At 34.4% G+C, this 57,671-nt stretch carries 52 protein-coding genes; 22 read left to right on the top strand and 30 right to left on the bottom strand.

All coding sequences use genetic code 11. From position 1 onward, the window contains the following. Positions 1 to 1,021 precede the first annotated feature (1,021 nt). The 4 genes from DB891_RS06585 to rlmB all read left to right on the top strand — a co-directional run bounded on the left by DB891_RS06585 (position 1,022) and on the right by rlmB (position 7,045). Positions 1,022 to 4,243 carry a SusC/RagA family TonB-linked outer membrane protein gene (locus DB891_RS06585; protein ID WP_116761832.1) on the top strand — a complete coding sequence of 1,074 codons (3,222 nt, stop codon included), beginning with the start codon at positions 1,022 to 1,024 and terminating at the stop codon, positions 4,241 to 4,243. A 201-nt stretch (positions 4,244 to 4,444) separates the two neighbouring features. Continuing rightward, positions 4,445 to 5,689 carry a SusD/RagB family nutrient-binding outer membrane lipoprotein gene (locus tag DB891_RS06580; protein WP_189337113.1) on the top strand — a complete coding sequence of 415 codons (1,245 nt, stop codon included), beginning with the start codon at positions 4,445 to 4,447 and terminating at the stop codon, positions 5,687 to 5,689. Positions 5,690 to 5,933: 244 nt separating this feature from the next. Beyond that, positions 5,934 to 6,233, top strand: a complete 300-nt coding sequence (locus tag DB891_RS06575; protein ID WP_116761829.1) for a hypothetical protein — start codon at positions 5,934 to 5,936, stop codon at positions 6,231 to 6,233. A 77-nt stretch (positions 6,234 to 6,310) separates the two neighbouring features. Next, positions 6,311 to 7,045 carry a 23S rRNA (guanosine(2251)-2'-O)-methyltransferase RlmB gene (gene rlmB / locus DB891_RS06570; RefSeq protein ID WP_116761827.1) on the top strand — a complete coding sequence of 245 codons (735 nt, stop codon included), beginning with the start codon at positions 6,311 to 6,313 and terminating at the stop codon, positions 7,043 to 7,045. Between the two features lie 41 nt (positions 7,046 to 7,086). Here the strand turns inward: rlmB and DB891_RS06565 are convergent, their stop codons facing one another. After that, positions 7,087 to 7,884 carry a rhomboid family intramembrane serine protease gene (locus DB891_RS06565; RefSeq protein WP_116761825.1) on the bottom strand — a complete coding sequence of 266 codons (798 nt, stop codon included), beginning with the start codon at positions 7,882 to 7,884 and terminating at the stop codon, positions 7,087 to 7,089. A gap of 311 nt (positions 7,885 to 8,195) precedes the next feature. On the opposite strand from DB891_RS06565, the gene DB891_RS06560 reads away from it, so the two are divergent. Further along, positions 8,196 to 9,473, top strand: a complete 1,278-nt coding sequence (locus DB891_RS06560) for a replication-associated recombination protein A (RefSeq protein WP_116761823.1) — start codon at positions 8,196 to 8,198, stop codon at positions 9,471 to 9,473. Between the two features lie 51 nt (positions 9,474 to 9,524). Here DB891_RS06560 and DB891_RS06555 read toward each other — a convergent pair whose 3' ends face one another. The 8 genes from DB891_RS06555 to DB891_RS06520 form a co-directional block, all read right to left on the bottom strand. Next, entirely contained in the window at positions 9,525 to 10,271 is a 747-nt protein-coding gene (locus tag DB891_RS06555) for a hypothetical protein (protein ID WP_116761821.1), read from the bottom strand. A 92-nt stretch (positions 10,272 to 10,363) separates the two neighbouring features. Beyond that, positions 10,364 to 11,053 carry a YjjG family noncanonical pyrimidine nucleotidase gene (locus DB891_RS06550; protein ID WP_116761819.1) on the bottom strand — a complete coding sequence of 230 codons (690 nt, stop codon included), beginning with the start codon at positions 11,051 to 11,053 and terminating at the stop codon, positions 10,364 to 10,366. A gap of 8 nt (positions 11,054 to 11,061) precedes the next feature. Next, on the bottom strand, positions 11,062 to 11,520 hold the full coding sequence (locus tag DB891_RS06545; protein WP_116761817.1) for an RES family NAD+ phosphorylase: 459 nt from the start codon (positions 11,518 to 11,520) through the stop codon (positions 11,062 to 11,064). Next, on the bottom strand, positions 11,520 to 12,023 hold the full coding sequence (gene parS / locus DB891_RS06540) for a type II RES/Xre toxin-antitoxin system antitoxin (protein WP_116761815.1): 504 nt from the start codon (positions 12,021 to 12,023) through the stop codon (positions 11,520 to 11,522). Before parS ends, DB891_RS06545 begins: the two co-directional genes overlap by 1 nt. A 54-nt stretch (positions 12,024 to 12,077) precedes the next feature. Beyond that, on the bottom strand, positions 12,078 to 12,800 hold the full coding sequence (radC, locus tag DB891_RS06535) for a RadC family protein (RefSeq protein WP_116761813.1): 723 nt from the start codon (positions 12,798 to 12,800) through the stop codon (positions 12,078 to 12,080). A 44-nt stretch (positions 12,801 to 12,844) separates the two neighbouring features. Continuing rightward, complete coding sequence (locus DB891_RS06530; protein WP_223256062.1) at positions 12,845 to 13,306, bottom strand: GNAT family N-acetyltransferase; 462 nt, start codon at positions 13,304 to 13,306, stop codon at positions 12,845 to 12,847. Between the two features lie 174 nt (positions 13,307 to 13,480). After that, complete coding sequence (locus DB891_RS06525) at positions 13,481 to 14,836, bottom strand: UDP-N-acetylmuramate--L-alanine ligase (protein WP_116761809.1); 1,356 nt, start codon at positions 14,834 to 14,836, stop codon at positions 13,481 to 13,483. A 37-nt stretch (positions 14,837 to 14,873) separates the two neighbouring features. Next, on the bottom strand, positions 14,874 to 15,569 hold the full coding sequence (locus tag DB891_RS06520; protein WP_116761807.1) for a tetratricopeptide repeat protein: 696 nt from the start codon (positions 15,567 to 15,569) through the stop codon (positions 14,874 to 14,876). A gap of 221 nt (positions 15,570 to 15,790) precedes the next feature. Here DB891_RS06520 and DB891_RS06515 point away from each other — a divergent pair, with 221 nt between their 5' ends. The 4 genes from DB891_RS06515 (at position 15,791) to DB891_RS06500 (ending at position 23,990) form a co-directional block, all read left to right on the top strand. Next, positions 15,791 to 21,346, top strand: coding sequence for an MG2 domain-containing protein (locus DB891_RS06515; RefSeq protein WP_116761805.1), 5,556 nt, complete (start codon positions 15,791 to 15,793; stop codon positions 21,344 to 21,346). Next, the gene (locus tag DB891_RS06510; protein WP_124019500.1) at positions 21,253 to 22,005 is read left to right on the top strand and encodes an alpha-2-macroglobulin family protein; all 753 of its coding nucleotides are present in this window, start codon (positions 21,253 to 21,255) and stop codon (positions 22,003 to 22,005) included. Before DB891_RS06515 ends, DB891_RS06510 begins: the two co-directional genes overlap by 94 nt. A 122-nt stretch (positions 22,006 to 22,127) precedes the next feature. Next, positions 22,128 to 22,943: a UDP-2,3-diacylglucosamine diphosphatase gene (locus tag DB891_RS06505; RefSeq protein ID WP_116761801.1), complete on the top strand. Its 816-nt coding sequence runs from the start codon at positions 22,128 to 22,130 to the stop codon at positions 22,941 to 22,943. A 57-nt stretch (positions 22,944 to 23,000) separates the two neighbouring features. Beyond that, positions 23,001 to 23,990, top strand: a complete 990-nt coding sequence (locus DB891_RS06500) for a glycosyltransferase family protein (protein ID WP_116761799.1) — start codon at positions 23,001 to 23,003, stop codon at positions 23,988 to 23,990. An 87-nt stretch (positions 23,991 to 24,077) separates the two neighbouring features. Here the strand turns inward: DB891_RS06500 and DB891_RS06495 are convergent, their stop codons facing one another. The 5 genes from DB891_RS06495 to hpt form a co-directional block, all read right to left on the bottom strand. Further along, positions 24,078 to 26,234 carry a S46 family peptidase gene (locus tag DB891_RS06495; protein ID WP_116762094.1) on the bottom strand — a complete coding sequence of 719 codons (2,157 nt, stop codon included), beginning with the start codon at positions 26,232 to 26,234 and terminating at the stop codon, positions 24,078 to 24,080. A 178-nt stretch (positions 26,235 to 26,412) separates the two neighbouring features. Beyond that, positions 26,413 to 27,414 carry a GTPase ObgE gene (gene obgE / locus DB891_RS06490; RefSeq protein ID WP_116761797.1) on the bottom strand — a complete coding sequence of 334 codons (1,002 nt, stop codon included), beginning with the start codon at positions 27,412 to 27,414 and terminating at the stop codon, positions 26,413 to 26,415. 88 nt (positions 27,415 to 27,502) lie between these two features. Then, positions 27,503 to 28,777 (bottom strand): hemolysin family protein, encoded by a 1,275-nt coding sequence (locus DB891_RS06485; RefSeq protein ID WP_116761795.1) that lies wholly within the window; start codon positions 28,775 to 28,777, stop codon positions 27,503 to 27,505. A gap of 120 nt (positions 28,778 to 28,897) precedes the next feature. Continuing rightward, a complete protein-coding gene (locus tag DB891_RS06480; protein ID WP_116761793.1) occupies positions 28,898 to 29,470 on the bottom strand; it encodes an adenylate kinase in 573 nt (190 codons plus the stop codon). A gap of 44 nt (positions 29,471 to 29,514) precedes the next feature. After that, positions 29,515 to 30,045, bottom strand: coding sequence for a hypoxanthine phosphoribosyltransferase (gene hpt / locus DB891_RS06475; protein ID WP_116761791.1), 531 nt, complete (start codon positions 30,043 to 30,045; stop codon positions 29,515 to 29,517). 91 nt (positions 30,046 to 30,136) lie between these two features. On the opposite strand from hpt, the gene DB891_RS06470 reads away from it, so the two are divergent. From DB891_RS06470 to DB891_RS06445, 5 genes are all read left to right on the top strand, one after another. Then, on the top strand, positions 30,137 to 30,682 hold the full coding sequence (locus DB891_RS06470; protein WP_116762092.1) for a hypothetical protein: 546 nt from the start codon (positions 30,137 to 30,139) through the stop codon (positions 30,680 to 30,682). Between the two features lie 80 nt (positions 30,683 to 30,762). Next, complete coding sequence (locus DB891_RS06465) at positions 30,763 to 31,914, top strand: 5-(carboxyamino)imidazole ribonucleotide synthase (RefSeq protein ID WP_116761789.1); 1,152 nt, start codon at positions 30,763 to 30,765, stop codon at positions 31,912 to 31,914. A gap of 286 nt (positions 31,915 to 32,200) precedes the next feature. Beyond that, positions 32,201 to 32,539, top strand: a complete 339-nt coding sequence (locus DB891_RS06455) for a type II toxin-antitoxin system PemK/MazF family toxin (RefSeq protein WP_116761785.1) — start codon at positions 32,201 to 32,203, stop codon at positions 32,537 to 32,539. 149 nt (positions 32,540 to 32,688) lie between these two features. Continuing rightward, positions 32,689 to 33,174, top strand: a complete 486-nt coding sequence (gene purE, locus DB891_RS06450) for a 5-(carboxyamino)imidazole ribonucleotide mutase (protein ID WP_116761783.1) — start codon at positions 32,689 to 32,691, stop codon at positions 33,172 to 33,174. 288 nt (positions 33,175 to 33,462) lie between these two features. Beyond that, complete coding sequence (locus tag DB891_RS06445) at positions 33,463 to 35,490, top strand: M3 family metallopeptidase (protein WP_116761781.1); 2,028 nt, start codon at positions 33,463 to 33,465, stop codon at positions 35,488 to 35,490. 45 nt (positions 35,491 to 35,535) lie between these two features. On the opposite strand, the gene DB891_RS06440 is transcribed toward DB891_RS06445, so the two are convergent. After that, positions 35,536 to 36,345, bottom strand: coding sequence for a UbiA prenyltransferase family protein (locus tag DB891_RS06440; protein WP_116761779.1), 810 nt, complete (start codon positions 36,343 to 36,345; stop codon positions 35,536 to 35,538). 227 nt (positions 36,346 to 36,572) lie between these two features. On the opposite strand from DB891_RS06440, the gene gcvP reads away from it, so the two are divergent. Next, positions 36,573 to 39,422 carry an aminomethyl-transferring glycine dehydrogenase gene (gene gcvP, locus DB891_RS06435; protein ID WP_116761777.1) on the top strand — a complete coding sequence of 950 codons (2,850 nt, stop codon included), beginning with the start codon at positions 36,573 to 36,575 and terminating at the stop codon, positions 39,420 to 39,422. A 298-nt stretch (positions 39,423 to 39,720) separates the two neighbouring features. Here gcvP and DB891_RS06430 read toward each other — a convergent pair whose 3' ends face one another. The 6 genes from DB891_RS06430 to DB891_RS06405 all read right to left on the bottom strand — a co-directional run bounded on the left by DB891_RS06430 (position 39,721) and on the right by DB891_RS06405 (position 44,837). Beyond that, the gene (locus tag DB891_RS06430; protein ID WP_116761775.1) at positions 39,721 to 39,951 is read right to left on the bottom strand and encodes a beta propeller repeat protein; all 231 of its coding nucleotides are present in this window, start codon (positions 39,949 to 39,951) and stop codon (positions 39,721 to 39,723) included. Between the two features lie 252 nt (positions 39,952 to 40,203). Continuing rightward, positions 40,204 to 40,629 carry a hypothetical protein gene (locus tag DB891_RS06425; RefSeq protein ID WP_116761773.1) on the bottom strand — a complete coding sequence of 142 codons (426 nt, stop codon included), beginning with the start codon at positions 40,627 to 40,629 and terminating at the stop codon, positions 40,204 to 40,206. Between the two features lie 104 nt (positions 40,630 to 40,733). Beyond that, positions 40,734 to 41,537, bottom strand: coding sequence for a hypothetical protein (locus tag DB891_RS06420; protein WP_116761771.1), 804 nt, complete (start codon positions 41,535 to 41,537; stop codon positions 40,734 to 40,736). Positions 41,538 to 41,694: 157 nt separating this feature from the next. Then, a complete protein-coding gene (locus tag DB891_RS06415; RefSeq protein ID WP_116761769.1) occupies positions 41,695 to 43,005 on the bottom strand; it encodes a PDDEXK-like family protein in 1,311 nt (436 codons plus the stop codon). A gap of 310 nt (positions 43,006 to 43,315) precedes the next feature. Beyond that, on the bottom strand, positions 43,316 to 43,897 hold the full coding sequence (locus tag DB891_RS06410) for a hypothetical protein (protein WP_124019499.1): 582 nt from the start codon (positions 43,895 to 43,897) through the stop codon (positions 43,316 to 43,318). Positions 43,898 to 43,946: 49 nt separating this feature from the next. Further along, complete coding sequence (locus DB891_RS06405) at positions 43,947 to 44,837, bottom strand: helix-turn-helix transcriptional regulator (protein WP_116761765.1); 891 nt, start codon at positions 44,835 to 44,837, stop codon at positions 43,947 to 43,949. Between the two features lie 313 nt (positions 44,838 to 45,150). Here DB891_RS06405 and DB891_RS06400 point away from each other — a divergent pair, with 313 nt between their 5' ends. From DB891_RS06400 to DB891_RS06380, 5 genes are all read left to right on the top strand, one after another. Beyond that, positions 45,151 to 46,209 carry a 3-oxoacyl-ACP synthase III family protein gene (locus DB891_RS06400; RefSeq protein WP_116761763.1) on the top strand — a complete coding sequence of 353 codons (1,059 nt, stop codon included), beginning with the start codon at positions 45,151 to 45,153 and terminating at the stop codon, positions 46,207 to 46,209. Between the two features lie 335 nt (positions 46,210 to 46,544). Further along, positions 46,545 to 47,072, top strand: a complete 528-nt coding sequence (locus DB891_RS06395; RefSeq protein WP_116761761.1) for a methyltransferase domain-containing protein — start codon at positions 46,545 to 46,547, stop codon at positions 47,070 to 47,072. A gap of 100 nt (positions 47,073 to 47,172) precedes the next feature. After that, a complete protein-coding gene (locus DB891_RS06390) occupies positions 47,173 to 48,021 on the top strand; it encodes a glycosyltransferase family 2 protein (protein ID WP_116761759.1) in 849 nt (282 codons plus the stop codon). Between the two features lie 55 nt (positions 48,022 to 48,076). Continuing rightward, positions 48,077 to 48,826, top strand: coding sequence for an MlaE family ABC transporter permease (locus DB891_RS06385; protein WP_116761757.1), 750 nt, complete (start codon positions 48,077 to 48,079; stop codon positions 48,824 to 48,826). Continuing rightward, positions 48,823 to 49,584, top strand: a complete 762-nt coding sequence (locus tag DB891_RS06380) for an ABC transporter ATP-binding protein (protein ID WP_116761755.1) — start codon at positions 48,823 to 48,825, stop codon at positions 49,582 to 49,584. Before DB891_RS06385 ends, DB891_RS06380 begins: the two co-directional genes overlap by 4 nt. A gap of 1 nt (position 49,585) precedes the next feature. Here the strand turns inward: DB891_RS06380 and DB891_RS06375 are convergent, their stop codons facing one another. The 4 genes from DB891_RS06375 to DB891_RS06360 all read right to left on the bottom strand — a co-directional run bounded on the left by DB891_RS06375 (position 49,586) and on the right by DB891_RS06360 (position 53,026). Beyond that, a complete protein-coding gene (locus DB891_RS06375) occupies positions 49,586 to 50,500 on the bottom strand; it encodes an EamA family transporter (protein ID WP_116761753.1) in 915 nt (304 codons plus the stop codon). A 111-nt stretch (positions 50,501 to 50,611) separates the two neighbouring features. Then, complete coding sequence (locus DB891_RS06370) at positions 50,612 to 51,670, bottom strand: mannose-1-phosphate guanylyltransferase (protein WP_116761751.1); 1,059 nt, start codon at positions 51,668 to 51,670, stop codon at positions 50,612 to 50,614. Between the two features lie 48 nt (positions 51,671 to 51,718). Further along, positions 51,719 to 52,318 (bottom strand): SprT-like domain-containing protein, encoded by a 600-nt coding sequence (locus DB891_RS06365; RefSeq protein WP_116761749.1) that lies wholly within the window; start codon positions 52,316 to 52,318, stop codon positions 51,719 to 51,721. A 30-nt stretch (positions 52,319 to 52,348) separates the two neighbouring features. After that, positions 52,349 to 53,026 (bottom strand): SDR family NAD(P)-dependent oxidoreductase, encoded by a 678-nt coding sequence (locus DB891_RS06360; protein ID WP_116761747.1) that lies wholly within the window; start codon positions 53,024 to 53,026, stop codon positions 52,349 to 52,351. Positions 53,027 to 53,179: 153 nt separating this feature from the next. On the opposite strand from DB891_RS06360, the gene DB891_RS06355 reads away from it, so the two are divergent. Then, complete coding sequence (locus tag DB891_RS06355; RefSeq protein WP_116761745.1) at positions 53,180 to 53,626, top strand: cytochrome c oxidase assembly factor Coa1 family protein; 447 nt, start codon at positions 53,180 to 53,182, stop codon at positions 53,624 to 53,626. A gap of 75 nt (positions 53,627 to 53,701) precedes the next feature. Continuing rightward, positions 53,702 to 54,274: a GNAT family acetyltransferase gene (locus DB891_RS06350; protein ID WP_116761743.1), complete on the top strand. Its 573-nt coding sequence runs from the start codon at positions 53,702 to 53,704 to the stop codon at positions 54,272 to 54,274. On the opposite strand, the gene DB891_RS06345 is transcribed toward DB891_RS06350, so the two are convergent. Genes DB891_RS06345 through DB891_RS06325 form a run of 5 tightly spaced genes read right to left on the bottom strand, consistent with a single transcriptional unit; the run spans position 54,264 to position 57,562 of the window. Continuing rightward, positions 54,264 to 54,914: a hypothetical protein gene (locus DB891_RS06345; RefSeq protein ID WP_116761741.1), complete on the bottom strand. Its 651-nt coding sequence runs from the start codon at positions 54,912 to 54,914 to the stop codon at positions 54,264 to 54,266. The two genes, DB891_RS06350 and DB891_RS06345, sit on opposite strands and share 11 nt — an antisense overlap. A 3-nt stretch (positions 54,915 to 54,917) precedes the next feature. After that, complete coding sequence (locus DB891_RS06340; RefSeq protein ID WP_223256061.1) at positions 54,918 to 55,940, bottom strand: ATP-grasp domain-containing protein; 1,023 nt, start codon at positions 55,938 to 55,940, stop codon at positions 54,918 to 54,920. A 44-nt stretch (positions 55,941 to 55,984) separates the two neighbouring features. Then, positions 55,985 to 56,695: an NRDE family protein gene (locus DB891_RS06335; protein WP_116761737.1), complete on the bottom strand. Its 711-nt coding sequence runs from the start codon at positions 56,693 to 56,695 to the stop codon at positions 55,985 to 55,987. After that, entirely contained in the window at positions 56,683 to 57,171 is a 489-nt protein-coding gene (locus DB891_RS06330; protein WP_116761735.1) for a DinB family protein, read from the bottom strand. Before DB891_RS06330 ends, DB891_RS06335 begins: the two co-directional genes overlap by 13 nt. 1 nt (position 57,172) lies before the next feature. After that, positions 57,173 to 57,562, bottom strand: a complete 390-nt coding sequence (locus DB891_RS06325; RefSeq protein ID WP_116761733.1) for a DoxX family protein — start codon at positions 57,560 to 57,562, stop codon at positions 57,173 to 57,175. Positions 57,563 to 57,671: the final 109 nt, after the last annotated feature.

The raw sequence follows: 57,671 nt of genomic DNA, 5'->3' as shown, positions 1-57,671 counted from the left end.
TTATGTAATCGGGATTTTTTTTGTCTAGAATTTTAAAAAAAAGACCACAAATTTTTATGAGGAATATTTACGCTAGCTATACCAATTATGTATTCAATATAGTTCAATAAAAATTGGACAATATTCATCCCAGAATCCGCATTAGAATCATAGCGGTTTATTTTGAATGGGGGAATTACCCACTGAGGTCACGGATTCTAATGATTCTCGTAGATCCTTATTCTCTGTATAGAATTTTGAATCGACGCTAAAAAATCCGTGTAAATCCGTTTGATCAGTAAAATCTGTGGGCTATTGCGCAATCTAGGTTCATACTATATCACATTATACCACTTGACATTGGACTGCTTAATAAATTATAGATTCTTTAATTTTGAATTTACCTAAAGTGATTACAACAATCAAACATCACCAATAGAATCCTATCTAACGTTAAATTTAGGGACCGAAAAAAGAACTATAAACTGTAACACTACTACAAAAACCGAAAAAACACTATTTAGCAAATTTTAACATAATGCATAATTTTAGTTTTGATAAGAAAAACAGTACAAACATCTAAAGTCAAATTATTTTTTAAAAAGCAATACTTATTTAACCTATGATTTTTTTTAGATTCGGAAGCGTAAATTCAATTAGAAGATTCTCAGAAAATAGTTTACTGGCCAATTTTATGACTTCTATAATTACAGAATATAGGCATTTAATTCCTCCTAATTTACAGCTAAACTCAATTCTAGATTACTGCTATTACAAAGGTCAACCACTATTCCATAAAAAACGAAGCCAACAAACTAATCAGTCTAGGTAAATAGAAATACCTATTGGCACTAAAGGCGGAATATTAAAAATAATAATTACAAATGGCGGTTCAAGAAATCAAGAAATCAAATTTCATAATACTTTCGTAATTATTAGTTATAATGTTAAATTTTAGCACAAGCCAAAAAAATAGATTTTATTATTAGGAAAGTTAACATATTATTATGATTTTTGCTCAACTAATTCAAAATAATTAAAAATGAAACTAAAGTTCAATGGATTCTTAGTACTCTTAGTAGTACTAGTGGCGCAACTAACTTTTGCGCAAGAGAGATCTGTTTCAGGAATTGTTTCCGACAATGCAGGAATGCCTTTACCAGGCGTGAGTGTATTAGTTAAAGGAACAAAAACTGGAACTCAATCAGATTTTGATGGAAAGTATTCTATCAAGGCAGAGCCAACTGCAGTATTGGTATTTAGCTATGTTGGAATGAAAACTTCAGAGAAATCTGCTGGTTCTACTTCTGTCAATGTAAAACTTTCTAGCGATGCAACTGAATTGGAAAGTGTTATAGTTAACACTTTAGGTGTTGAGGTTAAGAAAGGTACCAAAACCGGATCATCCTCAAGAGTGAAAGGAGAAGCTCTTACCAGCTCGGGAGAAACTTCTTTTCTAAAAGCTTTATCTGGTAAAGCTTCAAATGTGAATATCGTTTCAAATTCTGGTGATCCAGGATCTGGAGCTTATATTCAAATTAGAGGGCAAAACTCTATTACAGGTTCTACTCAACCATTATATGTTATTGATGGTATACCAATGTCTACAGACGAAATAGGTACTTCTTCAAATCAAACAGATGGAGTAGCACAACAAAGTAGAGCAAATGATATTAACCCAAATGACATTGCTTCTGTGCAAGTTCTTAAAGGGGCCTCTGCTGCTGCTTTGTGGGGATACAGAGCCGCAAATGGTGTTATTTTGATTACTACTAAAAAAGGTAAAAAAGGTAAAATATCTGTAGATGTAAATTCATCCGTATCTTTTGACACAGTGAATGTTGAATTTAAACTTCAAGATAAATTTGGACAAGGTACTGGTGGAGTTTGGACAAGAAACAATGCAAATTCATTTGGAGATAAAATTTCTTCAAGATCAGGTGCAGCGGATGTGTATAATACAACTGGACAGTACTTTTTGACCAACAGTGGTGAAAAAATATATCCAATTGCTGCTGGAGGGAAAAATAGCAAAGAAAACTTCCAACAAAAAAACATAGATGGTATAATTGGAGACGGTTCTGTACTGGACAATCATATTGGAATAAGTGGTGGTGCAGAGAATACTAATTTTTATCTAGGTATTGGGAACACAACTCAAGAAGGAATAATTAGAAATTCTGATTACAAAAGAACCAGTGTAGATTTTACATCAGAATCTAAAATTGGAGAAAAAACTACTTTTAAAAGTAGATTTGCCTATTCAGGAGTTAGCTCCCAAAGAATCCAAACTGGATCTAATACTTCTGGTTTATATTTAGGACTTTATAGAAGCCCTTCGGATTTTGATAACACAGAATTCATAGGAACTAATTTCAATGCTTCAGGTGTAGCCTATACAAATAGTCACAGAGCTTACAGACAAGATGTTGGTACCTTTGCAACAGATCAAACACCTAGTTACAACAACCCTTATTGGACAACTGATGTTCAAAAAAATCCAAATACAGTAGATAGATACATTGCAGGATTTGAAATGAAACATGAAGTAAAACCATGGTTAACACTTTTGGCACGTGTTGGATTTGATTCTTATAGCGACAAACGTATGTCTATATGGAATGTAAACTCAGTAGAAAATAGCGGAAAAGGTAAAGCAACTGAAAGCGTTACTGATTTTCAACAATATAATGTAGATATTATGGCATTAGGAAATGTCAAAATAACTGAAGATCTAAATTTAAGCTACTTAGCTGGTTATAATACCGCTCAACAAAAATACGATCAAAGAGGTGGGCAATATCAAAATTTCTTATTAGATATTCCTAATTTTTCATATGACAATGCGTTAGTGGCAGACAAAACAACCTTTTTAGACAGAACCTATTCTGAATTAAATGGTGGGTATGCTTCTGCAGCATTTGATTACAAAAGTTTGTTATACTTAACTTTAGGAGGACGTTTAGAAACATCTTCTACTTATGATCCAAATTTGAAGAGTTATTTTTACCCTTCTGTAGAATTTGCTTATGCATTTAAAAAACATTTTGAAAGCGAAGTGTTAACAGACGGTAAATTAAGATTAACTTACGGTCAAATAGCATCTATACCTCAACCTTATGCTGGAACAACTTATTACGAGGGATCAGCTGGTGTAGAAGGTTATGGACCTGCATACGATGCTGGTGCTTATGCTGGTTCTTTTTCTCAAGCTGGAGCAGGTGGAAATGATAAATTAAAACCAGAGATAAAAACAGAATACGAAGCAGGTATTGATTTACAATTTTTCAAAAGATTAAATATAAATGCTACCTATTACACAAATGAAACTACGGATTTATTAGTTAACGTTCCATTAAACCCAAGTTCTTCATTTACTTCGTTATACGGAAATTTTGCTTCTATAGAAAACCAAGGTTTTGAAATAGAATTTGATGCAAATCTATTATCTTCATCATCTCCTTTTAAATGGACTGTTTTTGGTAACTGGAGCACCAATACAAATGAAGTAACTGAGTTAACAGGTACAGAATCATTATTCTTGAATGGATTTGAAGGATCTTCATCAAGAGCAATTCTAGGACAGCCAATGGCTGCTTTATGGGGTGGTAAATTTGATAGAGATGCCGCAGGCAAAATGATTCTTGATGCCAATGGTTTCCCAACTGCTGCTGAATCAGAAGGCATCATAGGTGATCCAAATGCAGATTGGAGAGGAGCTATCGGAACATCTTTTAGCTACAAAAACTTTAAAATCAGTACTATGTTTGATGCTTCTATTGGAGGTGATCTTTGGGATGGTACAAGTGGAGCATTGAATGTATTTGGTAAAACATTAGAAACTGCAAATGAAGTTACTTTAACAGCTCCTATTAAAAATTATGCTGGAGCTACTATTCCTGCTGGAACAGTAAGGGGTAATGTAAGAGATTTTGGAGCTGGTAATGTATTACTAGATCAATCATGGTATCAAAGTTTAGGTGGTGGATTTGGTCCAGTTGGAGAACAATTCGTAAAATCTGCTACTTGGGCGAAATGGAGAGAACTTTCTTTATCCTATAATTTAGACTTAAAAAGAAAAAATATAGGGGTAGAAAGTATAACTTTTACTGGAACTGGAAGAAATCTATGGTTGTGGACTGAAGATGATTTAGGACAAGACCCTGAGAGTAACCTTACAGGTGGATCTAACGGAAGAGGATTGCAATATTTCAATGCTCCAAACACTAAATCAATAATATTTAGCGTTAACTTAAAATTTTAAAACATGAAAAATATTTATATCAAATCAATAAGTCTATGCATTGCACTTACAACATTATTTAGTTGTACAGATTATGTATCTGACAGCAATGTAGATCCTGATGAAATTTCAGGTTCAGACGCAAGAAATTTATTTCAAGGTGTTTTATTAGCGGATCAATTCTTTCATACAAGCGCAAACGTAAGAGATGTAATGATATGGATGAATCAAGCTAATGGTGAAAACAGACAATATGTATCATTAAACGATTGGAATCTTTCAACAGCTTCATCATTTGATTCTGCTTGGAGTTTGGCATATGTAAACTGCTTAACAAATGCAAGATTTACAAGAGTTAATGCTGAGAAAGAACTTAATTACAAACTAGCTGGTGCTGCTGCTGTAATAGAAGCACACACTATGGGAACTGTTACTTCTATGTGGGGTGATGTACCTTATAGTGACTTCGATTACACTGGGAAAAATAAAAACCCTAAGTTTGACAAACAGTCTGATGTTTATATAAGCCTTCAAGCATTACTTGACAAAGCAATTGTAGACCTTAACAAACCTGGAAAATTACCAGCTGATAAAGATTTATTTTATGCCGGAAGCACTGCTAAATGGATAAAACTTGCACACTCATTAAAAGCTAAATATTTCCTACACACTAAACAATATGCTAATGCTAAAGCAGAAGCTTTACTAGGGATATCTAGTGCAAGTGAAGATATGAAAGCTGTTTTTGGAAACTCAAATGGACAAAGTTTCAATCCGTATTATGACTTCTTAGTTGATGAGAGAGATGATTATATGTCTGGAAATGGATATGCAGGAACATTGCTTGATCCGTCAACAACTACCTACAGAGGTAATGCTAAAACTGACGAATCTGCTCGTTATGCATTTACTTATAATACTGAATATTTTTCTCCTTATGGATTAAACATATACGGAGGAGATTACGGTGGAACTAATGGTAAATTTGGTAGTGACTCATCTATGCCTTTAGTGACTTATGGAGAAATGTTATTGATTATTGCCGAAGTAGATGCAAGAACTAGTTTTGCTGCAGGACTAACGTCTTACAACGCTTACAGAGCAGTATTAGATGGTGGTTATTCTATTGGAATTAACAATAATGGATATGATGCAGAAACATTCAACTATGATGCATATGCTGCTGGTGATTTTGCACAAGGAGGGATGGAAAACGCAACTACCACCGAAACAGATCAACAAGCCTTATTAAGAGAAATATTCGAAGAAAGATATATCTATTTTATGGGTACTTATGAAACTTTAAATGACTTTGCAAGATCTAACAATGCAGCAAAAATTCAATTAAAAGCTGGAAAAGCTGGAACTCCTCAACGTTTATTGTATGCTCAAGAAGAAATAAATGCAAATCCAAACACACCAAGTCCTATCCCTACAATTGTAACAAAAACACCAGTTCACAATTAATTAGGATTTTACTTAGTCCTGAAATAATTGCACAGGATTAGTAGCACTAAAAACACAATTTTTAAACAGTAGTAAACAAACGTTTACTACTGTTTTTTTTTTATACAAACCTTTTGCCTAACTTTGCTCTATGGAAAAATAAATCATTCCACTTTTATATTCCTTTTTATTTATCTTTGTTACAACTTTAAAAGCATAACTCAATTACCACAAAAAATATTTTACATCAAAACCACCAAAGAAAATGAGCAGCGTAAACCTAACTTTATACACTCTATTTACCCATAAATTAAAATTATCCGAAGCCGATGCTAAAGATTTTATGGATGCCATTAAGGAAGAAGTTCGAAATGACATAAAATATGAAAATTCAGATTTTAAAAGTGCCATTCGAGAAGATTTTTTGAAATTAGAATTAAAAATGGAACAAAATAAATCAGAATTGAAAAACGAGATCAAGGACTCTTTTAAATGGTTCATCGGAATGTTTATAACTATTGTTTTAATGATGATGGGACTATACGCCACAATCTTACTGAAATAAAAATTTTATACACCAATCAAACCACCAGCCCCTGCTGGTGGTTTTTTTTATACAAACCTTTTACCTAACTTTGCCGCATGGAAAAAGAACATCAAATATTTGGAATCAGAGCAATAATTGAAGCCATACAAGCGGGCGCAACAGTTGATAAAGTCTATATTCAGAAGGAAGCAAGCAGCGAACTGATGAAGGACTTAATGAAAGTAATGAAGCGCGGCAATATCAATTTCTCCTATGTTCCTGTAGAGAAACTAAACCGATTGACTCCTAATAATCACCAAGGTGCTGTAGCTACCGTCTCCCCTATTTCGTTTTATGATTTAGAAACCTTGATAGAAACAGTTGTTGAAAACGGTAAGAAACCTTTGTTTTTGATATTAGATCAAATCTCGGATGCACGTAATTTTGGCGCTATCATCAGAACAGCGGAATGTACGGGTGTTAATGGTATTATTGTTCAAAAAGCAGGTTCGGCTCCTGTAAATGGAGACACCGTAAAAACTTCGGCAGGTGCAGTATTTAACATTCCGATTTGTAAAGTAGAACACATTAAAGATGCTATTTTCCTTTTGCAAGCCAGTGGTATCAAAACTGTTGCGGCAACCGAAAAAACAGATCAAAACATTTATGACATTTCATTAAATGAACCCGTGGCTATTATCATGGGATCAGAAGACAGAGGAGTAAATCCATCGGTACTTAAAATTGTAGACGAAAAAGCAAAACTTCCTATGTTTGGATCAATCGGATCATTAAATGTTTCTGTAGCTTGCGGTGCTTTTTTATACGAAGCGGTAAGACAGAGAAGCTAGCCCCCCAGCCCCCAAATGGGGGCGTGAAAAACACAAATGAATCAAGACTCCGGTTTTGATTCATTTTTTTCGTTTATAGCCACTTGATTTTCGACAAAATCATAAACAACATTTATGTTCGACAGAAAAAAAGGATTGATTTCTATTTTTTCTTCCTCAATAATTTCAGGCTTTGGCAAATTGACGAAATTGCCATTTTCATCAAAACGCTGCATGAATTTATCATCCAGCGGATTGTAATCGGGGCGTTCCCAGTCGTATTTTATTACTTTTTTGAATTCTGTTTTTTTATAGAAAAAAGTAAGTACCAGGCCTATAATCAATCCTGACAAATGGCCTTCCCAAGAAATAGTTTCATCTACTTTTGGAAAAACATACCAAACCATTCCACCATAGAGCACTACTACAGTTAGAGACAAAGCCACTAATCGATAATATTGAGTTTGAATTCCTTTAAAAAAAATAAAAGAAACCAATACATAGATCAAACCGCTGGCTCCGATATGATAACTTGCTCTTCCGATAATCCATGTTATAATTCCGGAAAGCAGAATTCCATAGACTATTATCCCCAAAGCTTCTTTGCTATAAAAAAAAAACAATGCAGCTAAAAGCACCAGCAATGGAATTGAATTATTATAGAGATGCTCCAAACTAGAATGAATAAAAGGGCTAAAAACAACACCTTGTAATCCCGAAAAAGTTCTTGGCATAATTCCGTTTTCAATAAAATCGAAGCCAAAACGAATCTCTAGCCAATACACAAACCACAAGAATAACACAAAAAAAAGTGGTACTCCTACTACTGCATTGGTGAATTTAAAATGATTTTCTTCCATCTTTTTTAGACAACTCAAAATTGTTAGATTATTACAGATACATAATACAAATCAAAAATGTATCCAAAAGCAATTTAGTGCTATTTTGTCATATAAAATAAATTCTCTTATAAAACAGTTACTCTAGCCCAGATGGAAATGAAAAGCCCGCAACCTTGTTGGCTTAAATTTTTTGTGTTTACAAAGCGACTGAAAGAAGCACTTGCAAACATTTAAAAATTTTGTCGACAAGGCGAGGACTTGTAATGCACAGCTGGAAATAGCTCCTAAAAATATAGTTCTAAAAACTGAAAAATGTGTAATTTTACCCCATGGAAGCACCACTAGCAGAACGCATACGCCCACAAAAACTCGAAGACTACATCAGCCAATCTCATTTGGTAGGCCCTAACGGTTCGTTGACGCAACAAATTGCAAAAGGAATTATTCCGTCATTAATTTTATGGGGACCTCCTGGAACGGGTAAAACGACCTTGGCACAAATTATTGCTCAGGAGTCGAAACGCCCATTTTATATATTAAGCGCGATCAACTCGGGTGTGAAGGATATTCGGGATGTAATTGAAAAAGCGAAACAGAGTGGCGGTTTATTTACTACCAAAAATCCTATTTTGTTTATTGATGAGATTCATCGTTTTAGCAAATCGCAGCAAGACTCTTTATTGGCTGCAGTCGAAAAAGGATGGATTACACTTATAGGTGCAACCACCGAAAATCCGAGTTTTGAAGTTATTCCCGCTTTGTTGTCTCGTTGTCAGGTCTATATTTTGAATGCGTTTACCAAGGCGGATTTGGAACATTTATTGCATCGGGCCATGAAAACAGACCTAGTTTTGGCTTCCAAAAAAATACAACTATATGAAACAGAGGCACTATTGCGTCTTTCTGGAGGTGATGGACGCAAACTATTAAATATTTTTGAACTGGTCGTAAACGCTTCCGCTGAAGACGAAATTTTGATCACCAATGATCGAGTTTTTGAATTGGTGCAACAAAACACGGTTTTGTATGACAAAAGCGGCGAACAACATTATGACATTGTTTCGGCTTTTATAAAGTCAATTCGAGGAAGTGATCCCAATGGTGCTGTATATTGGTTGGCTCGAATGATTGAAGGCGGTGAGGATGTAAAATTTATTGCCCGAAGGATGTTGATTTTATCCAGTGAAGACATTGGAAATGCCAATCCTACTGCTTTTATTATGGCGAATAATGTATTTCAAGCGGTATCAACCATTGGATATCCCGAAAGTCGAATTATCTTGAGTCAGTGCGCCATTTATCTTGCCACTTCCCCAAAAAGCAATGCCTCCTATTTGGCAATTGGTACCGCTCAACAATTAGTCAAACAAACTGGAGATTTACCCGTACCCATTCATTTGCGCAATGCTCCAACCAAATTAATGAAGGAATTAGGATATGGTGATGAATACAAATACTCACATGACTATGCCAACAATTTTGCGGAGCAAGAATTCTTGCCCGAAGCTCTAAGCAATACCCCTATTTACGTTCCCGGCACTAATTCCCGAGAAAACACTACTCGTGAATTCTTGAAAAACCGCTGGAAAGATAAATACGGGTATTGAGATTTAAGGTTGTAGAATTAAGATTTTAGATTTTTATCTTATTGACATTGCTTAAAACTTAACTGCTATTTTCTCTGACATCAATGTTTCTTTTTCATAATATTCAAAGAACCATTGATTATCTTTAGAGATTAACACTCCCTGTAAAGTTTCTTTTGTAGCTAAATAAATGGAAGGGTTTGTAGTTTTATATACTTTCATAACCACTTTTGGCGTATTGTCCACTAATTGAAAACCATTTTTGATGGGCTGTGCAAATAATACATTAGCCCCATCTGAATCCGTATTGCCAGACACATTTACCGCAACAGCAGTTGTAGCGACTGGCACAATTGCTGGAGAGGCAATTGCAGCTTTTTGATTATTTGCAACAGTTGCTCCACTGAATTTATAATGCAAGGCATAGACAGACTCAAAAGCCAAATTCAATGCTTCGGCATAAGCCACATCGAATTCTTTTTCTCTGCTTTTCCCAATTTCAGATTTAAAAATCACTTTATCATAACAATCTTTGAAAGTAATAAAAAGCTTAGTTACCATAAATCCGCTTTCTGTAGATACATCCACATTTAACATGCTGCATCTGTCATATTCTTTCGGGATGGCTTCGTTGGTATAAAAAGCTTCAAAACCTGCTTTTTTTAAATTAAATTTCGTCAGAGTGTTAAGTCGGTACTGATTTTCACTTTTAAGAAACTCATACTTTACAGGAACTAATACGGCCACATAATCATTTACCGATTGAGAAAAGCAAAAACTTGAAACGAATAATAATAGGAATAGAAATTTTGACTTCATAAGTAGATAATATTTGATTTTTAATGGAATATGGAATTCGCATATCTATATTGGTTTGTGCAACCAATTTTCGGTTATGCTCATTTCATGATTTATAAATATTTTTTTAATTCTAATAAATGTGTTACTTGCTTGATATTCTGCTCTACTTTAATTTTCTTGTCATTAAAAAAAATGGCATCCAATCCCGCATCCAGTGCTCCTTGCACATCGGCTTCGAGACAATCTCCAATCATGACACTGTTTTCTCTATTGGCTTGAGCCTGATTAAGGGCATACTCAAAAATAATAGGATTCGGCTTCTTAACTCCTGCCATCTCCGAATTAGTAATCGTTTTGAAAAACCCTCCAATATTCGAATTATTTATTTTTCTGCATTGCACCTCAGCAAAACCATTGGTAATAATATGCAATGTATACTTTTTTTCCAGATACTCCAGTACTTCTATTGTTCCGTCAAACAAACGATTATTTTCTGGCAATAGCTGAATATAATCATGGGCTATACTTTCTATTTGCCCGTCCGAAACAAAATATTCCAACGCATCAAAAGTATGTTTCAAACGATTATATCTTAATTCGGCATGAGTAATTTTATCATATTGGTATAATTTCCAACAGGCTTGATTGATGGGTGCATACTTTTCTATAAAATCGGAAATTTCGATTGTTGGATGATCTTTCTTTAGAATAATCTCAAAAGCCAATTCCGAATTAACATCAAAATCCCAAAGGGTATGATCTAAGTCGAAGAATATATCGGTTATTTTAGTAGAAAACATGAATGGTATTATTTAAAAATTCGTTTATCGAAAGGAAAATCAGTTTGTTCCGTAATTTTAATTTTATAAAATTCAACATGATACGGATTAATCAAAAAATTAAAATCTCCTTTCACTACCGCAGAAGGCACTTTTAAAATACAAGCCTCGTTTCTTTTTATAAAATCATCCCCTAAAAAAGGTGTTTCAAAGGTACAAGGAAAAACATTCCAATCTATATTTAGTTTCTCGGGATTTAATACCTCAATGAAAACATCCTCCGGGATCTCAATTGTTAACATCACAAAATCACTTGGTAATGTCGCCAAAGAGAGATGAACTAAAACTTCGGCCATTGCCAAAGCTCTATTTTGGGCACAATAAATAATCTCGGTTCCTTTTGAATTCCAACGTGCTCCCGAAATCGAAGCTCCTTTTCCCGATAACTCAATGGGATATTTTTTGCGTGCTAATCGAAAGGCCTCCATTAAACAAAAATCCCTTGATCTATTTTATTCAACTCATTGACCACCATTTCTTTTCCATAAGAATCTTTGAGTAATTCAATAGGTTCCAAATTTTCAAATGCAAATGAAGGTGTTTTTAGCCACAAATAAAACTGCGCTTCGCTATCAAAAACAGTATTTCCCAAAGAAGTTACTTCGGCCAATTCTAATATTTTTTCGGATTGTAAAGGTTTAAAAATAAAATCTTCTTTGATCTTATTTCTTTGAAGTGATTTTGTGGAAATTCCTAAAAAAGAAGCCCAATCCTCTTCGTTAAAAGGAGTTATTTCCTTAATCAAATTAAAAAGCTCATATGGAATTCCTTCGCGAATAGCATGAACGATTAGCATTCTATTTTTTAAAAACTCATCATAAGTGATATTCTTATTCAAAAGTTTATATCCTCGCTTTTGCTCCACTCTATTGACCAAAACTCTAACGGCTTTATCAATAGCTCCTCTTGGTTTTAATTTTATCGCTTCCATAAAAAATACATTTGTCTATAAATATAAGACAAATGTCTTATTTAAACAAATTTTTTAAAATATCCCTTCATCAACAAAACTATAATAACCCGATTCCGTGATGATTATATGATCTAAAACCGGAATGTCCAATTGTTGTCCTGCAGTTTTAATCTTTTTGGTTATTTGAATATCAGCATCACTGGCTTGCAATTTTCCAGAAGGATGATTATGCACGAGAATTATCGCCGTTGCGTTTTGTTCAAAAGCTATTTTAAAAACAATTCGGACATCCACCATTGTTCCTGTCATTCCGCCTTTACTTAACTGTGTTTTGAAAAGTATTTTGTTGGAATTATTCAAAAACAAAACCCAAAATTCTTCATGGGGCAACTCCCCTATTATGGGCTGCATCACTTCGAAAACAGCTTTGCTAGAGGTTATTTTTGTTAACTCAACTGCATCTTCATTTCGTCTTCTCCTTCCCAGCTCCATTGCGGCAATTATCGAAATCGCTTTGGCTTCACCAATTCCTTTAAAGTTCGTTAATTGTGCAATAGACAATTTACCTAAAGCATTCAAATTGTGATTAACACTGGCCAAAATCCGTTTACTCAAATCCACAGCCGATTCGTTTCGGCTTCCCGAACCAATGAGTATCGCAATCAATTCGGTATCGCTCAAAACGCTTTTGCCTTTGAGCATTAGTTTTTCGCGTGGCTTGTCGTCTTCAGACCAATTGGTAATAGGAAAAGCCCCCTGCCCCCTAAAAGGGGAATTAGAATCGTCTAAAATCATAATTTCATAAAGCTTTAAATTTACACCATTTTAAACAACCTTTCTTAATTATTCATTCTGCCTATTTCTTTTTTCATGCAAATACTATTCTCCTGTCCCACATAAGGTTCGTAGTTATCAACAATAGCGTAGCCTACTTTTTGATACAAGCTAATCGCTTCTTTTTGATTGTACAAGGTTTCTAATACCGAAAATGAAAAGCCTAATTCCTGAGCCCAAAGTTCTAATTCCTGCAATATTTTTTTGGCCAGACCCAATCCACGAGCTTCAGGCGAAACAAACATCCGTTTTATCTCCATCGTATTTTTGTCATATTTCTTGAAACAACCACAAGCAACTGGTTTTTCGTCTAGATAAATAACAACAACATTAGGATTTAATTCTATGATATTGTTTCCCCAATAATTAGATTTCAATTCTGGGTAACTTTCCCATAAACTCTTGTCTAATGCGGTTATTAATGCGATAAAATCGGGGTTTTCGCTGGTTGTTTTTACAACTTTCATTTTTGAGTTCATATATCTATAATCTTAGTTTAGCTAAAGTATTAAAAAAAAGAAAAATCATACAATAAAATTCACTTCTTATTTTGATTTCGATTCTGAAGTAAATATGTAAAATAATAATGTGCCAATTACTAAATTGCAATTGGCACATTATACATTCTAAATAATGTTTTCTTATTCTATCAATCCTTTCACCTCATCAAAATTCAATCCTCCATAATTTCCGGAGCTCATCAATAATAAAGCTGAATTCTCTAGATTTAGGTTAAACAGGTAATTTTTAAAATCTCTTGGGTTCGTATAAATAACCAAATCTTCTCTATTGAAAGCTTTGGAAATTTGCTCATACGTCACTTCTTCCAATTGTTTGATTTTAACTGCGTCTGGCGAATAGAAAACCACCGCAACATCGGCATATTCTAATGCACCTTCGTATTCTTTCAGAAACTCAGCATTCAAACTGCTGTAGGTGTGTAATTCCAAACAAGCTACGACTGTACGATTTGGGTATTGCTCTTTAACCGCTTTGGTAGTCGCAGCCACTTTACTAGGCGAATGGGCAAAATCTTTGTAAGCTACTTTGGTTTTGCTTTCGGCAATTTTTTCCAAACGTTTGGATGCACCTTTGAAACTGGCAATCGCTTCATAGAAATCAGCTTCATCGACTCCCATATTTTGGCAAATCCATTTGGCTCCAGCCAAATTATTCAAGTTATGGGCACCAAACACTTCAATTGGCATGGCACCTTCTGGAGTTTCCAGTAATGTTACTCCATCACTTACAGTGTATTTTGGAGTATGATAGGCTAATTTACGAATTGGATTTGTGGCCGCCTCAGCAACACGTTTTACTTCGGAATCATCGTCATTGTAAACCAAAATTCCACCATTAGTAATTTTACCAATAAAAATTTCAAACTGCTCTACATAAAAATCATAGGTTGGAAAAACATTGATGTGATCCCAAGCAATTCCGGAAATCAAGGCAATATTCGGTTGGTACAAATGAAATTTAGGTCTTCTGTCTATTGGGGAAGACAAATATTCATCTCCTTCCAGAACGATAAAATCGTTTTCTTCGGTAAGATGCACCATGGTATCAAAACCTTCCAGTTGCGCACCTACCATATAATCAACTTCAATATTATGGTAATGCATCACGTGCAGAATCATTGAAGTAATCGTCGTTTTTCCGTGAGAACCACCAATGACAACACGTGTTTTATTTTTGGATTGCTCATATAAAAACTCTGGATACGAATAAATTTTAAGTCCTAATTCTTGTGCTTTCAAAAGTTCAGGATTATCGACTTTGGCGTGCATTCCCAGAATTACGGCTTCGACATCGGCAGTGATTTTCTCTGGAAACCAACCCAACTCTGCCGGTAAAATTCCTTTTTTATCCAATCTTGATTTTGAAGGTTCAAAAATTGCGTCGTCACTCCCGGTAACTTGATATCCTTTATTGTGTAATGCCAATGCTAAATTGTGCATTGCGCTTCCGCCTATGGCAATGAAATGTGTTTTCATTTAGTGTACTTTATATTGCTTTTATCTAATAATCGATCTATTGTTTCTTACTCTTATATTCTTCTAAAACGGTATTGGCTTTATCGGGTTGTTTCATTTTATTTTTATACAAATCGGCCAATTTCTGATAACAAATCTTGGATCCACCTATTAAAATAGCTCTTTTGTACTGCTCCTCAGCATCCGAGTATCTCTTAAAATATTCCTCAATATGCCCTCGGGATAAATACCCGTCTACCGGAGATAATTCCCGCAACTCTGTCGAATATTTGATGGCTTTGGCTTCACTTCCTCCCACAATCCCTGGCAATTGTAAATTCAATTCTATCAATGCCCAACGCGCTTCGATGTGCTTTGGATTTAATGCGATAGCTTTTTCAAACGAAGACCTTATTTCACTAATCATCCCCAACGCCTTGAATTTATTGACTTCCAAAGATTTCATTCCCAAAGCTCCTCCATATTTATAGTAATAATTGGCTTCTTTAGGTTTTAATGTTTTCAGTTTTTTATAATAGCTTATGCACTTATCCCATAATTTATCATAGCCCGCAATATCCCCTAAATATTCTATTGTTTCAAGATGGTTTGGATTGTTTTTTAAGAAACTTTCTAACAAAGGTTGCGCCTGATTAAATTTCCTTTCAATGAATAATTTCTCCCCTTTTTCATAATTGGTTTGACCTAAAATAAGTAAAGGAAATAATAAAAATATTATCAAGGTCTCTTTCATTGCCCAAAAATAAGAAAATGTGACAAGTATAATTTGCTTTTAAGTAAAATTTAGTAATTTGTACGAAAATTATTTTTGATATAACTTACACTTTGATTAACCCCCCCATCAACGTATTTTTTTTCCTGTAAATAAAAAAATGCCCGAAAATTATCGAAATAACAACTGAATTTTAAGGACTTTTTCGGAAGAAATGAAACAACCGGAATTAAAACCAATTTATGAAAAATATTTATTTAGCTCTTCTTTTTATATCAACCTCATTATTTGCCCAACAATACGAAACCGATTGGAATAAAGTCATTAAAAATGAAAATGTCGGCAAAATAAAAACAGCCAATCAAATCGTTTCCAAAATCTACAAAAAAGCTGCTGCAAAAAAAGAAGAAGTGCAAATCATTAAATGTTTTTTCTATTCATCTAAGTATTTACAGGTAGTAGATGAAAATGCGCAAACCAAAATTTTAAACAATTTAAAAAACCAAATCAAACAAGTTTCAATTCCTTCACAAGCTATTTTGAATTTAGTTTATGGCAAATGTTTAGACGATTATTTTTACAAAAACAGCTACACTATTCAAAATAGGACCAACACAACCATTCTTGACGATGATTTCTTGACTTGGAGTGCGACTGATTTTAAAAACCAAATTGATTTAGCTTTTCAAAAAACACTTCAAAACGAAACCATTTTAAAAAACACTCCATTAACCAATTACGAACCTATATTTGATTTTATAACTTTAGACAAATTAAAAAAAGAAAACATTTTTGATTATTTAATGAGGGAAAACATTTCTTTTCATTCTAAAAAAATTAACCAATGGAGTTATCAACCTAAAGATTTTAAAGAATATAAAAAATCTCTCTTAGGGGATTCTAATGAATTTACTGGATTAAAATTAGATTTTGTAAAGGATACTATTCTAAAAACTGTTCTTTATTTATGTCAAAAACAAGAAACCAACCACCCTTCTGCAGATAATCAACTGGATCGAATTAACTTTTGCAATGATTATCTTTTAAAATCAAATGTAGATTTTTTACAGGCTTTGAATGCTTTACAGAAAAACACCAAAGAAGAAATACTATTGCAAAAAATTCAATTGGCGAAAGCTACTATTTATACAAAAGAAGCCTCAAAGGAAAAACATCCTGATTACAACATTAAAGCCGTTGCTATAATTGACAGTGTTTTATCTGTTTCAAATCATTCAAATGCATACAAATTAGCTCAACAAAAAAAACAAGAAATCAATACCAAAACACTAGAAATACAACTCCAAAAATACATTTACAACAACGAAAATTCCAGAGCTTTTGTTCGTTATAAGAATGCAGACAATCTGAAAATTTCATTTTACAAGATAAATCAAAACATTTTTTCACACTTTAATAATAGGGATATAAAAAGTGACGATTTAGCATTGATAATTACAGAACAAAACAAATCTTCCCAAACAATTGAACACTCCTTAATTAATAAAAAAGACTACCTAGAATACAGCACTGAAGTACTCCTACCCCAACTAGAAACAGGAAGTTATTTGGTTTATTTTGAAAGTGAAACTGACTCTGATTCTAAAAAAGCATTTACTTATGAAACCATTACGGTTTCCAATTTATGTGTTTTGCTCGATTCGAAAAACAAAACCGAATATTATCAGGTTTTGGATCGAAAAACAGGAAAGCCACTGGAGAATGTTACACTTGAGTCACCTACTTTTTCAATAAAAACCAATGAAAAAGGAGTCGCCACTTTTGAAAGAACAGACATAAACAGCTACAATTCTAGATATAAAACCATTAAAGTTGCATCATCAAACGATACTATACAAGTTAATAAAAACTATTTTAGATACAATACTGAATACTCAAATAACGAGAGCGACAAATTTCAAGCAAAAGTCGAGTTCTATTTGGATCGAGCCATTTATCGTCCTGGCCAAACGGTTTATTACAAAGGAATCGCCTTTCAGAAAAAACAAAACGTTAGCAATATCGTTCCCAAAACCACTTTTAAAATTAGCATTAAAGACGCTAACCATAAAGAAATCAAGACTTTTGAAGTTACAACGAATGACTTTGGTTCCTTTTCGGGAGAATTTGTTTTACCAAAAACGGGTTTGACAGGAACCTTTAGTATTGAAGCTACGAAACCCACTCCTGTTGGAAATATTTTGCTGTACAATACAATTGAAGAAGAAAATTCTTTTTGGGCTAACGCAAATTTTGAATACTCAAGACAAGGTTTTAACGTCGAAGAATACAAACGCCCTAAATTTGAAGTTACTTTTGACCCAATAAAAAAATCGTATCACGTTAATCAAAATGTTAGCATAACAGGATTCGCAAAAGCATTTGCTGGCAGCAACATTTCGGATGCAAAAGTGCAATATGAAGTTAGACTTACTCCTTACACATTAAATAACGGTTACTATTACAACCAAAATGGCAAATCTGAAAGCATATTAGTTGGAGAAACCAAAACGGATGCTTCCGGAAAATTCGAAATAAATTTTATTGCAAGACCTTTTGAAAATGCAACAAAAGAACATTTCCCCGTTTTTGATTATACCATAACAGCTTCGATTACAGACATAAATGGCGAAACACACAAAACCCATACAAATGCTAGAATTGGCTATCATTCTTTGATGTTTACCACAACCATTCCGAGTAAAATTGAAACAAGAAATAAAAACGAAATTACATTTACAAGCACAAATCTAAACGGGGAATTTTTGCCAACCAAAGGTGAAATAAAGCTCTATTATGTTAGTTCTTTTTCGGATAAATTCAAACCAAGAATTTGGGAAAAACCCGATATAGAAAGCATTTCGGCACAAGATTTCGAAAGATTATTCCCTTATGAAAACAACCAGAAACTGAATAGTTCAAAATCAGCAGAAACTTTACTGTTTTCTAAAAAATTTGACACTGAAAATGATAAAAATTTGGTTTTGGATTTCATTTCCAATTACAAGTCGGGGAATTACAAAGTAGTATTTTCAGCCAAAGACTCTTTTGAAAACCCAATAGAAACAAGTACCATTTTTCAATTGACACAAAGCAAAGACAAATTCAATCCCAATAAATTATTTACGGCACAACAAATCAATAGTAACCCTAACAAAGATGGTTTTGTTTTAGTAAAATTAACTTCTATTATTCCTAAACTTTACATTAATGCAAGCGGAAATTACAAAAGCAAAATTTATTTCGAAAATACTTTTTATTTACAAAACAATGAAACTGTTGTCAAAATCCCTCTAAAAAAGGAATTTGAAAAGAGAATAAATATAAGTTTTGAAAGTATATTTGAAAACCAACCCTATTACGATCAGATGGAAGTGTCTTTAAAAACCGAAGAACCCAGATTAGATTGGGAAGTAGAATCATTCAGGAATAAGATACGCTCTGGAAGTACCGAAAATTGGTCTTTTAAATTGAAAGCTAGCAATACAGAAAAAGAATGCGAAATACTTGCGTCAATGTATGACAGTTCCTTAGATCAATTTGCGAAACAAAATTGGGGAATTTTAGCTCCTAATGGATACGATTACAATAGTGTTAATTATAAATCCAGTTTAGGATTTGATAAAACCAATTCATCTATTCGTAATCCCAAACCGTTTGTAAAAAGTGTCGAACTTAATAATGAAACCACAAAATTGATTTGGTTTGGATTTGATTTTAACAACTCCCTTTATGGAGATGCTTTAATGTCTGTTACAAAAATAAGAAGTATAAAAAATGGTTATAAAAACATTAAAGGAGATGCAGATTTAGTAGTTGAAGTCCTCGAAGAAGACACTTCTGTTCATAGTCTAGCAGGTATAGATGTGGAACTTCAAACTAAATCAGCAGGAATTAAAATAAGAGGATTAACCAGTATTGATGGAAATAAGGTTAATCCTCTATACGTGGTAGATGGAGAACCAATGACAGCTGAACAAGCAAATTCAATCACCCCATCAGACATCATTTCGATAGATGTTCTAAAAGGAGAAAAAGCAACCGCTTTATACGGAGAAAAAGGTAAAAACGGTGTCATCATCATTACCACCAAAAAATCCCTGGAAGCACTCACTCAAGTAAAGGCAAGAACCAACTTATCTGAAACCGCTTTCTTTTTCCCGAATCTAAAAACAGACTCGAAAGGAAAAGTGAGTTTCAATTTCACTACTCCAGAAGCATTAACCGCATGGAAACTTCGATTAATGGCGCACAATAAAAATGCGGTTACGGGCTATCTCGAAAAAAGTGTTGTTACTCAAAAAGATCTAATGGTAATCCCTAATTTCCCTCGATTCTTTAGAGAAAAAGACACTATTGTGATAACTACAAAAATTGCCAATATCACAAAAGAAGCCAAAACAGGTATTGCGGTATTGCAACTTTTTGATGCAACAACTATGCAAGATATTGATGTAAAAACAAACAATACAAACACCATTAAAAACTTCGCTATTCCCGCTTATGGCAACACTAGTGTAAGTTGGAAAATCTATATTCCTGAAGGTTTACAAGGCGTTCAGTATAAAGTATTGGCAAAATCAGGTAACTTCTCAGATGGAGAAGAGAACATTTTACCGGTATTAACCAATAACACACTCGTTACCGAAAGCATTCCAATTTGGGTGCGAGAAAATTCGAAGAAAGAATACACTTTTGAGAATCTCAAAAACAACACTTCGACCACTTTAAAAAATCATCAATTTACTTTAGAATACACCTCAAATCCATCGTGGTTTGCCATTCAATCCTTACCTTATTTGATGGAATACGAACACGAATGTTCCGAGCAAACTTTTTCGCGTTATTATGCGAATGCTTTGGCTACAGAAATTATCAATAGTAATCCAAAAATCGCAACTGTTTTTGAAACTTGGAGAAAAAACGGAAAATTGAATTCCAAACTAGAAGCAAATGAGGAATTAAAATCGGTTATTCTTGCCGAAACACCTTGGTTAAACGATGCACAAAGCGAAGACGAAAAGAAAAAGAATCTGGCATTGCTTTTTGATTTAGAAAAAATGAAAAATACGCAAGAAGCTACTTTTGCCAAATTAAAACAAAAACAAAAACCTTCTGGAGGCTTTGCTTGGTTTGACGGAAGCGGGGAAAATGAATACATCACCAGACACATTTTGGCAGGTTTAGGTCACTTGAGAAAACTAGACAAAAGTGTAACCGTAGCTAGAAATACAGTCGAAATTGCCAATCCTGGAATTACATTCATCGACAATAAATTTTTAGAAAACTATAAACTACAAAATCAAGAAAAAGATGGTAAATTAATTTGGATTAACCCGAATTCAGACATGCATTATCTCTACACCCGAAGTCTTTATTTGGAAGATTATTTGCTATCGGATACTTTGAAAGTAGCCACAAAAAAATATGCAGAAAACATAAAAGAAAATTGGCTTACTTATTCATTGTATGAAAAAGGAATGGCGGCTTTGGTACTGAATCGTTTTGACGAAAAAGCCACAGCCAAAACAATTCTTGAAAACCTTAGAGAAACGTCTTCTAATAATGAAGAATGGGGAATGTATTGGATCGCCAACAAATCGGGCTGGTATTGGTATCAAGCCCCAATAGAAACCCAAGCTTTGCTGATTGAAGCTTTCGCAGAAGTGGACAATGACACCAAAGCTGTAGATGCGATGAAAGTTTGGCTAATCAAAAACAAACCAAAAATTGGCTCACCACAAAAGCTACTACCGAAGCCGTATATGCGTTACTCCTGCAAGGCTCTGATTGGCTGAGTGTAAAAGACAATACAACATTCCAAATTGGGGAGCAGAAAATAATGAGTAAAAAACTATCTGAAAATGAAAAAGAAGCCGAAACAGGCTACATCAAACTCAACTGGAAAGCGGATGAAATAAAAAAAGAAATGGCGGCAATTACCATTACTAACAAATCGAAAGTACCCGGTTACGGAGGCTTTTATTGGCAGTATTTTGAAGACTTGGATAAAATAAAAAACAATTCGGGAACTAATTTGTCGATTGCAAAAGAATTATACATCAAGAAAAACACTTCCAAAGGCTCCGAATTACAAAAAATAACAGCTAGAAATGTATTGAAAGTTGGCGATTTGGTTACCGTTCGATTAATTATCACATCCAAGGAAGATGTAGAATTCATTCATTTGAAAGATATGCGAGCTTCTTGTTTTGAGCCAATAGAGGTTTTATCTGCCTATCAATACAAAGACGGTTTGGGATTTTATAAAAGCACCAAAGACGCTGCAACCCATTTCTTTTTTGACCGAATAAACAAAGGAACTTATGTACTGGAATATGACATTCGAGTAAATAACACTGGTAATTTTTCTAATGGAATTTCAACAATTGAAAGTATGTATGCTCCAGAGTTTGCCAGTCACACCAAAGGGATAAGAGTAAAGGCAATAGAGTGATTAATAAAAAAACAAATTTAACAACCGTCTTGTTCCAGCAACTTGACGGTTTTTTTCATATACAAATAATACTAAAAACACATTGACATAACATAGCGGTCTTACTTTCGTAAAAACTAATTATGAAAAGGAAAAGAAAAATTCCACTTGTGGTTATAAGTGATGTCCACCTTGGCACATACGGATGCCACGCCAAAGAATTGTTACAATATCTAAAATCAATAAACCCACAAACATTGGTTTTAAACGGAGACATCATTGATATGTGGAGTTTCACCAAAAGTTACTTTCCTGCCTCTCACATGAATGTCCTGCGGCATATTATAAAAATGTCAAATCTAGGGACTCGCGTCATTTACATTACCGGAAATCACGATGAAGCATTACGAAAATATTCTGATTTTATTTTAGGTAATTTCGAATTGGTCGATAAACTTATTCTGGATTTAGACGGCAAAAAAACATGGATTTTTCACGGTGATGTATTCGACTCTTCGACTCAAGGGTATGCCAAAATCCTTGCCAAACTAGGCGGAAAAGGCTATGATTTATTGATTTTGATTAACAGTTTGATCAATTGGTTTTTGGGGATTTTGGGCAAAGAAAAAAGAAGCTACTCCAAAATGATTAAAGACAGTGTCAAGAAAGCGGTTTCCTTTATCTCTAATTTTGAAACTACCGCTGCCGAAATCGCTATCCAAAAAAAATACAGTTACGTGGTTTGCGGGCACATTCACAAACCCCAAATGAAGGATATAGGAAATGAACACGGAAAAGTGACGTACTTGAACAGTGGTGATTGGATCGAAAATCTTACGGCATTAGAATATAAAAAACAAAAATGGAATCTTTATCACTATAAAACAGAGCACTATAAAGACGCTGACTCCCATGAGGAAAAAATAGTGAACGATATTGTCAACAAAATCCTTTCCTAAAAGCCGTCTTCAAAAAGAACATTAGAAACGCATTCTTCAAAATAAAAATATACAGCAATGAAAATATTTTACGCCATACAGGCAACGGGTAACGGACACATCAGCAGGGCCATTCAACTATATCCTTATCTGCAAAAATTTGGTGAAGTTGATTTTTTTATGAGTGGCAACAATGCCAGTCTGGATGTCAATTTGCCCATAAAATTTAAAAGCGAAGGCTGTAGCTTGCATTACAGTAAATGTGGTGGTTTGAATTATTGGGATATTGCCAAAAACATTAAACCCAAACAAATCTATAAAGATGCCAATTCCTTACCACTGAAAAGCTATGATGTTGTCATCAATGATTTTGACTCGATTACGTCTTTGGCCTGCAAATTACAAAAAGTACATTCGATACAATTTGGACATCAGGCCAGTTTTATATCTCCTTTGACTCCCAGACCCGAAAAAAAGAATCTCATGGGCGAAATGATTCTCAAACATTATGCTCCCTCTCCAAAGAACATTGGCTTGCATTTTGACAAATATGATGATTTTATTTATCCTCCGATCATCAAGGATGAAATCGCAAATGCCGACCCAAAAAACAAAGGTCATATCACGGTTTATTTACCCTCTTTTCAACAAGATTGTTTAGAGAGAGCCTTCAACAGATTACCTAATTTATCTTTCCATTGGTTTTTGAATGGCATACAAACCAAACACACCATAAAAAATATCACTTATTACCCTGTCAATCAAGAATACTTCAATAAAAGTCTCATAAACTGTGAAGGTATTATCACTGGAGGAGGGTTTGAAACGCCTGCAGAAGCATTATATTTAAGAAAAAAAATACTCTCCATTCCCATTCGGAAGCATTATGAGCAAGAATGTAATGCGGCGGCTCTCAAGAAAATGGGCGTTCCTATTGTTTATGACGTTGCCGATGATTTTGATCTAATCATAGAAAACTGGTTGCAATCACCCACAAAGTATCCAATTATACAAGCCAATAATATCCCTGAAACCCTACAGTTTTTGTTTGATACCTATTATGATTAAAATATTATATAGCCTATACAAAAAGAAACCCCGCCTCATTTAATAACGAGGCGGGGTTTTAGTTTTTAATAACTATACGTTCTTTTTTTATGGTTGAACATCTCTCACAATTGTCATTTCATCAACAATGTGTTTTGCACCTGCATATTTATCGATGATCCAAAGCACATAGCGAATATCTAGATTGATGGTACGTTGCAGTTTTTTGTCAAAAATAACGTCCCCTGCCATAGCTTCGATATTACCATCAAAAGCCACACCGATCAATTCTCCTTTTCCATTCAATACTGGAGAACCTGAATTCCCACCAGTAATATCATTGTCGGTTAAGAAATTCACAGGCATATACCCTGCTTTATCTGCATATTCTCCAAAATCTTGCGCTTTGTTTAATTCCAACAAACGAGTTGGCAAATCAAACTCGGCATCTCCGGCTTTATACTTTTTGACCATTCCAGTCATAGTTGTATAATTATTAATTTTGGCATCATTGCGTTTGTCTGCTGGCAAAGCGCGAACTTTTCCATAGGTTAAACGCAAAGTAGAATTGGCATCTGGATACTGAATCGTATTCAATTTTGATTCTCTTAAACCTTCCACCAATTTGCGGTAAGCAATAGCAAAATCATCATCCGATTTTAATTGTTCAGGCGATTTAGCTCTTATTTTAGTCATCAAATCATTTGAGATCACATACAATGGATCCGTTGCAATTAATTCTGCTTTTGGATCTTTCATAAAAGCTTCAACAGATTCTTTTGTTGCAAAAACACTGGTAGCAACTGCTTTATCAACATCGGCTGCAAAATTACCACTATTGGCTGCTTTCATTGTAACAATAACTGGAGCAAGACCATATTCTGAAGCTTTGGCAGCGTACAAATTAAGTTGCGATGTCAAAACGTCTTTTTCTAAAGGAGCATAAAACTCACCATAATAATTTTCGACTAAAGCATTTAATTTAGGAAGCATTTCGGCTCTTTTCGCCTCATTCTCCTTGTAATACCCAATCAAAGCATTTCCTAACACCGAAGGACCAGCTCCATAAGAAGTAGTTCTCACTAATTGAGAAAGGTAATTATCATGACGCGATTTTAAATTTGTTTTAGCATAATAGTCGTTTATTGTAGCAACAACATTTCCGTATTTTGCTGCGTTCTCTGCTTTATTAGCCCAAGTATTAAATTTAGCTTCTTCTTTTGCTTTTGCACTAGCGGTTTGCGCTTTAGTCAATGCATCGATCATCCCTTGACGGTTTTTCCAGTAATTCGCAGTAGAAGCATATTTAGAAGCATATTTCAAATTTACGCTTTCATCTTTGCTCATGTACTTCTTCATGTTGTCCATTCCGGTTTTGGCTCCTTCAACATGTGCTGGATAAGCATACCCAACATTTTGTGCTATTCCACTAGATGGCATCCAACGATTGGTTCTTCCTGGATATCCCAGAATCATCGCAAAATCATTTTCTTTTACCCCTTTTATGCTAATTGGCAAATGGTGTTTCGGCTGTAAAGGCACATTGTCTTTAGAATATTCAGCTGGATTTCCGTCTTTATCCGCATACACTCTAAACATAGAGAAATCTGCAGTATGACGAGGCCATTCCCAGTTATCAGTATCTCCACCAAATTTCCCTAGACTTTCTGTAGGTGTTCCTACCAAACGAACGTCTTTATAATCTTGGTATACAAAATAGTAATATTCATTTCCTTGAAAGAAAGGACGAACCGATACAGTGTATTTTCCACCTTCATTGTTCTCTTTTTCGATCAAAGCCATTTCTTGTTGAATCGCTTTATTGCGTTCTGCCTCGGTCATTTTATCATTTACTTTTGATAAAATTCTTTTAGAAACATCATCCATACGAACGAAGAAACGCACGTACAATGATTTTGGTTTCAATTCAGCACTTCTGTCTTTGGCCCAAAACCCGTTTTTCAAATAGTTTTGCTCTTCTGTAGAAAGCTCCGCAATAGCGTCATATCCACAGTGGTGATTGGTCAATACCAAACCTTCTTTTGAAACGATTTCAGCTGTACAACCTCCGTTGAATTGTACTACCGCATCCTTCAAACTATGATGATTGATACTGTAAATCTCTTCGGCTGTCAATTGCAAGCCCATTTTTTCCATATCTCTATGGTTCAATCTTTCGATAAACATTAAAAACCACATTCCTTCATCGGCTCTCACAGGAAAAGCCATTAGACACATGGTTAAGAATAAAATTACTTTTTTCATATTTTTGAATATTTTTTTGATGATGCGAATATAAATCATTTTCACAATCTAATCCCTCTTCTGCAACTAAAAACAAAATCAAACCATTTATTATTAACTTAATTTTAGGAATTGTACAATTTAAACAAAAAAAGGTGTCCTATTACTAGAACACCTTTTTGTTATAAACTATATTTTTTTAGTCATTCAACATTTTCCATAATTTGTCTTTCAATTCAGTCAAACCTTGCTGGGCAACTGAAGAGATAAACATATAAGGAATGTCTTTGAACGCAACGTCTAATTCTGTTTTCAATTCTGCTTTCAATTCATCATCCAGCATATCACATTTTGAAATCACCAATAAACGTTCTTTATCTAGCATTTCTGGATTGTATTTGGTCAACTCATTCACCAAAATATCATACTCCGCTTTGATATCTGGAGTATCTACAGGTACCAAGAATAATAAAGTCGAATTACGCTCAATATGACGCAAGAAATAGTGACCTAATCCTTTTCCTTCGGCTGCACCTTCTATAATCCCAGGAATATCGGCAATTACAAAAGATTGAAAATCTCTGTACGCTACAATTCCAAGATTTGGTTTTAAAGTCGTAAAAGGATAATCGGCGATTTTTGGTTTTGCAGAAGTCAATACAGACAATAGCGTTGATTTTCCTGCATTAGGAAAACCTACCAAACCTACGTCGGCCAATACTTTAAGTTCCAAAATCACATCCATTTCCACACCTGGCAAACCTGGTTGTGAATATCTTGGTGTTTGGTTGGTTGAGCTTCTAAAGTGCCAGTTTCCTAACCCTCCTTTTCCACCACGGGAAAGAATTTGCTTCTCACCGTCTTCGGTAATTTCAAAAAGAACTTCTCCTGTTTCTTTATCTTTAACCACAGTCCCTAATGGAACTTCAATGAATTTATCATCTCCATCGGCACCAGTACTACGATCACCACTTCCATCTCCACCATTACCAGCTTTGATGTGACGCGCAAATTTAAGGTGAAATAAAGTCCAAAGCCCTTTGTTTCCCACTAAATAAACGTGTCCACCACGACCACCATCACCACCGTCTGGCCCACCTTTTTCAATAAATTTTTCTCTATGCAAATGCGTAGATCCCTTTCCTCCTTTTCCTGAAGAAACATAAATTTTTACGTAATCTACAAAATTCCCTTCTGTCATAATTTTCAATTTAAGGTTATGAGTTTAGAAGTTTATGAGTTTAGAAAATCAACTAAACTCATAAACTTCTAAACTTCTAAACCAAATTCTAACCTTTTAAGGCCTTCACCATTACTTTATCAATCTTCACGCCATCCATATCGATGACCTCTAACTCAAATTTTTGCCAAATTAACTTCTCCCCTTGTTTTGGAATACGAGATAATTCGGTCATGATTAATCCGCTTACTGTAGTTACTTCATAATCATTTATTAATTCATCCAACTCGAAATAGGTCAAGAAATCGTGTAGCGAATAATGCCCGTCTACCAACCAGGTTCCGTCTTCTCTTTCGATTAATTGAAAATCGTCTTTATAAAAATCAGATGCATTCCCTACGAGTGCTTCAAGAATATCATTTAAAGTGATCACTCCTTGAAAAACCCCGTATTCATCTGAAACAAAAGCATAATGAATTCCTGTTTTCTTGAACTCTTCCAACGCTTTATAGGCAGTGGTTTGTTCCATCATAAAAGGAGCTTCGGTCATAATCTCGGCCAAATTGAAACTGTCGTTTTCAAAATGGGCAAATATATTTTTCAAGTTTACCACCCCAAGAATATCATCGTAATTTTCTCCATAAACCGGATAAATAGAATGTAATTCTTTGAGCATAAATTCCTTTACTTGATTTTTATTTGCATGCAAAGGCAAAAACACAACCGATTTTCTATGAGTCATCAACGAATTGATTTTTCGATCTCCGATATGAAAAACTCGCTCTACTATATCTTGTTCTATTTCTTGTACTTCTCCTCCTTCGGTACCTTCTTTGATGATTGCTTTTATTTCCTCCTCAGTAACTTTACCGTCTGCGGTAGGTTTTATTTGCAGAACATCCAATAAAAAATCGGTCGAATGGGTCAACATCCATATAAAAGGAGCCGTAATTATCGAAACAATCTTCATCGGTAACGCCACGGCTTTTGCAATAGCTTCAGGATGGTTTAACCCAATTCTTTTGGGTAATAACTCTCCCAATACCAAAGAAAAAAACGTTAATATCACTACTACAATACCAACTGCAATTGAATGTGCGAACGGAATGAATACTTGAAATTCTCTTACGAAAGCTTCAACATCAGCTGTAATTTTATCTCCACTGTAAATACCGGTAAGTATCCCAATAAGGGTTATTCCTATTTGTACCGTCGAAAGGAATTTGTTTGGCGCATTGGCCAAATCTAAAGCGATTTGCGCACTTTTATTTCCTTTTTTTGCTGCGGTTTCCAATCTATTTTTCCTTGCCGATATCAATGCGATTTCCGACATAGAGAAAACCCCATTTAAGAGTATTAGAAAAAATATTATGAGTATTTCCAATTTTTTGTTTTTTGTTTTTTGTTTTTTGTTTTTTGTTTAAAAAAGTTTAAAGTTTAAGGTTAGTAGGATATTAAATCACATTAACTTTAAACTTTAAACTTCAAAACAATTTTACTTCTTTTATAAATTATCAATAACTGCTGTCAATCTTTCTGTAATTTCTTGAATAGATCCTATTCCGTTTACAGCATAAAACTTACCTTGTTCTTTATAATACCCCATCAATGGAGCTGTTTTTTCGTTGTATTCTTGGTAACGATTTCTAATTTTGTCTTCGTCTTGATCGTCAATTCTTCCGCTGGTTTTTCCTCTTTCAAGCAATCTTGTCACTAGGATCTCATCATCTGCTTCAAGAGCAATCGTTGCGGCAACTTTTGAACCAATTGTTGGCAAAAACGCATCTAATGCTTCGGCTTGAGAAATAGTTCTTGGATAGCCATCAAACAAAATTCCGTTTGTTTCAGGATGTTTGTTCACCTCATCTATAAGCATTTTGGTAGTCAACTCATCTGGCACTAAATCTCCAGCATCCATATATACTCTTGCTTCTTTACCTAATGGAGTGTCGTTTTTTAAATTATAACGAAAAACATCCCCTGTTGAAATGTGTGTTAATTTGTATTTTTCTTTTAAAAACTCAGCTTGAGTTCCTTTTCCTGCTCCTGGTTTTCCAAACAAAACTATATTGATCATTCCTTTTTTATATGTGGTTTTTACTATTTTTATTCTTTATTTCCTTATTCCTTTAATTGGAATACTTCGGGTAAGTTTCTGCCTAAGCCATCGTAGTCTAATCCAAAACCTACTATGAATTTATTTGGAATTCTAATTCCAACATAATCAATTTTTATGTCTTTTTTGTACGCTTCTGGTTTGAAAAAAAGTGTTGCAATTTTAAAATGTTTCACATTTTGTTGTTTAAACAAATTTTTCAATTCCTCCAAAGTGTTTCCTGTATCGATAATATCCTCGATAACAATTACGGAACGTCCTGTCAAATCTTGGTTTAAACCTATTAATTGTTTGACCGATTCTGTGGAAGATGTCCCCTCATAAGACGCCAATTTTATAAAAGAAACTTCACAAGGTTTCTTGTATAATTTTAAAAAATCGGAAACGACCATAAAAGACCCATTTAACACTCCAATAAAAATTGGTGTTTCGTCAAAAAAATCGTCTTCTATTTGTGCAACCATTTTTTTGATGGCAAAATCAATTTCAGTAGCAGAAATAAACGGAACAAATTGTTTATCGTGTAGTTGTATCACAGTATATCGTTTTAAAATATTCTGCAAAGATAGGGATTTCACTTTTGACTATTGATAATTGATTTGTACTTTTAAAGCAAAAATACTGATGATGGTTATCGAATTCCAAAAAAAATTAGAATATGTAACGGGATATAGAGTCAACAGACAAAAATATGCTGACGAAGTTCTTGACAATCCCGAACTTTTCCCTGAGTTGATTCGACTGTGTTTTCAAACTTTAGACAAAAATGCATCTAAAGCCTGTTGGATTCTGGAATTTGTCTGTTACCAGAAATTGGAATGGCTAGAAGATCATTTGGATTTTTTTTGCTCCCATATTAAAAACCTAAAAGACGAAAGCGCTATTCGACCTGTGGCCAAAGTTTGTCAGCTTTTGATACTTTCTCATTATAAGAAAAAGGAAATACAGCTTTCTCCAAAACATTTAGACGAAATCATAGAATCCAATTTTGACTGGTTGATTAACGACACCAAAGTGGCTTCTAAGGCTTATGCGATGCGTACTTTGTACCTTTTAGGAACTCATTACGATTGGATACATCCCGAATTAAAAACTATAATTACCAAAGATTATCCTAATCATAGCTCTGCCTATAAAGCAGTTGCCAGAGAAGTTTTGAAGAAAATAAAATAGCATTTTCCTATTCGATTAGGAAAAAGTATCTTTGCATACTCAAGGCAATTTGCCGAATAGACAAAGTAAACACAATCACAATGAACTATTTTTCATCCCATTTCAAATTAGGTATACTCGGTGGCGGACAATTAGGCAAAATGCTATTGTTTGATACCCGAAAATTTGACATTCAAACCTATGTACTCGATCCTAGTGACGAAGCACCATGTAAGATAGCGTGCAATCATTTTTTTCAGGGCGACTTGATGGATTTTGAAACGGTTTACAATTTTGGTAAACAAGTAGATGTTTTGACTTTTGAAATTGAATTGGTGAATCTTGATGCACTAGAAAAATTGGAAAACGAAGGGACAAAAGTATATCCTTCTCCAAAAACACTAAAACTGATTCAAAACAAAGGTATTCAGAAAGAATTTTATATAAAAAACAATATCCCAACAGCTCCTTTTAAACGTTATGCTACATTAAAAGATTTAGTGGTTGATTTAGTAGATTCTAACATTCAGCTTCCCTTTGTTTGGAAATGTACCGAATTTGGATATGACGGAAACGGCGTAAAAGTCATTCGTCAAACTACTGATTTAGAAAATCTACCAAATGTTGAGTGCATTGCTGAAACGATGGTACCTTTCAAAAATGAATTGGCTGTAATTGTTTGTCGCAATCCGCAGGGAGAAATAAAAACATATCCAGTAGTTGAAATGGAATTTCATCCCGAAGCCAACCAAGTGGAATATGTAATTTGTCCTGCTCGAATTGACGATAAGGTAGCCGAAAAAGCAAGAGCCATTGCATTGAATGTTTCACAACAATTCAATCACGTTGGACTATTGGCTGTCGAAATGTTTCAAACCGAAGATGATGAAATCTTGGTAAACGAAGTTGCTCCTCGTCCGCATAATTCAGGTCATTATTCGATTGAAGCCAGTTACACTTCACAATTTGAAAACCATTTGCGTGCGATTCTGGATTTGCCTCTAGGAAACACCGAGAGCAAAGTAGCCGGAATTATGGTCAATCTTTCGGGAGCTGAAGGTTTTTCTGGAGATGTGATTTATGAAAACATAGAAAAAATATTAGGTTGGAATGGAGTAACACCTCATATTTACGGTAAAAAACAAACACGCCCTTTTAGAAAAATGGGACATGTAACCATTGTAAACGAAGACATAAACGAAGCAAGAAGAATTGCTGAGGATGTGAAAAATACAATAAGAGTGATTTCTTAAATTTTTATAAAAGTATACACAAAAAAGATATACATTTGTACTATACAAAATAAACAAATCATGAAAACAATATCTCTAAAAATAGACGATTCAATTTATGGTGAGACCGAAAACATTGTTAAATCAATAAAAAAACCTAGAAACAGGTACATAAACGATGCGCTTGACTACTATAATAAGATGCAAAGTAGAATTATTTTACAAAAAAAATTACACTTTGAATCCAAATTAGTTTCAGAAAGTTCCTTGGAAGTCTTGAGAGAATTTGAGCAAATAGACACATTACATGAATCAATTTGAAATTTGGCTAGCCGATTTAAACCCTCAAATAGGCACAGAAGCAGGAAAAGTACGCCCCGTGGTAATTGTTCAAACTAATTTTCTTAATGAAATAACACACCCATCAACCATAGTTTGCCCAATTACAACCAAACTAAACAACGAATCCGATATATTAAGAATCCGGATAACTAAAGGAAGTTGTGGTTTAAACGAAAATAGCGATATTATGATTGACCAAATTCGAGCCATTGATAACTCAAGATTTATCAAAAAAATCGGGTTTGTATCCAATGACATGAAAATAAAACTCAAAGAAAACATCCAAATAGTTTTAGATTTTTAGAACCGTAGATCATACGTTTTCTTTTTGAATTGATATTGACAAGGATGTAAAAATACGACAAGAGTAATCAAATAACAAACAAACTCAAGTTTCACAAATTACCACAGATAAAATTTGTGCAATCTGTGGTAATAAAAAAAATAAAAACAATGAGCAAAGTAGCCATAATCATGGGAAGCATTTCGGACATGCCTGTAATGCAAGATGCCATAGACATTTTAAAAGGATTTGATATAGCCGTAGAAGTCGATATTGTATCGGCACACAGAACTCCTGAAAAGTTATTTGATTTTAGTAAAAACGCCCATACTCGTGGTATTTCGGTAATTATTGCTGGAGCTGGAGGCGCTGCACATTTACCTGGAATGGTAGCTTCAATGTCTCCATTACCTGTGATTGGGGTTCCCGTAAAATCAAGTAATTCTATTGATGGTTGGGATAGCGTTTTGTCTATTTTACAAATGCCCGGAGGAGTTCCCGTTGCAACTGTAGCCTTAAACGGGGCAAAAAATGCCGGAATCCTTGCCGCTCAAATTATTGGTAGTGCGGACAAAATCATTCTTAACAAAATCATTGCATACAAAGAAGGACTAAAAGAAGCAGTTTATAAATCTTCGGAAAACCTGAATAAATAAAAAAAGCTCCTAAAATAAGGAGCTTTTTTGATATTGTAAACTCTAAACTCGGGGAAATTTAGTATTATCAATAGTGGTATTTTAATATAAATTTCTTTCGATTGGGACAAAAAGAGCTTATAATGTCGACAGAACTAATTTCTAATTCTTCGACAAAAGTATATAAATAATCGATAAAACACACTATGTTTGAAAATTTTAACAAATACATCTTGTTTTTTATCTTCAAATTATAAAACAACAAACGATTAACATTCAATTATTTGAAACAAAACTGATCCTTAAATCATGAACATCCTACTTCAAAAATTTGACACCAAGCTAGACACGGCGCCATTTTCTAAAATAAAAAACGAAGATTACCTTCCTGCATTCCAAGAAGCAATTGTTTTGGCTAAAGCCGAAATTGACGTCATTGTAAATAATCCGGAAAAACCCAATTTCGAAAATACTATTGAAGCCTTATCATACAGTGGGGATACTTTGGATCGAATTTCAAGCATTTTTTTCAATTTGAATTCTGCTGAAACGAGTGACGAAATGCAAAAAATAGCTCAAGACGTTTCTCCTTTATTATCGGAATTTGGAAATGACGTTCGTCTGAATGCCGCTTTATTTGCCAAAGTAAAAACCGTTTATGACCAAAGAGAATCTTTGAACCTAAATCCGGAACAAACCACACTTCTGGACAAACAATACAAAAGCTTTTCCAGAAATGGAGCTAATTTGCCGGAAGACAAGAAAAACCAGTTACGAGAAATCGACAAAGAATTATCGAAATTGAGTTTACAATTTGGAGAAAATGTTTTGGCCGAAACCAATGCTTTCGAAATGCATCTAACCAATGAAAAAGATTTAGCAGGTTTACCCGAAGGCACTATTGAAGCGGCTCGTTCTTTGGCGAAAGCCCAAGAAAAGGAAGGCTGGATTTTTACCTTGGATCATCCAAGTTACATTCCGTTTGTGACGTATGCAGACAACCGCGAACTGCGCAAAAAAATGGCTATTGCTTTTGGCGCCAGATGTTTTCAGAATAACGAATTCGACAATCAGGAAATTGTTTTGAAAATTGCCAAACTGCGTTTCGAAAGAGCCAATCTTTTGGGATATAAAACCCATGCCCATTTTGTTCTTGAAGAGCGTATGGCCGAAAGTCCAGAGAAAGTATTGTCGTTTTCCAATGATTTATTGGCCAAAGCAAAACCAGCAGCTCAAAAAGAATTTGAACAATTATCGGCTTTCGCCAAAGATTTGGACGGCATTGAACAACTTGAAAAATGGGACGGTGCTTATTATTCGGAAAAATTGAAGCAACAATTATTCAATTTGGATGACGAGAAACTGAAACCTTATTTTCAATTAGAGAAAGTACTGAACGGTGCTTTTACCATTGCCGAAAAACTATATGGACTAACTTTTACTGAGATTTTCGATATTGACAAATACCACGAAGAAGTTACCACCTATGAAGTAACAGACAAAAGCAACGAATTGGTTGCTGTTTTCTACGCTGATTTCTTTCCTAGAAAAGGAAAACGAAACGGTGCTTGGATGACTTCTTTCAAATCACAATACATCAAAGACGGCAAGAACGAAAGACCGCACATTTCGAATGTTTGCAACTTTACAAAACCTACCGAAACCAAACCATCACTTTTGACCTTTAACGAAGTGACAACCTTGTTTCATGAATTTGGTCACGGTTTGCATGGAATGCTGGCCAATACCACCTACCCAAATCTTTCAGGAACTTCTGTTTATTGGGATTTTGTGGAATTGCCAAGTCAGATTATGGAAAATTGGTGCTACGAACCAGAGGCTTTAGCTTTGTTTGCACACCATTATGAAACAGGGGAAGTTATTCCGCAGGAATATGTGCAAAAAATCAAAGAAAGTGCAAGTTTTCAAGAAGGAATGGCAACCATGCGTCAATTGAGTTTTGGACTACTGGATATGGGTTGGCACGGACAGGATCCTACAAATATTACTGACATCAAAGCGTTTGAAACCGAACAATTTGCTTCGACACAATTGTATTCTGATGTAAAAGAAAATGCCATGAGTACGGCCTTTTCTCATATTTTCCAGGGCGGATATTCTTCAGGATATTACAGTTACAAATGGGCAGAAGTTCTTGATGCAGATGCATTTGATTATTTCTTAGAAGAAGGGATATTTAATACTGAAGTAGCCGAAAAGTTCAAAGAAAATGTGCTTTCAAAAGGAGGAACAGAACATCCTATGATTTTATACAAACGTTTTAGAGGACAGGAGCCAAAACCAGATGCTTTGTTAAAAAGAGCGGGGTTATTATAGATTATTAGAAATATTATAAACCGAAGTAGCAATGCTTCGGTTTTTTCATTTAACAAAAAACAATAACAACCACCAAACAATAGGAATACTTTCTACCCAAAACGAAGTATAATATTTAGACCGTTTTTCATTGGCGAAAGCTAAGGCAATGACAATAACAAAAATCAATGGCAAATATTGAAAATTGAAATTGCCATTGACATTGACTCCTTCCAATCCACAAAAAAGAATCAATAAAACAAAACCCAGTATTTTGGTGTTCTTCACTCCTATTTGTTGCGGTACAGTTCTTAAATTAGGGTTGTCATGTCGCAAATCAATAATTTCAAAGATGAGAATCAAAACAAAAATCAGGATAAATCGCTGTATGGAGAGTATTCCTATATTTATTGTAAAAGCAACATTGGCATTCAATAAAGGCAAAAACACCGTTGCTCCAACCCAACAAAACGACACTATATAAATCTTTACTCCTGCCCAATTTCGGGCATTTTTTCTATTGGGAAAAAACGGAAGGGTATAAAGCAAGGTCAATCCTAAAAAAACTACTGCTATTATTTGAGTGAGACGTTCCAACAGAAAAAAATAATAGCCAGTCATCATAAAGGCCCCAAAAGTAAACAGAGCAATCCAGCGCAATTGTTTGCGCATCTGTAGTCTCTTAGCCCTTGCCAACTCTTCATACTTTACAAAATTGTAACCTACAATCGTACCCAAAAAAGCAAAATAACCCACTGCATTTTGTTCTGAAATATGGAACACTATTTGGGTAATTTGTACCAATGCAAAACAAGACAAAGCAACATGTAAACTGCTGTTTATATAAAATCGGACAATGCTTTTTAAAACCTTCATCAAACAAACTTAATCAATTGTTAACAAATCAGCCCATTAGTTGAAAAATCCCTATAAAATCAAGTTAAAAAAGGGCTTTATTAAGAGATTAATATTTATTTTTGCACCACAAAAAAAACACAACGCTTTTATTTCTATATTAAATAGTACTGATTGGAATCAAATATAAATGAATCTTTAATCAGTTAGGCTTTTTCTTTAGACTTAAAAAATAACATTAACTACACATGAAAACAGATTCTTTTGCTTTAAGACACATTGGCCCGAGAGAAACCGACTTGCAACACATGTTGAAAACCATAGGAGTTGACTCCATCGAGCGACTGGTTTATGAAACACTTCCGGACGATATTCGTCTAAAAGCACCTCTTGCTTTAGACCCTGCAATGACCGAATATGAATATTCAAATCATATTGCCGAGTTGGGAAGCAAAAACAAAATGTTCCAATCTTACATAGGTTTAGGATACAATCAAGCTATCGTTCCAGCGGTTATTCAAAGAAATATTTTTGAAAACCCAGGATGGTACACCGCTTACACTCCTTACCAAGCCGAAATTGCTCAAGGTCGTCTAGAAGCTATCTTGAATTTCCAAACTATGGTAGTTGAACTTACCGGAATGGAAATCGCCAATGCTTCTTTACTCGATGAAGCTACTGCTGCTGCCGAGGCAATGGCATTGTTATTCGACGTAAGATCACGTGATCAAAAGAAAAACAACATCAATAAATTCTTCGTTTCAGAAGAAATATTACCACAAACATTATCTGTTTTAGAAACTCGTTCTACTCCAATCGGAATAGAATTGGTTGTTGGTAACCACGAAAACTTTGATTTCTCATCAGACTTTTTTGGAGCAATCCTTCAATACCCAGGGAAATATGGTCAAGTAAATGACTATACCGCATTTATTGCAAGAGCTGCCGCAAATGAAATAAAAGTAGCCGTAGCTGCCGATATTTTGAGTTTAACAAAACTAACGCCTCCAGGAGAAATGGGAGCTGCAGTAGTAGTGGGAACTACACAACGTTTCGGAATTCCGTTAGGTTACGGTGGTCCACACGCTGCTTACTTTGCTACGAAAGACGAGTACAAAAGATCTATGCCAGGAAGAATCATCGGAGTAACGGTTGACACTAACGGAAATCGTGCATTGCGTATGGCTCTTCAAACTCGTGAGCAACATATCAAACGTGACAAAGCGACTTCAAATATCTGTACTGCTCAAGTTTTGTTATCTGTTATGGCTGGAATGTACGCTGTATACCATGGCCCACAAGGCTTACAGTATATCGCTAATAAAGTACACGCTTTGGCCGCTACTTTGGCAAACGAATTAGAAAAACTAGGTTTGCAACAAACCAATACTGCTTTCTTTGACACTATCGTAATCAAAGCCGATGCTAAAAAAGTAAAAGAAATTGCAGAGCAAAACGAAGTTAACTTCTATTATGTTGACGAAAATACGGTTTCAATCTCTTTGAATGAAACTACAAGTATTGCCGACATTAATAAAATAGCTGGTATTTTCGCTGCTGCAAATGAAAAGCAAGCAACAACAATCGAAACTTTATCAGAAGCAAATCATTTCCCAGAAGATTTAAACAGAACATCATCTTTCTTACAACATGATGTTTTCAACAAATTCCATTCTGAGACTGCAATGATGCGTTACATCAAAATGTTGGAGCGTAAAGATTTATCATTGAACCACTCTATGATTTCTTTGGGTTCTTGTACCATGAAACTGAATGCTGCATCTGAAATGTTGCCATTAAGTAATGCACTTTGGAACAACATTCACCCTTTTGCACCATTAGATCAAGCACAAGGATACCAAGAAATGTTGTCTAAACTAGAACAACAATTAAACGTAATTACTGGTTTTGCAGGAACAACTTTGCAGCCTAACTCAGGTGCACAAGGAGAGTATGCAGGATTAATGGTAATTCGCGCGTACCACCAATCTCGTGGCGATCACCACAGAAACATTGCTTTGATTCCATCATCGGCTCACGGAACCAATCCGGCTTCTGCAGCTATGGCGGGTATGAAAGTAATCGTTACCAAAACATTAGAAAACGGAAATATAGACGTAGATGATTTGCGTGAAAAAGCGATTCTTCACAAAGACAACTTATCGTGTTTGATGGTTACTTACCCATCGACTCACGGAGTTTTTGAAAGCGCCATTATCGAAATCACACAATTAATCCACGAAAACGGCGGTCAAGTTTATATGGATGGAGCCAATATGAATGCACAAGTTGGTTTGACCAACCCAGCAACCATTGGAGCTGACGTTTGTCACTTGAACCTTCACAAAACATTCGCTATCCCTCACGGTGGTGGCGGACCAGGTGTAGGACCTATTTGCGTAGCCAAACACTTAGTACCATTCTTACCATCCAACCCAGTTATTCCAACAGGTGGAGAAAACGCCATTACAGGTATTTCTGCAGCACCTTGGGGATCTGCATTAGTATGCTTAATCTCTTACGGTTATATCACGATGCTAGGGGCTGACGGTTTGAAAGAATCTACAGAACACGCCATATTAAACGCCAATTACATCAAAGAAAAATTAAACGGTCACTACGATACGTTATATTCTGGTGAAATGGGTCGTGCAGCACACGAAATGATTTTGGAATGTCGTCCTTTCAAACAAAAAGGAATCGAAGTTACTGATATCGCTAAACGTTTAATGGATTATGGTTTCCACGCACCAACCGTTTCTTTCCCAGTGGCCGGAACCTTGATGATCGAACCAACCGAAAGTGAAAACTTAGAAGAGTTGGATCGTTTTTGTGACGCTATGATTGCCATTCGTAAAGAAATTGAAGCAGCATCTATTGATGACAGCAACAATGTCTTAAAGAATTCTCCTCATACATTAGCGATGCTGACTACTGAAACTTGGGATTTCCCATACAGCAGAGAACAAGCCGCTTTCCCACTGGATTATATCGCCGAAAACAAATTCTGGCCTACCGTTCGTAGAGCCGATGACGCTTACGGAGACAGAAACCTAGTATGTAGCTGTGCACCAATCGAAGCTTACATGGAGAGTTAGGGATTTAAGTCCCGATAATTATCGGGAGTAGATTAACGATTTTAGAATCCAGATTTAAAAAAGCATAGAACATAGATTCCAGAAACCCTTTCAGTTTTTTAGCTGAAAGGGTTTTTCATTTTATAATAATACTACAGAAAATTAAGGAGCAGCCGTTTTCGGTTTTTCATCACCTTTCCTCCTGCTGTCCGCTGTATTCCCGATTAACAAAAACTACGGCAAAAAAGCCTTGTTTTTCTAAATCGGGAGATGCCGCTCCCATCAGGGCTACTCTACCTATTTTGTTTTTCAGTTTATTCTATCCTCTTTTCATCCATGTTCTCCCATCGTTTTTCGAATAATACAACCCTTTTGAAGTGGTTGCCAAAAGCTCTTTCCCGTTATCAACTAAATCACTGAAATCACCATACGAAGAACCGTTATGTCTTGACATCCAAGTTCTACCATCATTGGTAGAATACTCCAATTTTTGTTTGTTTGAAGGGTTGATGCGAATCATTTCTTTCTCTTTGATAATCATTTGTGCCATTTTATAACTGTTTAAAAATTTGCCTACTCTGTTTCGTTTACAGCTGCAAATCTAAACGGGGGGCCAGCCAGAGTACGGCAGAGTGTTTTTTTTGTTTAAAATTTGTGGTTTAAAAGCTTAAAGTTTTTTCACAAAGGCATAAAAAAACCTTTATAGAAGGTTGAAGTTTTATAAAGGGTTTGTTTTGTAATCTCCCGAAGTCAGAAGGCTTCAGGGAACTGTGTTCATTTTCAATTAAGATATTTCAAAATTTTATCTAGGCAGGATATTTTCATAAACAACCCAGACTTTCAGTCTGCTAAGTTCTTTCAACCTTTCAACATCTTCTTTTTTTGGACGTTTCATCATTTCGTTAAGCCATTTTTTTGGGTCAATAATAGAAATATCTAGAACATTAAAATCAAATTCATCATAAAATACAGGTGAAAATGTAACTAAATGCAAATTCGGTTTAATTTTGATTCTCTGATATTCGCTATTTTGTAAACCCGTAGATAGAAGAATGACTACTGTCACTTGTTCATTCCAAATCTCAATCGAATAACGACTGGCTATTACCGTCAGATTCTGATGTTCCCTATTACAAACCAAATAGACCAAAGCTTCCGTGAACTCGGCATTTCCCAACAACCAAAACAAGGTTTGATGTTCCTTTCTCTCATAAAATAAATCATCCATACTATACTTATTATAATTTCAATAAAACTAATTCTGATGTTTGACTTTGACAAAGGTCTTCAATCACGAAGCACTTTTTAAAACTCAGATTACTATTTGCATAATTACTCCTTATAATATTTTGTAATTATAGGTTTATCCTGTTTTATAGTTTCGGTTTTGTAAAGTATAAACTTGTTCTTGGAATTTTTGCCGAGTCGATAAAAATCGGTTTCATAATCGCAACAAGAGCGAAATCGATTAATTCTAATTTCTTTTTTCACATAATCGATACTTCCGACACGATCTCTATCACAAGCAAAAACATCCGGAGGAAAATATAGGAACTCTACTAATTTGTCATCTTTAAATTCAAAAACACGCCAAGTCTTATGTGTACCAATTACTTTTAAATCTTCTTCAACAAGCAATAATTCGTCATTGCCATCAAAATTCACATCTTTAAAGAAAAAGAAAGGTTCATTTCTTTCCTGAGAAAGAGGATCCTCTTTATCTAGGATTTCTTTTTTCTCTTCATTGTTGATCGCTATAACTTCCGGAAGATTATTATTTACAAAACATTCATACATCGATTTTTCAAAATCAGAATCGACTAGAAGAGTGTCTATCAAAAGATTATAATCTACTTTATACTTCACTTTGTCTGTAGTTCTTTCCAGTTCCAAAATTGCTTTGCCAACCACCATTTCCCTTTCAAAATATCTATGGATTTTTAAGGATTTTGATGTCCAGTAAATCGTAGCCGTAAAACCATTTATCGGTTTAGCAAATTGAATTTGAACCGTTTGGCTCGATGTTCTATTTCCACAACTAATTATAAAAATAAAGAGTAACGCTAAAATCGGTTTCCATCTTCTAATAATTTTCCCAAGTCTTGTATTGGCTCTGCCAAAAAATAAAATTCTCATAGTACCTTGTTTTGATTATTCGATACAAATCTAAATGCAGAGCCTGCCAAAAGGCGGCGGAGCGGAAAAATTTTTAGTGTTCTGCTTGCGAAAAGACATAAAAAAAAACCTTTGCCAATGGAAGTTGACAAAGGTTTTTGATAAATAAGAAAACTTATTATTCTTTTTTTTCTATTTCATTACAAATTTTAACAATGAGCTCGCTTTTGCTATTTATATATTTAATTAATTGACTAGAAATACTTTCTGCTATTTTTTCTTGGTTTTCTTTGTTTTTCCCTAAAAATTCAAGAAACTGAATATTATCAAAATCAACATATAAATTTTCTAAACTTTCAAAACTTTTTCTTTCTCTCCACCAACCCTTTTCAGTATTAGAAAATCCGTTTTCAATAAAAACATCCTTATTCTTACCTTGCAAATCTAAAACTCCATAAAAAAGTCTATTTCTTTCATTCCCGTTACCACTGAAAGGCTCTATCCCAAAAATAATACTATCTGTTTTAGGAGTTTTAAATCTTAACCATATACCAGAATTTTTTTCTTGTACCTTATTATGAATATTAATATCAAACGTTAACCCTAATTTGGATTTTAATTTTCGGATAACACTTTCCCTTACATTATTACGTATTTTATTTTTTGCATTTTCAAAATCTTTTACTATTTGTTCAGCTGCTGAAAAATTTTTAAAAATGGTATCTTGTATCTCGCTACTCATAACTTTATTAATTGTTTGTCCTGTTAATTTTTTAATCAAATAAACATATTGTTTCAATACCTCTCTAAGCATCGGTTTGTCTGTCGCTTCTTTTATGCAATCCCCCAACCATTTTGTAATATCCTCCTTGTAGGAAATGTTGAAATAATCTTCGTTTTTAACCAATCTTTTTGCTGATTTAGGCTCACTCCCTCTTAAAGTTAAAAACAAAATAGGCGATTTCTTGTCGTAATTATAGTATCTAATCAGTTGATTTTCTTGCTCTCCTGCATAAATTTTATTTTCAATAATAAGAGCTTTTTTTCCACTGTCTTCTACAATAATGTCAATGCGCCCTCCTTCAGTTTTTTCATCGTTCAATTTACCAATATGTTTTTCAATAGTCGTTTTTGCCGCATTGGTATCGATTTTGAATCTCTCCGAATCAATCATCTTTTCAGATTCTTCATCTCTATTCTCGATGTGTATGAATTTATTTTCCAACATTTGAATAAAAAGTCTCAACGGAATATCTTTCAATCCGTGCGAACCTTTTATATTCAAAAGTTCTCCAATAAATGCTGAATGTGTTCGCACTTCATTACTTGTTAAGTTAAGTAATGAAAAAATATTAAATTTCTCTCCAGTAATTTCGGCGATGTCGTCATATTTCTTTTGAATTAAACCTACCTTTTCAAGCAGGTTTTTGACTCCTTCCATATTTGTTTTTTCTTCAACAACAATTTCTTCAACTGTATTTTCTGTCATATTTTTTGTTTTTTTTGATCTAACTATTTCTTATAAACTCCTTAAATACAATTCCGCACAAGCCCTGGGGCACATACAGCATCATGATGATTAAGGGGAATTTGATGTTCTCGGCACAAGTTAGCCAAATTTGATTTGTAAATCCTGTAAGCGCAAATTTATTGTAATCTAGAGTTGGTAAACCATCATAGTTAAGTGTTTTGTCCAAAACCGGAAAGTCAAAGCCAAAGTCACTGTGAGCAATTACGTTTTGGTTTACTATAAACGGAGCGATCTTGGGAAATGAGACTTTATCAGATATTTGCCAATGTTATTTAGCAGTACTATTTATTTCGAAACAATTTTGGAACGTGATTAATGTGTCTTTCTTTTTGCAAACTAAAGCTTGATTTTTATACATCAAGTTTATTAAAAATATATCCTCTTTTGTTTGAACCAATTGGAATTCTAGGTTATTAATATTAAAATCATCTGTATTAATTTCGAAGCTTCCCACTAGACCTATTTCTTTTTGCTCAATATAAATTCCATCCTCTAAACTAGAATTTTTATTATGAATTGTTGTGTTGTACAATGGGAACAGTAATAATTCTTCTTTTAAATCATTGATTTTTAATTTTTGAACCTTTTTGTTTTTATACCATATCTCGATTTGATTTTTTGTTGAATTGATAAGTCTTTCTATGCTCTTTCCTTGTAAATCTTCTACGGATTGGATTGTCTTACTTTTGAGGTAATGGTAAAAGAAAGGATCTATTATAACTTCTATTAAAGGCTGTTTCATTCTACTGGCTGTTTCCTCAAATGTTTTTAAAAGCTCTAGGGGAAGCAATAACTGTTTTAGTTTCCAGACTTCTCCGAAAAGATTTATTTTAAGTTTATTGGTTGCCACTTAGTTCTATTTTGATTGAATTCTATTAGTTTTTACCGTTGATTTGCCATTAGTTGTATATTGTAATCATTTCAGATATTCTTTCTTTTACCGCATCTCTAAGTTGTTTGGGTTCCAATACTTCTACCTGATCTCCATATTTGAGTAATTCCATGGTGAAATCATTTGTTGGATGAATGTATAATTCAACTACCAAAGCATCTTCCGTATCCGAAATAATCTTTTGCGAAGCGTGTAACGGAAACGATTTGATGTAATTTCCCTGTTGCCAAGTAAATTCTAAAACCACTTTTTGTGCCAGCTCATACGTTTCAATTCCAAAAGCGTGTTGATAATGTTTCTCCACATCAAAAGGAATGCGTTTCAATTGAATATCCGAAATCTTCAATTCACTAATTCGGTCAAGACCAAAATTCCTGATTTCTCCATTTTTAGTATCTTGCGCAATCAGATACCAGCGGTGTTGGGCTTCCTTAATTGCGATGGGCTTGACGGTACGTTGGGTAATTTTCATATCCCAAAATTTGGTATGTGTAAAGTTAATTTGTAAATGATTTTGAATGGCGTACAACAAGCCATTTATCAAATGAGTTCCAGAAGCTTTTCGGCTTTCTAGGTGAATGCTCGGTGCTATTTTGCCTCCTTCCTTTAGTGCCTGATGAATCGAGAAAGCCTCAATCATTCTAGAAACCGATGGGTCTTCGATTTCGTCTTTTATCCTGTAGACTCTGTCTTTTCGGTCGTATTCAATACTAATCCCGAACAAACTTTCAATATCTTCTCTGTCACGGTCGAAAGTGCGTGGGGAATAATCAATATATTTATCGCTATTTTCAAATTTTGAAATTACATATTCCTGCAAGTCCACAAAATTGCAAGGAACCGATTTTAATCTGTCGATGATGTATAAATACCTTTTGTAAAAATCAACTTTTGCCATCTTTTCTTTATTTATTGCTAAATTAGGACATTAGTCCGTCAAAATATGACGGGGTGAAAAATTTAATCACTTTCTGATTTAACAAATACAATCTTTATTTAACAAAAAAAATCTTTTAACAAAAAACACACACTTTGTTATTTTTAACACTTCTAAAAACAAAACGCATCATTTGATAATATTCAATAAAAAATATTCAATATTTTTGCAATATATTTGATATTCTGCATTTATATGCACGCATAGTAAATATTTTGCCTTTTATACATTTTTTATAATTAATTTAGCCGATATATATCTGGAATTTATCAAAATGAAAATAAAAATAAGTGGAATAGGAAGTTATATTCCTGAGAAAAAAATAAGCAATACCGACTTTAGCGAACATGTTTTTTTAAATGAAGATGGTTCTCCATTGGCACACCCAAACGAAATCATAATTAATAAATTCAAAGGCATTACCGGTATCGAAAAAAGAAGATATGCCGAGGATCATTATACCGCTTCAGACTTGGCTTTTTTTGCCTCTCAAAAAGCAATAGAAAATGCTGGAATAGATCCAGAAACCTTAGACTATATTATTTTTGCCCATAATTTTGGCGATGTGAAATTTGGCACAACACAATCGGATATTATTCCAAGCTTAGCCACAAGAGTCAAACATAAATTACAAATAAAGAACCCAAAATGCGTCGCTTACGACATTCTTTTTGGTTGCCCGGGTTGGATTGAAGGCGTATTGCAAGCCAATGCATTCATAAAATCTGGCATGGCAAAAAAATGCCTTGTCATAGGAGGAGAAACATTGTCTCGCGTAGTCGATGACCACGACAGAGACTCTATGATCTACTCTGATGGAGCTGGCGCTTCAGTTATAGAAGCCTCAGATGATGAAACTGGAATGTTATCCTATGAAAGCGCAACTTATGCAGCAGAGGAAGCCAACTTCCTTTACTTCGGAAAATCATACAACCCTGAGTTAAATCCAGACACCAAGTACATCAAAATGTACGGTCGTAAAATTTATGAATTTGCCTTAAGCCAAGTTCCTGCAGCCATGAAAAGCTGTTTAGACCAAAGTGGCATTGCAATTGGGGATGTTAAAAAAATCCTTATTCATCAAGCCAACGAAAAAATGGACGAAGCTATTATTCATCGTTTTTATAAATTATACGGACAAACCCCTCCCAAAAACATTATGCCGATGAGCATACATGAACTAGGAAACAGCAGTGTTGCAACAGTACCTACTCTTTACGACCTTCTTATTCGAGGAGAAATTCAAGATCAGGAAATCAATAAAGGAGATGTAGTCATTTTTGCTTCTGTTGGAGCTGGAATGAATATCAATGCCTTTGTATATAGACATTAAACTAATAAGCTGTACGCTTATTTATTCCAAGCCCACTCACTTTTATTTAGTGCAGTGGGCTTTCTTTTTTTAAAAAATATTCAATCTCCTTTCCTTAAGAATTCGCCCTGCCAAAACCGCATAGTTTGTTATTTTGACCAAAGGGAGAAATCACATTAGGCGAGACACTAGTGTGATTCCTCCTTCGTCGGAATGACAAAACCGCCCTTAAAGAAACGTCATTGAAGCAAGTTTGGACAAATTTCAAATTACAAACCCTATTACAAACGGTATAAGAAACAGAATCTTTATATTTGCAAACTCTAAAGCGAAAGCGATAGTTAAAATAAAAAAACATGTACGAAAAAACATTTCCCAATAAAAGATTCAAACATACTTTAGAATTTTTAAGAAAACACATCTCAACATCCGAAACCATATTAGATTTGGGTGTAGAAAATCCTTTTTCTAAAATCATGAAAGAAGAAGGTTTTACTGTAAAAAACACTACTGGAGAAGATTTAGACGAGAATCAAAATGTTTTTTCGGAGGGTAAACAAGATATAGTAACTGCTTTTGAAATTTTCGAACATTTACTCAACCCCTACACTATTTTAAAAGAAATAAAATCAGGTAAATTAGTAATATCAATTCCTTTGCGTCTTTGGTTTTCTTCTGCATATCGCAGCAAAACCGACATGTGGGACAGACATTACCATGAGTTTGAAGATTGGCAATTGGACTGGTTGTTAGAAAAAACTGGTTGGAAAATAATCGATAGAGAAAAATTTACGCATCCCGTTAAAAAAATTGGATTTCGCCCATTATTGCGATTTTTCACTCCGAGATATTATATTGTTTACGCAGAGAAAATCAAGATTTAAGATTGTAGATTAACGATTTCTGATTTTTTTATTTTTAATTAACGCTTTACAACAAATCGTTAATCTAAAATCAAAAATCAAAAAATTTAAAATTTTTTAAATGAACTACTACATAGTTATCCCCGCCTATAACGAAGAAGCTTTTATCGCTTTAACATTACAATCTCTCATTTCACAAACTGTTTTGCCCAAAAAAGTGGTGGTTGTCAATGACAATTCTACGGATAAAACTGCCGAAATTGTTTTGGCTTTTGCCAAAGACAATCCGTTTATTACTTTAGTCAACAAAACGTCAGAGGCGATACATTTACCGGGAAGCAAGGTGATTCAGGCATTTCATAAAGGGTTTGAAACTTTAGATGATAATTACGATATTATTGTAAAACTAGACGGCGATTTAATCATTCCAAATAATTATTTTGAAACCATACTAAATATTTTCAAAAACGACCCAACGGTTGGTATGGCAGGAGGTTTTGCTTATGTAGAAAAAAATGGAGAATGGATACTGGAAAACTTAACCGATAAAGATCATATTCGAGGTGCTTTTAAAGCCTATCGAAAAGAATGTTTTTTACAAATAGGCAATTTAAAACCCGCGATGGGATGGGATACTGTTGATGAATTGCTTTCCAAATTTTATAATTGGAAAGTAGTTACCGATGCTTCTTTAATTATCAAACATCTAAAACCTACCGGTGCCAATTACAACAAAGCAGCGCGTTACAAACAAGGAGAGTCTTTTTACACTTTGGGTTACGGTTTTTTCATAACCACAATTTCATCAGCTAAATTAGCCATGATGAAAAAGAAACCGCTTCTTTTCTTTGATTACATTAAAGGCTTCTGGAAAGCCAAAAAAGCAAAAACCCCGTTATTGGTTACAAATGATCAAGCTCGTTTCATCAGAAACTATCGTTTACAAAAAATGAAACAAAAACTTTTCTAAGGTAAAACCCATAACTCACAACAAGTTTGTAATTTAGCCCATATACTATAAAACTATGATGCTCATTCGCTATACCTCCCAAATCGGGAAATATTTTTTGATGTGGAAAGAAATTTTCAAAAAACCAACAAAATGGTCCGTAATGAAAGGTCTTATTTTCAAAGAAGTAGACGACCTAATTATTGACTCATTAGGAATTGTCGCCTTCATTTCTTTCTTTGTTGGTGGAGTTGTTGCCATTCAAACCGCTTTAAACCTAACCAATTCATTCATCCCAAAATACCTCATCGGATTTGCAACAAGACAATCCATGATTTTAGAATTTGCCCCTACCTTTATGTCCATCGTTATGGCAGGAAAAATGGGATCATTTATCACTTCCAGTATAGGATCCATGCGTGTTACCGAACAAATTGACGCACTCGAAGTAATGGGAGTAAACTCCTTGAATTATCTGGTTTTTCCAAAAATAATCGCTTTAATGTTGTATCCATTTTTGGTAGGTATCAGTATGTTTTTGGGGATTTTTGGCGGATATGTTGCCACTGTATATGGTGGTTTTGGAGCAAGTACAGATTTCATCGAAGGTCTGCAGAGAGATTTTAACACTTTCCATGTATTTTATGCTTTTCTAAAAACGTTTATCTTCGGAATGTTCCTAGCCACAATACCCTCTTTTCATGGTTTTTACATGAAAGGCGGAGCTCTAGAGGTTGGTAAAGCAAGTACTGTTTCATTTGTTTGGACATCGGTAACCATTATCTTGATGAATTACATATTAACGCAATTACTTTTAACGCAATGATCGAAATAAAAAATATAGAAAAATCATTTGGTGGCGTCAAAATTCTAAAAGGGGTTTCCTGTGTTTTTGAAGCAGGGAAGACCAATTTGATTATTGGCCAAAGTGGATCGGGAAAAACGGTTTTATTAAAATCACTATTAGGAATTCATACCCCAGAAGTAGGAACCATTTCTTTTGACGGGCGAATCTATTCCGAATTGAACACTGATGAAAAACGAGAAATACGCACCGAAATTGGCATGCTTTTTCAAGGCAGCGCCCTTTTTGACAGTATGACCGTTGCCGAAAACGTAGGTTTTCCATTGAAAATGTTCACTAACGATAGCAACGAAAAAATTCAAAAGCGAGTAGATTTTGTTTTAAAAAGAGTTAACTTAATTGGTGCTCATAAAAAATTACCTTCGGAGATTTCTGGTGGTATGCAAAAAAGGGTTGCTATTGCCCGTGCCATTGTAAACAACCCAAAATATTTATTTTGTGACGAACCTAATTCCGGATTAGACCCCAATACAGCCATATTGATTGACAACCTTATCAAAGAAATCACCGAAGAATACAACATCACTACGGTGGTAAACACCCATGATATGAACTCGGTAATGGAAATTGGAGATAAAATTACATTTCTAAAAAACGGCCTTAAAGCTTGGGAAGGAACCAATGAAGATATTTTCTTAACTGACAACGAAGCTATCGTAGAATTTGTTTATTCATCTAACTTGTTTAAGAAAGTTAGAGAAGCTTATTTGAAAGGGTAAATTAGGCTTTGTTTTTTTCAAACAAAGTCTTTCGATAGCCAACCCAGTTGATTAAAACCACTCCAATTAGAATCACAATTAAGGCAAGTATTTGTTTTGGACTTATAGTTTCTTTAGCAAACAACCAACCTAAAAAAACAGCAATAACAGGGTTTACATATACGTAGGTTCCTACTTGTATCAATGAACGCTTGGTTATCAACCATAAATAAGCAATATAAGCAAGTATCCCAAAAACAATAAGATACCCCAAACTCAACCAAGAAGTTAAAGATATTTTGCTGAAAACAAAACCTTCGGTCTCTTTCGCAAAATAAGATAGCATCAAACAAAGCAATCCTGCACTTATCATTTGCAAAGCGACATTCATCAGGGTAGGCAAATCAGTAGGATAGTATCTAGAAAACAAAGAGCCTAATGCCCAAGATATTCCACCAGCGATAATTACGATCACCCCTAAAACAAAATGATCTGAAAAAGCAGATTCATTGACATCAAAAAGAATTATAAAACCTATAACCAATCCTAGAAGTGAACTAATATTTGAAAAATTTTCCTTCCATTTTGGATAATCTAAAATCAAGAACCAAAAAGGCAAACTACAAACCACTATTGAAGCAATCCCAGAAGGAACAAATTGCTCTGCCCACATCACTGATCCTGTTCCGCCTACAAGCAAAAGAGTTCCATAAATTGAATTTTTGAGTACTGCATCCTTAGTTGGCATTTTAAAATTCCCTTGTACTTTTATCAAAATCAGTAAAAGCAAACCCGCAATTACAAATCGCAATCCCATCAACATAAATGGAGGAATGGTTTCGAGTCCCAAGAAAATAAAGAAATAAGTGCTTCCCCAAATAATAAAGATAGCTGCAAAAGCGAGATAAATGAGGAATTGATTTTCGTTTTTAGACATATTATTTTGGGTTATTTTATAAAATAAAAAAGTGATTCCTTTCTGAAAATTGAGGTTGCCCAAGATTCTTAAGAATTCACTTTTTTGATTTAATAGGAGTAAAAATATTTATTAGGATTTCAACTGTGAAACAATTCCCTTTATCTCTTGCTCCTTACTTTTTGGATAAATCAATAAAACAGAATCTTTATCCACAATGATATAATCATCCAGACCATCAACAATTACTTGTTTTCCTACGGCAGTACTAATGATATTATTTGAAGCATTTTGCAACAATACTGCTGCATTAACAACTGCATTGTTATTGTCGTCTTTTGGCAATTTTTCATGTAATGACCCCCAAGTACCTAAGTCATTCCAATCAAAAGTTGCAGGAAGAACATAAACATTTTTGGCGTTTTCCATTATGGCGTAATCTATAGAAATATTGTCCGCTTTGGGATAATTCTCTTGGATAAAAGCACTTTCTTTATCTGAATTATACACCTCATACCCTTCCATAAAAAGAGCAAACATTTCGGGTTGAAATTCTTCAAAAGCTTTCAAAATAGATTGCACACTCCAAATAAAAATACCGGCATTCCATAAATAATTTCTACTTTGAATAAATCGTCTGGCAGTTTTAAAATCTGGCTTTTCTCTAAATTGAACCACTTTTTTTATAGAACGGCTATCCAATTTATCAAACTCAATGTAGCCATAACCCGTGTTAGGAGCCGTCGGTAAAATCCCTAAAGTCATCAAGGTTCCTTCTCTTTCGCATAAGTCGAAAGAACGTTGTAAATTGGCCACAAACTGCATTTCATCTTCAATCCAGTGGTCACTTGGCGCGACAACCATTACTGCGTTTGGGTTTAATTTTTTAATCTTTAATGAGGCATACAGAATACAAGCTGCCGTATTTCGCATGGCTGGCTCCAAGACAATCTGATCTTGTTTCACCATTGGCAATTGCTCTAAAATCAATTCATTGTAACTCTCATGTGTTAGAATCAAAATATTCTCTTTCGGAATGATTTGTGATAATCGACTGAACGTTTTTTGAATCAACGTCTCTCCGGAACCCAGCATATCGTGAAACTGCTTCGGGAATTCTCTCGTACTCACTGGCCAAAATCGAGAACCGATTCCGCCCGCCATTAATATTGCGTAATAATTTTTGTTCATTTTTATATTTTTAGTTTGCTTTTAAAGCAAATCTTAATTTAGGTTTAACTAACCTGGTAATAGCTCTACTTCAGCATTTGGGTTAAATAAATACAATCTCCCGGAACTTACTTCTAAGCATTCGTATCGTTTTGTTCGTATCGCTATTTTCTTGAAAATCTTTCCGTTAGAAATTCTAAAAACACTACCATAAGGAATCTCAAAGATATAGTTTTTATCATTCTGTTTATCATACTGCTTTAGCGCCAATGCCAATGTGGCATCCGTATCACTGCTTGCCGTGGGGTTTTTGAAATGTCTTGCCAACAAAGGCAATAATTGATTGGGAAAAATCTCTGGCCGAATAAACGGAACCATCATCCTTTGAAAAGAATGTTTCCATTCTCCTCCATGTGGTTTTATGTTTCGACCAAATTTTTCAAACGCTACCAAATGCGATATTTCGTGAATCAACGTAATCAAAAACTTGTATCTATTGAGACTGGAATTAACCGTAATTTCATGTTTTCCATTCATTCCCTTTCGATAATCACCGTGACGGGTTTGTCTCTCATTGACAATTTTAAGATGCACTTGATGCGTAACAATCAGTTCAAAAACTGGCTTTACGGCATGTTCCGGCAAATATTTCAAAAGAGTTTCAGGCATATCAATTCCCCCTTTAGGGGGCTAGGGGGATTACGGATTAGTAGAAGAAACCGGTAGCACTTTACCGTTAAAATACTTATTCCCTGTAAGCGTAAAATCATAAATATAATTAGCCATTTCACTAGCAGAAAGTGGCGCTTGATAACCAGGGAATGCCTCTTGCAACATTTCGGTTTGAACGGAGCCCAAAGCCAAAACATTAAAAGAAATCCCTTGCTCTTTGTATTCTTCAGCCAATAATTCTGACAATGTAATTACGGCACCTTTACTGGAACTGTAAGCCGCCAATCCTGCAAACTTAAGACTTCCCTGTACGCCTCCCATAGAGCTAATCGTTACTACATGACTCCCTTTTTGCAAATATGGTAAACAGATACGGGTCAGATTCGCCACTCCAAAAACATTGACTTTATATATATTTTCGAAATCATGCTGCGTCGTTTCCGAAAAAGGCCTTAATAATAGACTCCCCGCATTATGAACAACAGCATCGATTTTATCCCAAGATGAAGATAAAAAATTCGTTACTTGCTGCAACTCTACTTCGTTGGACAAGTCAACTGAAAGACACCTTATGTTTTTATGAGAAAGTAACTCTTGGTTTATTTTTCTTGACACAGCAAGTACCTGATGTCCTGCATTGGCAAATTGCAAAGCCAACTCAAAACCTATCCCTCTACTCGTTCCTGTGATAATTATGTTTTTCATGTAGCAAAAATAGTCAAAACAGTTAAAAAACAGTAATTTTAAAATATTAAAAATACATTCGCGAACTTTTATAAATATCTAGAAAAAGTGAAACCCTATAAGTAATCTAAGTACAAATTAACTGAAGTATATTTTAAATCAAAAATAGTAAATATGGACAATGAATTAATAGTTAAGAAAAATTGGTGGAGCAGCAATTGGAAATGGTCTTTACCAACATTGCTGTTTTTACTTTTATTTGGATTTCTTTTATCTTCAACTATAGATGGGAATATAACAGATATTGCTCTAGTGTATTCGGACAATTCGCTTTATGAAAAAGCAATTGAGAAAGCAAAAACTAATAAAAGAGTTTTGGAGGTTCTTGGAGAAATAGAACCTATTGACAAATTAGCCATTTTTGAAGGAAACGCAATTTATTCCAACAACAATAATTCTGTAGCATTATCAATACGAATAAAAGGAAATAAAGGAAAAGGAAAAATGGACATTTCGGCTGAAAAGAATGGAGCAGAATGGGAATACAAAACGATCAACATCCGAATTAAAAACCCGAAAGAAGAAATCCAAATTATAAAAGGTCCAATTGAAGTGAAATAATCCTGAAATGTTTAAAAAACGACACTAGACTTTTGCTTATTTTTGCAAAAAATAATTCCACTAGAATCCATAAAAATGATTGAAAACATCCAATTTGAAGTAGCAAAAAACACAGACATCGAAGGCGTATTGACATTACAAGATCTTTATTTGGTATCTAATATGACTGAAGAAGAAAAAGCTTCTGGATTTGTAACGACTCCTTTTTCTGTTGAGCAACTTCAAGAAGTAATCAACCAAGAAGGTTTATTTATTGCCAAAGACGACAACAAAATTATCGCTTATATTTTTGCGGCAAACTGGGATTATTTCAGTCAGTGGGCTATTTTTAATCACATGACCCCGATGCTTCCTGAGCTTTCATTCAAGGATTTTAAGCTTACTGATACCAATACTTTTCAGTACGGACCTATTTGCATTGACAAAAAATACCGAGAAAAAGGATTAATCAACCCCTTCTTTGAATTTATGCGAGTGCATCTTTTGAAAAGGTTTCCGGTAAGCATTACTTTCATCAACAAAACCAACATTCCTTCTCAAAAAGCGCATATTGAAAAATTAAAATGGTCGGTTATTGGCGATTTTCAATTCAACAATAACAACTATTTCATTTTGGGGTATGACATGAGTCAGCCGGCTATCGGATAGTTTTCTTCAAATACTTTTTATAAACTTTTAGAGCCTGAAAACATGCCAAACCAATAAAAAAGAGCGGAACTACAATTGGTATAATAAATTTGGAATAATCCAATATTTTTTGAGATAGTGAATCTAATAAAATGATTACTGCCAGCATTCCGAAAAAAGTACCAATCAACGTGCCTAATATATAATGAAATTTAAGTTTCTTGGATAAGGTTATGTATTTGGCATTCATTAAATACAGATTCCAACCCATCCAAAAAGGAATTTGCAGAAAATTCAATCCACACAAAACCATTCCGATTAAAAAAGGTGAATATTGAATATAGTCTTCTAAATAATTATGTTCTTGTTGTGTTTGGTTGGAATAAGCAAAAAACAAATAGGCAATCAATAAAAGGAAAAATACAGCAAAAAAATCGATGCTTTTCATCAATTTTTTATTTTCGGCCAATTGAGTCGAAAAAATAACTGTGAAATAGATGACAATCGCTTCGATTAGAATCACGCCCCACAAATACGAAAGTAGCGGATTCATACCTAATTTAGACAAAATTTCGACCCCAATAATGTTCAAATAGCCAAGTGGGAGCGAGCCTACGAAGCTTACAACAAATCCAACAATTATGTTTTTGAAGGCTTTCATTTATTAGAAATTGATGATCTTTTGGTTTTGTTTTTGGTGCAAACGGTATTCTTTCATTCCGACTTTGTGAGGCAAATACGGGTGTCCTTTTTTATTGTTAGCTACGCTTATTTCGTACATATAAGTGATGTGGCGTGCGAGTTCTTTCCAGGCAAAAAGCAAAGAATTTTTGGGGTCATAAATATGTGTTGGCTCACTTGCGGCTCCATTTAATTCAACCACCGAAAAGTTTTTTCCTTGTTCTAATTCTTCCAGTGTGTTGTACATTATATCCAACCTTCCAAAATAGAAACCTGGAATTTGCAAACACAGTTCGTTAAAAGTTGCTGTAAGTTCGGGAGTTATCCATTGACTACCATCTATAAACTTGGCACCTCGAGCGTGATTCCCATAGGGGACGAGATTTATTTTTTCGCTGAAAGGCAAAATTTCGTCTAACTTAGAACCGTATTCTTGTTTGAGTACTTTCAACTGTAACTCGTATCTAGGATTCTCTTTGATTAATTCCTCCAATGTTGCTATTCCATTTCCTGTAACAATCAAAAATTCTTTGGATACAATTCCAGTAATTCTACCCACTTTTTCATGAGGGTAGCGAACATAAAACACCCCTACTTCATTTTGAAACGGAATTAAATTTTGTACTACATAATCAAAATTGGCCTTCTCGGCATATTGTTTTAAATCGGTTGCATTTTCTATTTTTTTAACCCCAGAACCTCGCAAACCAATGTCGGGTTTGGCGATAAAGGGATAGGTAATCCCTGCTTTTTCTATTACTTTTTGAACGGCATCAAAAGAAGTTTTTTCTTTAATTAGTTCTGTTACTGGATAATATTTTTGTGGAATTAAATCGTAAATCTTTTTTTTGCTTTCCATCATAAAACCACCATTTTTGATCGTTGGATTGGAAGCATTAAAAAAGAAAATAGATTTTGCCTTAATCGAATAATAGACCCATAGAAAACAGATGGGGATATAAACAATTTGAAAAGGCCAGTATTCCCAGTGCGTGAATTTGTGCAAAAAAAGTTTAAAGTTTAAAGTTTCAGGTTTCAAGTTGGAATGGCTTAAATCGTTATAAATGTTGTCGAAAAATCTTGTTGCGCGATCAAATCATAATGCGCTATGCACACTTTATTTTTCTCTATTACAGCTTGCGTGATGCTCAATGTTTTCAATTGATTGTTTCTATTAATGACCAAACCGTGTTCGGCATTATCACTTTCGGTGTATTGATGAAAATGGAGTAGTTTTTCTTGGTTTATTTCGGGATTTAAATCTAAAAAAGAATAAAACCAATTGGAACGTTGCTCACGAATTTCTTTTGAATATAAAGTAGAAGAAGACCAAACATAATTTTTATCAATCTCTAAAGCAGCCGTTGATTTTTCGACTCCATTCCAACGCAATTGAAAAAGCTGCTTTTCCTGAAACAAAACCAAAGTAAAAGGTTCAATATTATGCAAATCAATTTCGTCCCAAAACCTCTTTGGCGAAACACTGCAGATCATTTCAAGTACAATTAAACCTCGACTCTTTCGATACGGTAATTGAACCTGATGCTTTTCGTCGGCACCGTTTAGTAAAACCAAAACCGTTCCGTTTTCATCGACTACATACCATGTCCCACCTGCTTTGGGGTCTTTTGGATAGATAATATTCTTTCCGTTTAAGGTATAATTTTTGGGTGGAATAGCACTAGGTCGAATTACTTGTTCATCGCGATTTGAAGTAATAATAACCTTATCATTGGCACAAACAAAACTTACTGTGCACATTGATTTCTGTATTCAATTGTTGAACGAGCCACACCAAAATTGTCATCGACAGATACGCTATCACATTTTAGAATAGCCACTTTTATCAAGGCTTGATGATGAATACAATGTTCAAAATTATATAGCAATTCTCTGAAATAATTGCTTTGAATTTTAATCCCTTCGCTATCAATTATTTGTTGCAATTCGAGTTCTTTATTCTCTTTTTGAATACTATTTATTATTTCCAAAATCATTTGAATTGCATAATTCGTGTCGGTTTGAATCAAAGTATTACGATCCCTTTTGTCATAATTTACAATTCCAGAATCATAATTTCGATCCAAACATTGAAACATTTCAACAATATGTCGGGTATGTTCTCCAATGCTAGAACCACTCAATTCAAAACAAGGCTTTGAATATTCTTTATCCGATAATTGATTAAGTAAACCAATCAATTCGTTTAAACTATTATTTATAGATAGAATCAGCATATTATAGTTTTAATTTTAACAGATTTGGGATTTTACTTTTATTCAAATAAATTAATGCAATACAACAAAGAAAGGTAATTATTGCCAAAGTAAACAGTTCTCCTGCATCATTTTTCACTTCGATTCCCAATACAAAAAGATGGGAAAAAATAGCGCCGAGCATTACTCCTGCTCCCATCAAAGCACCTAACAAAGTTGTTCTAGGTATCAGGATTAAAATAGCAGCGATTAATTCGGCTATTCCAGATCCAATTCTACCATAAGGTTCTATTCCTAAAGTCGAGAAAATATAGACACTTTCCTCTGCTCCAGTGAATTTAAAATACAAGGTTTGCAATAAAATTATGGCTGCAGTTAACCGCAAAATCCATGTAAAGATTGATGTTTTCATAATTTCTTATTTTATAAATTTCTTCCAATTAGTGGAAAAACCGGTCAAATTGACCACCCCATTCCAGTGTAAATTGACCACCAGTTTCGGAGTAAATTGACCACCACTT

This window comes from Flavobacterium laiguense (assembly GCF_003097655.1).
Classification (GTDB): Bacteria; Bacteroidota; Bacteroidia; order Flavobacteriales; family Flavobacteriaceae; genus Flavobacterium; species Flavobacterium laiguense.
Note: the sequence above shows the minus strand (reverse complement) of the source record. Positions and strands in the feature narration are given on the sequence as shown.

Bases quoted from the DNA above. Each gene is read 5' to 3' on its own strand.
- DB891_RS06585 (WP_116761832.1), top strand. From the start codon at position 1,022: ATGAAACTAAAGTTCAATGGATTCTTAGTACTCTTAGTAGTACTAGTG.
- DB891_RS06580 (WP_189337113.1), top strand. From the start codon at position 4,445: ATGAATCAAGCTAATGGTGAAAACAGACAATATGTATCATTAAACGAT.
- DB891_RS06575 (WP_116761829.1), top strand. From the start codon at position 5,934: ATGAGCAGCGTAAACCTAACTTTATACACTCTATTTACCCATAAATTA.
- rlmB (WP_116761827.1), top strand. From the start codon at position 6,311: ATGGAAAAAGAACATCAAATATTTGGAATCAGAGCAATAATTGAAGCC.
- DB891_RS06565 (WP_116761825.1), bottom strand. From the start codon at position 7,884: ATGGAAGAAAATCATTTTAAATTCACCAATGCAGTAGTAGGAGTACCA.
- DB891_RS06560 (WP_116761823.1), top strand. From the start codon at position 8,196: ATGGAAGCACCACTAGCAGAACGCATACGCCCACAAAAACTCGAAGAC.
- DB891_RS06555 (WP_116761821.1), bottom strand. From the start codon at position 10,271: ATGAAGTCAAAATTTCTATTCCTATTATTATTCGTTTCAAGTTTTTGC.
- DB891_RS06550 (WP_116761819.1), bottom strand. From the start codon at position 11,053: ATGTTTTCTACTAAAATAACCGATATATTCTTCGACTTAGATCATACC.
- DB891_RS06545 (WP_116761817.1), bottom strand. From the start codon at position 11,520: ATGGAGGCCTTTCGATTAGCACGCAAAAAATATCCCATTGAGTTATCG.
- parS (WP_116761815.1), bottom strand. From the start codon at position 12,023: ATGGAAGCGATAAAATTAAAACCAAGAGGAGCTATTGATAAAGCCGTT.
- radC (WP_116761813.1), bottom strand. From the start codon at position 12,800: ATGATTTTAGACGATTCTAATTCCCCTTTTAGGGGGCAGGGGGCTTTT.
- DB891_RS06530 (WP_223256062.1), bottom strand. From the start codon at position 13,306: ATGAAAGTTGTAAAAACAACCAGCGAAAACCCCGATTTTATCGCATTA.
- DB891_RS06525 (WP_116761809.1), bottom strand. From the start codon at position 14,836: ATGAAAACACATTTCATTGCCATAGGCGGAAGCGCAATGCACAATTTA.
- DB891_RS06520 (WP_116761807.1), bottom strand. From the start codon at position 15,569: ATGAAAGAGACCTTGATAATATTTTTATTATTTCCTTTACTTATTTTA.
- DB891_RS06515 (WP_116761805.1), top strand. From the start codon at position 15,791: ATGAAAAATATTTATTTAGCTCTTCTTTTTATATCAACCTCATTATTT.
- DB891_RS06505 (WP_116761801.1), top strand. From the start codon at position 22,128: ATGAAAAGGAAAAGAAAAATTCCACTTGTGGTTATAAGTGATGTCCAC.
- DB891_RS06500 (WP_116761799.1), top strand. From the start codon at position 23,001: ATGAAAATATTTTACGCCATACAGGCAACGGGTAACGGACACATCAGC.
- DB891_RS06495 (WP_116762094.1), bottom strand. From the start codon at position 26,234: ATGAAAAAAGTAATTTTATTCTTAACCATGTGTCTAATGGCTTTTCCT.
- obgE (WP_116761797.1), bottom strand. From the start codon at position 27,414: ATGACAGAAGGGAATTTTGTAGATTACGTAAAAATTTATGTTTCTTCA.
- DB891_RS06480 (WP_116761793.1), bottom strand. From the start codon at position 29,470: ATGATCAATATAGTTTTGTTTGGAAAACCAGGAGCAGGAAAAGGAACT.
- DB891_RS06470 (WP_116762092.1), top strand. From the start codon at position 30,137: ATGGTTATCGAATTCCAAAAAAAATTAGAATATGTAACGGGATATAGA.
- DB891_RS06465 (WP_116761789.1), top strand. From the start codon at position 30,763: ATGAACTATTTTTCATCCCATTTCAAATTAGGTATACTCGGTGGCGGA.
- DB891_RS06455 (WP_116761785.1), top strand. From the start codon at position 32,201: ATGAATCAATTTGAAATTTGGCTAGCCGATTTAAACCCTCAAATAGGC.
- purE (WP_116761783.1), top strand. From the start codon at position 32,689: ATGAGCAAAGTAGCCATAATCATGGGAAGCATTTCGGACATGCCTGTA.
- DB891_RS06445 (WP_116761781.1), top strand. From the start codon at position 33,463: ATGAACATCCTACTTCAAAAATTTGACACCAAGCTAGACACGGCGCCA.
- DB891_RS06440 (WP_116761779.1), bottom strand. From the start codon at position 36,345: ATGAAGGTTTTAAAAAGCATTGTCCGATTTTATATAAACAGCAGTTTA.
- gcvP (WP_116761777.1), top strand. From the start codon at position 36,573: ATGAAAACAGATTCTTTTGCTTTAAGACACATTGGCCCGAGAGAAACC.
- DB891_RS06430 (WP_116761775.1), bottom strand. From the start codon at position 39,951: ATGGCACAAATGATTATCAAAGAGAAAGAAATGATTCGCATCAACCCT.
- DB891_RS06425 (WP_116761773.1), bottom strand. From the start codon at position 40,629: ATGGATGATTTATTTTATGAGAGAAAGGAACATCAAACCTTGTTTTGG.
- DB891_RS06420 (WP_116761771.1), bottom strand. From the start codon at position 41,537: ATGAGAATTTTATTTTTTGGCAGAGCCAATACAAGACTTGGGAAAATT.
- DB891_RS06415 (WP_116761769.1), bottom strand. From the start codon at position 43,005: ATGACAGAAAATACAGTTGAAGAAATTGTTGTTGAAGAAAAAACAAAT.
- DB891_RS06405 (WP_116761765.1), bottom strand. From the start codon at position 44,837: ATGGCAAAAGTTGATTTTTACAAAAGGTATTTATACATCATCGACAGA.
- DB891_RS06400 (WP_116761763.1), top strand. From the start codon at position 45,151: ATGAAAATAAAAATAAGTGGAATAGGAAGTTATATTCCTGAGAAAAAA.
- DB891_RS06395 (WP_116761761.1), top strand. From the start codon at position 46,545: ATGTACGAAAAAACATTTCCCAATAAAAGATTCAAACATACTTTAGAA.
- DB891_RS06390 (WP_116761759.1), top strand. From the start codon at position 47,173: ATGAACTACTACATAGTTATCCCCGCCTATAACGAAGAAGCTTTTATC.
- DB891_RS06385 (WP_116761757.1), top strand. From the start codon at position 48,077: ATGATGCTCATTCGCTATACCTCCCAAATCGGGAAATATTTTTTGATG.
- DB891_RS06380 (WP_116761755.1), top strand. From the start codon at position 48,823: ATGATCGAAATAAAAAATATAGAAAAATCATTTGGTGGCGTCAAAATT.
- DB891_RS06375 (WP_116761753.1), bottom strand. From the start codon at position 50,500: ATGTCTAAAAACGAAAATCAATTCCTCATTTATCTCGCTTTTGCAGCT.
- DB891_RS06370 (WP_116761751.1), bottom strand. From the start codon at position 51,670: ATGAACAAAAATTATTACGCAATATTAATGGCGGGCGGAATCGGTTCT.
- DB891_RS06365 (WP_116761749.1), bottom strand. From the start codon at position 52,318: ATGCCTGAAACTCTTTTGAAATATTTGCCGGAACATGCCGTAAAGCCA.
- DB891_RS06360 (WP_116761747.1), bottom strand. From the start codon at position 53,026: ATGAAAAACATAATTATCACAGGAACGAGTAGAGGGATAGGTTTTGAG.
- DB891_RS06355 (WP_116761745.1), top strand. From the start codon at position 53,180: ATGGACAATGAATTAATAGTTAAGAAAAATTGGTGGAGCAGCAATTGG.
- DB891_RS06350 (WP_116761743.1), top strand. From the start codon at position 53,702: ATGATTGAAAACATCCAATTTGAAGTAGCAAAAAACACAGACATCGAA.
- DB891_RS06345 (WP_116761741.1), bottom strand. From the start codon at position 54,914: ATGAAAGCCTTCAAAAACATAATTGTTGGATTTGTTGTAAGCTTCGTA.
- DB891_RS06335 (WP_116761737.1), bottom strand. From the start codon at position 56,695: ATGTGCACAGTAAGTTTTGTTTGTGCCAATGATAAGGTTATTATTACT.
- DB891_RS06330 (WP_116761735.1), bottom strand. From the start codon at position 57,171: ATGCTGATTCTATCTATAAATAATAGTTTAAACGAATTGATTGGTTTA.
- DB891_RS06325 (WP_116761733.1), bottom strand. From the start codon at position 57,562: ATGAAAACATCAATCTTTACATGGATTTTGCGGTTAACTGCAGCCATA.